Origin of the sequence: Bacillus sp. E214 (assembly GCF_008087365.1) — a bacterium.
Taxonomy (GTDB): Bacteria; Bacillota; Bacilli; order Bacillales; family Pradoshiaceae; genus Pradoshia.
In genome coordinates this window covers 346,029-403,699 of record NZ_VENN01000002.1, presented here as the reverse complement: position 1 = coordinate 403,699, position 57,671 = coordinate 346,029, and the positions used below count along the sequence as shown (strand labels likewise).

The 57,671-nt window shown below is 39.0% G+C and carries 56 protein-coding genes and 1 riboswitch (2 of these 57 cut by a window edge); of the genes, 9 read left to right on the top strand and 47 right to left on the bottom strand.

Features of this window, described 5'->3' with window-relative positions; all coding sequences use genetic code 11:
• The 5 genes from FHY47_RS11165 to FHY47_RS11145 form a co-directional block, all read left to right on the top strand.
• Nucleotides 1-1,288: the 3' portion of a carbohydrate ABC transporter permease gene (locus FHY47_RS11165; RefSeq protein ID WP_140461785.1), read on the top strand. It extends 8 nt beyond the left edge of the window; only the last 1,288 of its 1,296 coding nucleotides appear in the window; its start codon lies off the left edge, out of view; the stop codon is at nt 1,286-1,288.
• Nucleotides 1,289-2,113 (top strand): carbohydrate ABC transporter permease, encoded by an 825-nt coding sequence (locus FHY47_RS11160; RefSeq protein ID WP_140461786.1) that lies wholly within the window; start codon nt 1,289-1,291, stop codon nt 2,111-2,113.
• A 36-nt stretch (nt 2,114-2,149) separates the two neighbouring features.
• Nucleotides 2,150-4,090 (top strand): glycoside hydrolase family 15 protein, encoded by a 1,941-nt coding sequence (locus tag FHY47_RS11155; protein WP_139892194.1) that lies wholly within the window; start codon nt 2,150-2,152, stop codon nt 4,088-4,090.
• A gap of 765 nt (nt 4,091-4,855) precedes the next feature.
• The gene (locus FHY47_RS11150; RefSeq protein WP_148630636.1) at nt 4,856-5,785 is read left to right on the top strand and encodes a cation diffusion facilitator family transporter; all 930 of its coding nucleotides are present in this window, start codon (nt 4,856-4,858) and stop codon (nt 5,783-5,785) included.
• Between the two features lie 161 nt (nt 5,786-5,946).
• The gene (locus FHY47_RS11145) at nt 5,947-6,267 is read left to right on the top strand and encodes a helix-turn-helix domain-containing protein (RefSeq protein WP_139892193.1); all 321 of its coding nucleotides are present in this window, start codon (nt 5,947-5,949) and stop codon (nt 6,265-6,267) included.
• 127 nt (nt 6,268-6,394) lie between these two features.
• Here the strand turns inward: FHY47_RS11145 and FHY47_RS11140 are convergent, their stop codons facing one another.
• Together FHY47_RS11140 and FHY47_RS11135 are read right to left on the bottom strand one after the other, a co-directional pair.
• Entirely contained in the window at nt 6,395-6,520 is a 126-nt protein-coding gene (locus FHY47_RS11140) for an anti-repressor SinI family protein (protein ID WP_148630634.1), read from the bottom strand.
• 36 nt (nt 6,521-6,556) lie between these two features.
• A riboswitch (cyclic di-GMP riboswitch) is annotated at nt 6,557-6,641 on the bottom strand.
• A gap of 637 nt (nt 6,642-7,278) precedes the next feature.
• The gene (locus tag FHY47_RS11135) at nt 7,279-8,433 is read right to left on the bottom strand and encodes an FtsW/RodA/SpoVE family cell cycle protein (protein ID WP_139892192.1); all 1,155 of its coding nucleotides are present in this window, start codon (nt 8,431-8,433) and stop codon (nt 7,279-7,281) included.
• A gap of 195 nt (nt 8,434-8,628) precedes the next feature.
• Between FHY47_RS11135 and FHY47_RS11130 the strand changes: the two genes are divergently transcribed.
• Entirely contained in the window at nt 8,629-9,240 is a 612-nt protein-coding gene (locus FHY47_RS11130) for a PH domain-containing protein (RefSeq protein WP_148630632.1), read from the top strand.
• Nucleotides 9,241-9,330: 90 nt separating this feature from the next.
• Here the strand turns inward: FHY47_RS11130 and FHY47_RS11125 are convergent, their stop codons facing one another.
• From FHY47_RS11125 to FHY47_RS11035, 20 genes are all read right to left on the bottom strand, one after another.
• Nucleotides 9,331-10,530: a PDZ domain-containing protein gene (locus FHY47_RS11125; protein ID WP_187393482.1), complete on the bottom strand. Its 1,200-nt coding sequence runs from the start codon at nt 10,528-10,530 to the stop codon at nt 9,331-9,333.
• Nucleotides 10,531-10,778: 248 nt separating this feature from the next.
• The gene (locus tag FHY47_RS11120; protein WP_148630627.1) at nt 10,779-12,215 is read right to left on the bottom strand and encodes a S41 family peptidase; all 1,437 of its coding nucleotides are present in this window, start codon (nt 12,213-12,215) and stop codon (nt 10,779-10,781) included.
• A 105-nt stretch (nt 12,216-12,320) separates the two neighbouring features.
• Nucleotides 12,321-12,446, bottom strand: a complete 126-nt coding sequence (locus FHY47_RS19255; RefSeq protein ID WP_257469103.1) for a hypothetical protein — start codon at nt 12,444-12,446, stop codon at nt 12,321-12,323.
• Nucleotides 12,447-12,450: 4 nt separating this feature from the next.
• Entirely contained in the window at nt 12,451-13,557 is a 1,107-nt protein-coding gene (locus FHY47_RS11115; protein ID WP_066106093.1) for an AimR family lysis-lysogeny pheromone receptor, read from the bottom strand.
• Nucleotides 13,558-13,770: 213 nt separating this feature from the next.
• Entirely contained in the window at nt 13,771-15,021 is a 1,251-nt protein-coding gene (locus FHY47_RS19450; RefSeq protein WP_066106090.1) for a murein hydrolase activator EnvC family protein, read from the bottom strand.
• A gap of 99 nt (nt 15,022-15,120) precedes the next feature.
• The gene (ftsX, locus tag FHY47_RS11105) at nt 15,121-16,014 is read right to left on the bottom strand and encodes a permease-like cell division protein FtsX (RefSeq protein ID WP_066106086.1); all 894 of its coding nucleotides are present in this window, start codon (nt 16,012-16,014) and stop codon (nt 15,121-15,123) included.
• Complete coding sequence (ftsE, locus tag FHY47_RS11100) at nt 16,004-16,690, bottom strand: cell division ATP-binding protein FtsE (RefSeq protein ID WP_066106856.1); 687 nt, start codon at nt 16,688-16,690, stop codon at nt 16,004-16,006. Before ftsE ends, ftsX begins: the two co-directional genes overlap by 11 nt.
• A gap of 343 nt (nt 16,691-17,033) precedes the next feature.
• On the bottom strand, nt 17,034-17,375 hold the full coding sequence (locus FHY47_RS11095; RefSeq protein WP_148630625.1) for a c-type cytochrome: 342 nt from the start codon (nt 17,373-17,375) through the stop codon (nt 17,034-17,036).
• 55 nt (nt 17,376-17,430) lie between these two features.
• Nucleotides 17,431-18,300 carry a YitT family protein gene (locus FHY47_RS11090; protein WP_395940468.1) on the bottom strand — a complete coding sequence of 290 codons (870 nt, stop codon included), beginning with the start codon at nt 18,298-18,300 and terminating at the stop codon, nt 17,431-17,433.
• A gap of 159 nt (nt 18,301-18,459) precedes the next feature.
• Nucleotides 18,460-19,410, bottom strand: coding sequence for an ABC transporter permease (locus FHY47_RS11085; protein WP_140461794.1), 951 nt, complete (start codon nt 19,408-19,410; stop codon nt 18,460-18,462).
• On the bottom strand, nt 19,407-20,336 hold the full coding sequence (locus FHY47_RS11080) for an ABC transporter ATP-binding protein (protein ID WP_140461795.1): 930 nt from the start codon (nt 20,334-20,336) through the stop codon (nt 19,407-19,409). Before FHY47_RS11080 ends, FHY47_RS11085 begins: the two co-directional genes overlap by 4 nt.
• A 153-nt stretch (nt 20,337-20,489) precedes the next feature.
• A protein-coding gene (gene prfB, locus FHY47_RS11075; protein WP_139063848.1) for a peptide chain release factor 2 occupies nt 20,490-21,591 on the bottom strand; the annotation gives its coding sequence in 2 pieces (ribosomal slippage) (nt 20,490-21,518 and nt 21,520-21,591; 1,101 coding nt in all).
• A 157-nt stretch (nt 21,592-21,748) separates the two neighbouring features.
• A complete protein-coding gene (secA, locus tag FHY47_RS11070; RefSeq protein WP_148630623.1) occupies nt 21,749-24,253 on the bottom strand; it encodes a preprotein translocase subunit SecA in 2,505 nt (834 codons plus the stop codon).
• A gap of 443 nt (nt 24,254-24,696) precedes the next feature.
• A complete protein-coding gene (gene hpf / locus FHY47_RS11065) occupies nt 24,697-25,245 on the bottom strand; it encodes a ribosome hibernation-promoting factor, HPF/YfiA family (RefSeq protein ID WP_066106072.1) in 549 nt (182 codons plus the stop codon).
• 180 nt (nt 25,246-25,425) lie between these two features.
• Complete coding sequence (gene fliT, locus FHY47_RS11060; RefSeq protein WP_066106070.1) at nt 25,426-25,779, bottom strand: flagellar protein FliT; 354 nt, start codon at nt 25,777-25,779, stop codon at nt 25,426-25,428.
• Between the two features lie 68 nt (nt 25,780-25,847).
• Nucleotides 25,848-26,285, bottom strand: coding sequence for a YaaR family protein (locus FHY47_RS11055; RefSeq protein WP_066106067.1), 438 nt, complete (start codon nt 26,283-26,285; stop codon nt 25,848-25,850).
• Nucleotides 26,286-26,303: 18 nt separating this feature from the next.
• On the bottom strand, nt 26,304-27,128 hold the full coding sequence (locus FHY47_RS11050) for a flagellin N-terminal helical domain-containing protein (RefSeq protein WP_148630621.1): 825 nt from the start codon (nt 27,126-27,128) through the stop codon (nt 26,304-26,306).
• A 20-nt stretch (nt 27,129-27,148) separates the two neighbouring features.
• Nucleotides 27,149-27,574, bottom strand: coding sequence for a flagellar export chaperone FliS (fliS, locus tag FHY47_RS11045; RefSeq protein ID WP_148630618.1), 426 nt, complete (start codon nt 27,572-27,574; stop codon nt 27,149-27,151).
• A 42-nt stretch (nt 27,575-27,616) separates the two neighbouring features.
• Nucleotides 27,617-27,916: an EscU/YscU/HrcU family type III secretion system export apparatus switch protein gene (locus FHY47_RS11040; RefSeq protein WP_139892178.1), complete on the bottom strand. Its 300-nt coding sequence runs from the start codon at nt 27,914-27,916 to the stop codon at nt 27,617-27,619.
• Nucleotides 27,913-30,129, bottom strand: a complete 2,217-nt coding sequence (locus FHY47_RS11035; protein ID WP_148630616.1) for a hypothetical protein — start codon at nt 30,127-30,129, stop codon at nt 27,913-27,915. The genes FHY47_RS11040 and FHY47_RS11035 overlap by 4 nt, the downstream gene beginning before the upstream one ends.
• A gap of 236 nt (nt 30,130-30,365) precedes the next feature.
• On the opposite strand from FHY47_RS11035, the gene FHY47_RS11030 reads away from it, so the two are divergent.
• Nucleotides 30,366-30,569, top strand: coding sequence for a hypothetical protein (locus FHY47_RS11030; protein WP_148630614.1), 204 nt, complete (start codon nt 30,366-30,368; stop codon nt 30,567-30,569).
• 65 nt (nt 30,570-30,634) lie between these two features.
• Here the strand turns inward: FHY47_RS11030 and fliS (FHY47_RS11025) are convergent, their stop codons facing one another.
• The 20 genes from fliS (FHY47_RS11025) to FHY47_RS10935 form a co-directional block, all read right to left on the bottom strand.
• A complete protein-coding gene (gene fliS / locus FHY47_RS11025) occupies nt 30,635-31,036 on the bottom strand; it encodes a flagellar export chaperone FliS (protein ID WP_066106049.1) in 402 nt (133 codons plus the stop codon).
• Nucleotides 31,037-31,057: 21 nt separating this feature from the next.
• Nucleotides 31,058-33,022, bottom strand: coding sequence for a flagellar filament capping protein FliD (fliD, locus tag FHY47_RS11020; RefSeq protein ID WP_148630612.1), 1,965 nt, complete (start codon nt 33,020-33,022; stop codon nt 31,058-31,060).
• A 12-nt stretch (nt 33,023-33,034) separates the two neighbouring features.
• The gene (gene flaG, locus FHY47_RS11015; protein ID WP_148630610.1) at nt 33,035-33,397 is read right to left on the bottom strand and encodes a flagellar protein FlaG; all 363 of its coding nucleotides are present in this window, start codon (nt 33,395-33,397) and stop codon (nt 33,035-33,037) included.
• A gap of 130 nt (nt 33,398-33,527) precedes the next feature.
• Nucleotides 33,528-34,433 carry a flagellin Hag gene (gene hag, locus FHY47_RS11010; protein ID WP_148630608.1) on the bottom strand — a complete coding sequence of 302 codons (906 nt, stop codon included), beginning with the start codon at nt 34,431-34,433 and terminating at the stop codon, nt 33,528-33,530.
• A gap of 200 nt (nt 34,434-34,633) precedes the next feature.
• Nucleotides 34,634-34,798 carry a carbon storage regulator gene (locus FHY47_RS11005; protein WP_066106037.1) on the bottom strand — a complete coding sequence of 55 codons (165 nt, stop codon included), beginning with the start codon at nt 34,796-34,798 and terminating at the stop codon, nt 34,634-34,636.
• Nucleotides 34,799-35,103: 305 nt separating this feature from the next.
• Complete coding sequence (locus FHY47_RS11000) at nt 35,104-35,931, bottom strand: flagellin N-terminal helical domain-containing protein (protein WP_066106034.1); 828 nt, start codon at nt 35,929-35,931, stop codon at nt 35,104-35,106.
• A 124-nt stretch (nt 35,932-36,055) separates the two neighbouring features.
• Complete coding sequence (gene csrA, locus FHY47_RS10995; protein ID WP_139892170.1) at nt 36,056-36,295, bottom strand: carbon storage regulator CsrA; 240 nt, start codon at nt 36,293-36,295, stop codon at nt 36,056-36,058.
• A gap of 3 nt (nt 36,296-36,298) precedes the next feature.
• A complete protein-coding gene (gene fliW, locus FHY47_RS10990; RefSeq protein WP_139892169.1) occupies nt 36,299-36,739 on the bottom strand; it encodes a flagellar assembly protein FliW in 441 nt (146 codons plus the stop codon).
• A 13-nt stretch (nt 36,740-36,752) separates the two neighbouring features.
• Nucleotides 36,753-36,899, bottom strand: a complete 147-nt coding sequence (locus FHY47_RS19080) for a DUF6470 family protein (RefSeq protein ID WP_262366007.1) — start codon at nt 36,897-36,899, stop codon at nt 36,753-36,755.
• A 195-nt stretch (nt 36,900-37,094) separates the two neighbouring features.
• Complete coding sequence (gene flgL / locus FHY47_RS10985) at nt 37,095-37,970, bottom strand: flagellar hook-associated protein FlgL (protein ID WP_148630606.1); 876 nt, start codon at nt 37,968-37,970, stop codon at nt 37,095-37,097.
• 10 nt (nt 37,971-37,980) lie between these two features.
• Nucleotides 37,981-39,585, bottom strand: coding sequence for a flagellar hook-associated protein FlgK (flgK, locus tag FHY47_RS10980; protein ID WP_148630604.1), 1,605 nt, complete (start codon nt 39,583-39,585; stop codon nt 37,981-37,983).
• A 21-nt stretch (nt 39,586-39,606) separates the two neighbouring features.
• Complete coding sequence (locus FHY47_RS10975) at nt 39,607-40,101, bottom strand: flagellar protein FlgN (protein WP_148630602.1); 495 nt, start codon at nt 40,099-40,101, stop codon at nt 39,607-39,609.
• A gap of 60 nt (nt 40,102-40,161) precedes the next feature.
• Entirely contained in the window at nt 40,162-40,425 is a 264-nt protein-coding gene (gene flgM / locus FHY47_RS10970) for a flagellar biosynthesis anti-sigma factor FlgM (RefSeq protein WP_066106018.1), read from the bottom strand.
• Between the two features lie 223 nt (nt 40,426-40,648).
• The gene (locus tag FHY47_RS10965) at nt 40,649-41,062 is read right to left on the bottom strand and encodes a TIGR03826 family flagellar region protein (protein ID WP_066106015.1); all 414 of its coding nucleotides are present in this window, start codon (nt 41,060-41,062) and stop codon (nt 40,649-40,651) included.
• A 64-nt stretch (nt 41,063-41,126) separates the two neighbouring features.
• Nucleotides 41,127-41,819 (bottom strand): ComFC family protein, encoded by a 693-nt coding sequence (locus FHY47_RS10960; protein WP_066106012.1) that lies wholly within the window; start codon nt 41,817-41,819, stop codon nt 41,127-41,129.
• Entirely contained in the window at nt 41,816-43,198 is a 1,383-nt protein-coding gene (locus tag FHY47_RS10955) for an ATP-dependent helicase ComFA (RefSeq protein ID WP_316246005.1), read from the bottom strand. The genes FHY47_RS10960 and FHY47_RS10955 overlap by 4 nt, the downstream gene beginning before the upstream one ends.
• A 66-nt stretch (nt 43,199-43,264) precedes the next feature.
• Nucleotides 43,265-44,113 (bottom strand): DegV family protein, encoded by an 849-nt coding sequence (locus FHY47_RS10950; RefSeq protein WP_066106009.1) that lies wholly within the window; start codon nt 44,111-44,113, stop codon nt 43,265-43,267.
• Nucleotides 44,114-44,226: 113 nt separating this feature from the next.
• Nucleotides 44,227-44,727 (bottom strand): GNAT family N-acetyltransferase, encoded by a 501-nt coding sequence (locus FHY47_RS10945; RefSeq protein WP_077248102.1) that lies wholly within the window; start codon nt 44,725-44,727, stop codon nt 44,227-44,229.
• 161 nt (nt 44,728-44,888) lie between these two features.
• Nucleotides 44,889-45,575 carry a response regulator gene (locus tag FHY47_RS10940; protein ID WP_066106006.1) on the bottom strand — a complete coding sequence of 229 codons (687 nt, stop codon included), beginning with the start codon at nt 45,573-45,575 and terminating at the stop codon, nt 44,889-44,891.
• 118 nt (nt 45,576-45,693) lie between these two features.
• Complete coding sequence (locus tag FHY47_RS10935; RefSeq protein ID WP_066106003.1) at nt 45,694-46,848, bottom strand: sensor histidine kinase; 1,155 nt, start codon at nt 46,846-46,848, stop codon at nt 45,694-45,696.
• A gap of 301 nt (nt 46,849-47,149) precedes the next feature.
• Here FHY47_RS10935 and FHY47_RS10930 point away from each other — a divergent pair, with 301 nt between their 5' ends.
• The gene (locus FHY47_RS10930; protein ID WP_066106000.1) at nt 47,150-47,782 is read left to right on the top strand and encodes a YigZ family protein; all 633 of its coding nucleotides are present in this window, start codon (nt 47,150-47,152) and stop codon (nt 47,780-47,782) included.
• A gap of 583 nt (nt 47,783-48,365) precedes the next feature.
• On the top strand, nt 48,366-51,452 hold the full coding sequence (locus tag FHY47_RS10925; RefSeq protein WP_148630600.1) for a S8 family serine peptidase: 3,087 nt from the start codon (nt 48,366-48,368) through the stop codon (nt 51,450-51,452).
• Between the two features lie 303 nt (nt 51,453-51,755).
• On the opposite strand, the gene rfbD is transcribed toward FHY47_RS10925, so the two are convergent.
• The 5 genes from rfbD to FHY47_RS10900 all read right to left on the bottom strand — a co-directional run.
• Complete coding sequence (rfbD, locus tag FHY47_RS10920; RefSeq protein ID WP_148630598.1) at nt 51,756-52,601, bottom strand: dTDP-4-dehydrorhamnose reductase; 846 nt, start codon at nt 52,599-52,601, stop codon at nt 51,756-51,758.
• A 1-nt stretch (nt 52,602) separates the two neighbouring features.
• Nucleotides 52,603-53,589: a dTDP-glucose 4,6-dehydratase gene (gene rfbB / locus FHY47_RS10915; protein ID WP_148630596.1), complete on the bottom strand. Its 987-nt coding sequence runs from the start codon at nt 53,587-53,589 to the stop codon at nt 52,603-52,605.
• Nucleotides 53,589-54,149 (bottom strand): dTDP-4-dehydrorhamnose 3,5-epimerase, encoded by a 561-nt coding sequence (rfbC, locus tag FHY47_RS10910; RefSeq protein ID WP_148630594.1) that lies wholly within the window; start codon nt 54,147-54,149, stop codon nt 53,589-53,591. Before rfbC ends, rfbB begins: the two co-directional genes overlap by 1 nt.
• The gene (gene rfbA / locus FHY47_RS10905) at nt 54,146-55,045 is read right to left on the bottom strand and encodes a glucose-1-phosphate thymidylyltransferase RfbA (protein ID WP_148630592.1); all 900 of its coding nucleotides are present in this window, start codon (nt 55,043-55,045) and stop codon (nt 54,146-54,148) included. The genes rfbC and rfbA overlap by 4 nt, the downstream gene beginning before the upstream one ends.
• A gap of 721 nt (nt 55,046-55,766) precedes the next feature.
• A protein-coding gene (locus tag FHY47_RS10900; RefSeq protein ID WP_148630590.1) for an SH3 domain-containing protein crosses the window boundary here: on the bottom strand, nt 55,767-57,671 show its 3' portion. The gene runs 744 nt beyond the window's last position; only the last 1,905 of its 2,649 coding nucleotides appear in the window; its start codon lies beyond the right edge, outside the window; it ends in the stop codon at nt 55,767-55,769.

The window sequence follows — 57,671 nt, the reverse complement described above, 5'->3', positions numbered from 1 at the left end:
GAAATTTTCGCTATCCGAACGACAATTAGGATATGCCATGATTATCCCTTCTCTTATACTAATTGGAATTGTTGTTCTCTATCCAATTGCCATGTCTTTTTGGAACAGTATGTTTGATTATCGATTGAATACTCCAGAGAAATCCGTACGAATGCTATCTTCTCAAGTTGACCTTGAACGGTATGCCACTGATTATTATTATCTACAAAAAAATCTAGAAGAATTGAATAGCGATAAATCCAGCCAATGGGCAGAACTCATTGAAAAAAATCATCAAAAACTTTTAAATGAATCCGATATCGAAAAGCAATATGAATATGTAGAGAAAAAGGTTGCCAACTTTGAACCTATTAAGGAGAAAGATGAAAAATATGCCTCCATTAATGAGGATACAGCAGAAGCCTATAAAGCTGATTTAAAATCCATCAGTGGTGAATTGAAAGCGATCGAGGGAGAGCAGTCAGAACTTGCAAAGGATACAGCTGCTTTATCTGCTTCTGTCTCTGATTCTATTTTGAAGGAAAACTTTGTTGGGTTAGGTAACTACAGTAAATACCTATCTGATGCACGCATGTGGAAATCGTTATCCAATACGATGATTTTCACAGTTATTACAGTCTTTTTTGAATTGGTGATTGGATTAGCCATTGCCTTATTAATTAATCGAGCGTTCTTTGGCAGAGGTGCGGTCAGAGCAGTTGTATTAATTCCCTGGGCGATCCCTACCGCTGTATCAGCGATGATGTGGATGTTCCTCTATGATGGGCAATCAGGTATTATCGCCCACTTGTTCGAAGAGCTTCATATTATTTCAAACGCCGGGGATTTATTAAGCACAGGTGCCGGAGCGATGGCGTCTGTTATTCTAACGGATATATGGAAAACAACACCCTATATGGCTTTGTTATTGTTAGCGGGCTTGCAGACCATCCCCAAGGATGTTTATGAAGCTGCTTCAGTCGATGGAGCAAGCAAGTGGTACCAATTCCGCAGAATAACACTACCTTTATTAAAATCCAGCATTCTTGTTGCCCTGCTCTTCCGTACACTTGATGCGTTCAGAGTATTTGACCTTATTTTCGTCTTAACAGGCGGCGGACCTGCAAATTCAACAGAAGTGATTACCATATATGCATATAAAACCTTATTCGCTCAACAAAATTTCGGCGAAGGCTCCGTCCTCTCGATGATTGTGTTTGTTTCAGTGGCGATTATCAGTCTGATTTACATTAAATTCATAGGTTCTGACCTATTTGGAGACCGCATAAACGGAAAGGGGGAAAATTAAATGAAGAAGCCTGTAAAAACCATACTTTTCTATGTGTCGATTGCTCTTTTTATCTTTGTTATCATGTTCCCATTTCTCTGGGTCTTTCTTACATCCTTAAAAGAACCGGGTGAAATTTTTGCCTCGTATAAATGGTGGTCCAAGAATCCATCTCTAGATTCATATAAATCTGCTTTAACTTCAAGGCCCCTGCTCGGTTACATGAAAAATAGTTTAATCGTTTCTACCGTTACGACCGTAATCGCCATCACGTTTGCATCATTTGCAGCTTATGCGTTAACACGTTTACCGATTAAAGGAAAGGGTATTATATTTGCTGTAATACTAGCATCATCTATGTTTCCGCATATCGCTATTATTTCACCAATCTATAACTTTGTAACCGACTTCAATTTACGTAATACGTATACAGGGTTGGTGATTCCCTATATTACATTCAGCTTACCTTTGGCTATTTGGCTATTATCCACGTTCTTTCAGAAAATACCAAAGGATCTTGAGGAATCAGCGAAGATGGATGGTGCTACACCATTTCAAACCTTTAGAAGAATCATTTTCCCATTGGCTGCACCCGGCGTATTTACGACAGCCATCCTTGTATTTATCGCAGCTTGGAATGAATATTTATTTGCTTTAACTATTAATTCAAAAGAAGCAGCACGAACTGTACCAGTAGGTATATCCCTTTACCAAAGTGATTACACCATTCCTTGGGGTGATATAACGGCAGCAACTGTCATCGTCACCATTCCAATTGTTATATTGGTGTTGATTTTCCAAAGAAAAATAGTATCCGGTTTGACATCAGGATCAGTGAAGGGATAAAACGAATGTACTGTTTCAACGTTGAGGGGGATTTTGTTGGAAAAAAAACCGTATATTACAGAAGCAATCATTGGTAATTCAAGCATGCTGGTATCTTTAACAAAAGATGGGCAGGCGCAAAGGATCACATGGCCAAATATCGATTTTCCCCAGCATCTAAATCTATTTTATACAGGTATTCGCGGCATTGAAGGCTCGGTAAAGACCTTCTTCCTTCATGAGAATGTTTGGAATCATAAACAAGCCTATATGAACCGCACGAACATTTTAGAAACCATATCCACACTCGGCGGTTCTGGCTTGTCTATCAGACAGCTCGATTTTGTGTTACCCAAAAAAGATGTCTATGTTCGGCACTTTACCTTTAAAAATCTATCAGATCGTCCACAAAATATAAGCTTCGTAGTTTACAGCGATTTTATGATTGATGAAAAAAGACGCTATCAAACTGTTATGTTCGAGGAAGATACAGATAGCTTTACCCATTACCACAGAGAATATGGATTTGCAGTTGGCTCCACTCATAACGTTAAGAAATTTCAATGTGGAGCTACATTTAAGGAGCTAAATGACGGTATTCTTAGGGGTAAAAGAATTGCCAATAAATCATCATGTGGAATTGAATATGATCCGCTTTCTCTCGATCCCAACGAGGAAAAATCCATTACGCTTTATATTGCAGCAGGCAACGGCTCTCAAGGAGCGATTGACATCTTAAAGGATGTAAAAGAGATTCCCTTTGACGAACATTTCAAGGAGACCTTGCACTATTGGTATGAATATTTGGATCAAGCGAAGCCAGTTGAAATTAAAGATGAACGAACAAAGAAAATTTATGAGCGTTCTTTACTTATGTTTCATTTAATGAATAATAAAAATGGCGGTTTCATTGCTGCCCCTGAGGTAGATGAGGAATATGCCTTTTCAGGTGGATATTCCTATTGCTGGGGTCGTGATGCAGCCTACACCGCCACTGCATATGCTCGTGCAGGCTATCACAGACAGGTTAAAGAGTTTTACCGATTTGCCAGAACTCTTCAGGATGAGGAAGGAAAATGGGATCAGCGCCACTATTTAGACGGACATTTAGCTCCTGCCTGGGGCTTGCAAATTGATGAAACAGGCTCCATTCTGTGGGGACTCCATCAATTTTATGAAATTACCGGTGATGAGGACTTTGTAGTTGAAATGTGGCCAGTCATGGAAAAAGGGGCGGACTTCCTTACTAAGTTTATCGATCCCATCACCCATCTTCCTCTTCCTAGCATGGATATATGGGAAAAAAGAGAAGCTGAACACTTTTATTCAGCCGCCGCAGTATATGGAGGGCTGTTAGGATCTTCTGAATGGGCCGAGAAATTAGGTCATCCCGAAAAAGCTATTCTTTATAGGAATACTGCAGCAGCTATTAAAAAGACTATCATGCAGATTGGCTACAATGAGACGAATGAAGCGTTTTTCCGAGCTTTTCATTTAAGACTCGATGAACCGGCCTACTTAAATAAGAAAGCTCAGGGCAAGGATGTCTCAAAGGAATATGATGCCAAGGGATATCCAATCTATCGTCAGGTCAGGGATGATGTCATCGATATCTGTTTACTTGGCCTTCAGGTACCCTTCAATATGATTGATGCCAATGATCCAAAAATGAAACAAACAGCTGCCACCATTGACCGACTGTGCCGCTCCAAGATTATTGGTGGTATCGAACGCTTCCCGGGGGATATCTATATTAGTGGTGACCCTTGGATCATATCGACGCTCTGGCTCGCGATTTATTATATTCGCATTAATAAACAGCTTGAAGCAAAGAAATTATTTAAATGGGTCGTCGATCATGCCACTGATTTGGATCTTTTAGCAGAGCAAATTGACAAAATTACAGGCAGACCTGCCTGGGTATTACCGCTTACTTGGTCACACGCTATGTTCATTTTGACTGTTTTAGAAATGAAAGAGAATGGAATAGAACTTTAACCGCCTGTGGATAAGCCAAGTTGTCCACACACTTATACACGGTAATCACAGTTTATTCATAACATTTAATAAGCAAAGTAAATTTCCCCCTGTGGATAAACTATGCAAAAAGGATCTTCAGGTCTATATTGGCCAGAAGATCCTTTCATTTTATATGGATATACTTTCTGATCTTCTGAAACAACTTAAGCCATCATCTCTGACTGGATGGATATACTATAGACAAGCAACCTTTTCAGCAATACCCTGAGTATCATCACTTAATCTATGGTTATTCTCGATATTTGTTTGAGTTAATATATATCTGATTATTGATTTCTTAATACTGTCAATTACACGTTCCGGCTATTTCAGAGGCAGCTTCCGAACTTTTCAGAACACATATGAAAAGAACTATAATCAACTGCATACCTTCCGAAACATTCATAACCCCTTTATTCATTTGGATGATTATAGATTCCCGGGATTAGCTGAGACCCCTCTAAATCTGCCATCAAGGAAAAAAAACTAAGAACAAAGCAATCATTATGATTTATACTTAGGTAGTATTATAAAATAACAATATTTAAATAATTTCGTTCGTCTAAAAAATACTTCAAATAAACCGAAAATAAAATTGAACCATTTGCTGAAACTAAATCAGGTATTTATTTCATGATAGATATTCAATAATGAGGGGGCATAACATATATAATACGATTAAATAGTCAACAGAAAACAGGTTTATAAACATACCTATAAATCCTGAGATTGGAGGAGTTTACAATGAGTGGGCATCATCACCATGGTCATCATCATAGTCACGAAAGCGGAGGCCATCATCATAATGCAAATAAAAAAGCCCTTGCGATTAGCTTTGGTTTAATATTTGCCTTCATGATTATAGAAGTGATTGGCGGGATTTGGACCAACAGTCTTGCTCTTCTTTCCGATGCTGGCCATATGCTTAGTGACGCAGCTGCTTTGGGATTAAGCTTATTTGCCTTTAAATTTTCAGAAAAGGCTGCTGATTACTCCAAAACCTATGGCTATAAACGCTCCGAAATATTAGCCGCATTTATAAACGGCATGACTTTAATCATTATTTCCTTTTTTATCTATTGGGAGGCAATTGAACGTTTTAGAGTGCCGCCAGAGGTTAGCTCCAATATGCTTTGGATTGCTCTAATTGGATTGATTGTCAATTTAGCGGTTGCCTGGATCTTGATGAGAGGTGATATAGAGGAAAATCTGAATATGCGAGGAGCCTTCCTTCATGTATTAGGGGATTTACTTGGATCAGTCGGCACAATTATTGCCGGAATCTTAATCATTCTGTTCGGCTGGAATTTGGCAGATCCGATTGCCAGCATGATTGTAGCAACTCTTGTCTTAGTTAGCGGATGGCGTGTATTAAAGGACTCTTATCATATTTTAATGGAGGGTACTCCGACAGGCATCCAAATCGAGCAGGTAAGAAAAAGTCTAATGAGTATAGAGGGTGTTCTGGATGTGCATGATTTACATATCTGGACGATCACATCCGGTTTCCCTGCACTTAGCTGCCATGTTGTCGTTGAGAAAAAAGTGGACCGTGATGAAATTCTTATTCAATTACAGAATTGGTTAAAGAACAATCATCAGATTGAACATTGTACGTTTCAAATCGAAGGATACACTATAGCAGAGAGCAATCAACATGAACCATGTAACTAATACTGAATGGCCATTAACCTATTAAGATTACAATTTCGCTACGTTTTCAAGTCAAATTCTAAAAGCAATTGAATGTGAAGGTTCTAACTATTATAATAATTTTATCAGTTCATGACCACGTTTACATAATTGTAATTTTTTATCCAGAAAGGGAATTTAAAATGATCGGTGATCGTGTTAAAAGAATTAGAAAAGAGAAAAAGATGTCTATGACGGAGCTAGCGGAGAAGGCGGGAGTAGCAAAGTCCTATTTAAGTTCACTCGAAAGAAATATACAGGTGAATCCCTCCGTTCAATTTCTTGAAAAGATAGCAGCTGTACTAAATATCCCGCTAGATGCTCTCTTACACGATGAACCAGACATGACCAATCTTGATGAGGACTGGGCAGAGTTAATAAAAGAAGCAATGAATTCGGGAGTATCCAAAGATCAGTTCAGAGAGTTTATTGAATTTAATAAATGGCGTATTAAGAAAGATTGAATAGAATGGCCTTAATACTAGAATTCCAAAAAACACTTATATAGCTGTAAGTGTTTTTTCTTGTTTAAGAAAGCAAAATAAATACCCCGAACTTCAACTGAAACCGAGGCATTTCATATATTCACCCTCATTCCTGTGCGTTTCCTTCTCTCTCTATAAAGCTCCTAATCTCTTCTTTGGTAAATCCTATTTGTCGGGCGATCAATATAAGATTTACCCACTCTTGATCCAATTCAGCTTTAACGGTACACATCAATTATATCTCCTCCCTAAAATACTCTCCTGTATTTCAGGTAGTCCAGCCATCATAGTAATTAAACCTTAGATCTGTGACTTTGCGTCCTTATTTTTCAATAAGTTTGCCCTTTACTGTCAGCTCTTCATTAGTATAATTGCTTACTAACTATTTTATTGCCACTGTTTGTAATTTTCAAACATTTTTTGGGTATATTTTCCTTCATTTTTCTACAAATATAGGTAAAAAGGATGATATATGCCATTTCTAAACCAGACTTATGTCGAAAACAAATGAAATTTGTCCTTTTCCATCTGATATTTTTCATAATAGATTTGTTTATTTTGCGAATACTCTACGCCCCTTAACACCTGTTGTTTGGTTAAATCATTCCTACAGGAAGGACATAGCCATTCACCCATTTCACAACTGCTATAAGAAGCTCGATGGCAGATATAACAATTTTTACGATATATAATATCCTCCTTAAATGTTCGTTTTAAAGAACAACAATATCAAAAAAATAGCATATAATGATGGTGATTAAGTCCTGAATAAGGACTAATGGTCTAAATCCTTAATATCCTTTATTAAGTATAGAAACGTTCTTTTTTAAGAACATTTTACTACCTATTTATTTAACAGTCAAATAATTCCAGAACGAACTCTTATACTATTTATTCCTTTAAATAAATCTCTTTTGTATCAATCTATATGGCGCATCCAGATGTCTGATTACAAAAAAATCCTCTCACAACAGAGAGGATAGACAATTATTATTTAGAAAACATATAGGTCTTTGTCTTTGCAGATATATTTAACACAATACTTAAAGCGAGAAGAGTTCCCAATACTGAGCTCCCTCCATAGCTCAGCAATGGTAAAGGGATGCCAGTAATCGGAACAAGTCCCATGACCATTCCTATATTCTCAAAGATATGGAAGGAGAGCATGGAAACGATGCCTATGCAGATATACCGTTCATACTGTCCCTTATTTAATGTGGCAATTGCAATTATTTTATAAATCATAATGAAGTAAAGAGCAATGACCATACTGGCAACGATAAATCCTCCCTCTTCTCCAATTACGGTAAAAATAAAATCCGAGTGAGCTTCCGGAACATACATAACACCATTGTTAAAGCCTCTGCCTGAATCCATTCCTGATCCAATGGCAAGTATGGAATTTTTAAGCTGATAGCCTTCACTAAAATTAAATGGATCAACCCAGGCGTGTATCCGATTTATTTGATATTCTCCTAAAAAGCTTAGTAATAGTTTTGTATGATAAAGATAGATGTAAGCCAGCGTACCCACGGCAGAAATCCCTGTTAAAATCAAGGTGAAAATGATTCTCCAATTCACTCCGGACACAAAAATCATGCCTATTAAAATAGCTGCGATTACCATAGCCGTACCTGCATCGGGCTGCAAGAGAATCAATCCAAGAGGCGGAATTGCAGCCAATCCTAATTTCAGCAATAAGATGAAATCAGATTTAAGAGATTTATTTCTCATAAATTTATCATTATGGGAGACTATGATTTTTGCCAAAAAAAGAATGAGAAATACCTTCATAAACTCTGAAGGCTGCACAGAAAAACCAGGTAGTTGAAACCAGGATTTTGCCCCCTTCGTTTCCTCCGCAATACTTTCAGGAGCGACTAGAAGGAAAGCTAATACACCGAATCCGAAAAGATATAGATAGATAGACATTCTCTTAATCTGGCTCAAATCAAAATAATAAACAACCGATGTCAGGATTAGTCCTATACAAAAATAAATGGCCTGCTTTATTGCAAATGGATTTCCATAAGGTAAATACTTCTGTGCACTATAAATATAGAAACAGCTGATGCCCATAAAAACAAAGATAATCAACAATAAGTCCAGATCAAAATAACTCTTACGAACCTTGTTTAAATTCATTAAATGACCCCTACTGTTTTTCCATATTATAACATTTACTCGATATGTATTACAAATATTACAAAAACCAATACTACTATTACAAAAAGAATTTAGATTACATAAATGTAATTATGGCTGAAAACTGATACTCCCCTTCACCATTGAATAGCAAGAGTATTGATAGCGCAAAAAAGAATAGTTAAGAGGGCTAAAATGAACATTTATCAAACGATACTTTATAAAGTAGAAGATATGCTTATTAAATTGTTTACAAAAAAAGAAAAATACGCCGATGTTAAAGCCAGCATCGAACAAAAGAGAGCTGAAAAGGAACACGCTCGCCTTCTAAAGCAACAGGAAAAAGAGCGGTTAAAAAGGGAACGGGAAGAACAGGAAAGAAGAGAAATAGAAGCCATCATCGCTAATTTAATGGAACATAACGGCCAAAATTACTCCCCTTATGAATATAACGAAATTAAAAGGAATAAAGTATTCTTTAGAACCCTTATTCAACGTGTTTTTGAACCTAATGAGAAGGCTTTGGCCTTCATTTACTGTGAATATGATAAAAACAGTAAGAAGGAAATTTTCGGATACTTAATTCCTACCAATAAAAGAATAATTTTTGTTAATAAGAGGTTCAGTGTAATACAAAGATTCAGGTATCAGACCGTTAGAAACGTCAACTGGTTCAAGGATGGACTATTAGAAAGAGGATTAAAAATCCAATATGGTAAGCGTAGATTGGATTTTGATGAAATATTTGATCAGGGCCAGTTGATTAGAGTAGGGAATATTATTTTGAATAAGTCCAGGAATATTTGAATAGTATGATCCGAAAACTAAACAAAACAGTGGTCACAGATGTAAGCCTGTGACCACTGTTTTATTTCATTCATACTATTACTAAAGCTTCTACCTCTTCAGTTCACTATCAACTGTCAAAATACCTAATTCGTGATGGTCTCCCTCATATAAGGCATTTTGGACAAGCCTGATTTGCTCATTCGTATCATAGACTTCCAGCTTACAATGAGCACGATTGATTTGTAAGGCTTCATAAAGTTGCTCAGAGTTGTAAACCTGTTGTCCATTCACACGGGTCAAACGCTCCCCTGCTTTTAAACCCATTCGCTCTGCCGGCGATTCCGGAAGTACACCTAGGATCATCAAGCCTTTTTTTCCTGAAGTGAAGAAAGCATTCGATTGATTTTCATTATTTTTATACACAAACTGTATGACTTCCCTGCCAAGGATTGCAACAATGGCAGCTGCTAAACTGACAATCGGATACCACTTTCCAGCTACAGCCAGAGCTAATACAATGATGCCTAGGATAGCTACATGGTTTCCAAGCCTTCCAGCCACATTGCCCATCAAATTACTTTTCACTTTAAGGGAGAACCCAATAAAAAATGGCACCAGAATAGGACTCCAATCCGTTCCTCCAAATGAAAAGACAGGCCAAAAATCTCCGCTAACATTCAACATTCCATTAGGAATAAATAATAAGACCGGCACCAGCCAAACTCTTTTTGTTGTTTGCGTTCCAATATAGAGACCGCGCTTTCCTTTTTCAACTGAAGGAGAAACTTGAATAGCTCCTCTTTTCCGAATTAATACTCCCTCTGTAATAATCAATAAACCTATTAAAACAGCTATTGAAGGATAAATCGCCTGCTCAAATAGAAAATAGCTGTTATTCAGGATGCCCTCAAACCCTGTTACATATAAAATATAGATAACAAGAAAGGCCAATCCAACTGTATAGGCCGGGGAAAGAAATCTGATTTGCATGCTTACACTAATCAGTAACATGAAGATTCCTACGATTACAATGAAATCAAATGGTACAGCTAAGCCGAGTAGCCCAGTGATGACCGATAGAATGAGTCCCCATACTAAACTAGGAACAATATATTCTTTCATTTCAATCATAGAATCCTCTACACGGACATGAAACAGTTTTCTTTCCTGTTTGACCCTCATGGAGCCAAGTATATATGTAAGTATAAATCCCACATAGAAAAGCGGGTGTAAAAACAATTCGCCTATTCCTTTTGCAATTTCAATTATCCACGTTTCCCACAAATTAATCACCAACCTCGCATACACTTACTTAATATTCTATCAAATCCCCCCCTCCTTTCCTATCAATTCTTTTCAGATAGTCACTATACTACAAAACTCACCAAGAACTTCTAAGATGTCCACCCTGCAGAAGAAACAAAGGATCGGTAACGAATTACAATAATAATGGATGAATCAGCATACAAAAAAATGAAGGCTCATAGCCTTCACTTTTTTGATATTCACCTTTAAGAAAACAAGGCACTTTATATTCTCATACCATGACCCGAATGCTATTGCTGGGCCAACCAACTTAAACCAGTTTGCAGCTGACGGTCATTTTTTTCATCCTTAATCTTATCCACTACGGCCTGCTGGAGCTTAGCTGCGACATCCTGATCAACACTCCCTGTAACCGGCAATTTATGCATCCGCTGAAAGGCTAGGACAGCCTTCTCTGTCTTACTGCTAAAATAACCATCTGTACGCCCTGGTGCATATCCCAATCCCTCTAACATCTGCTGCAGTGTCTTCACCTGTTTATTATTCATATCCTTCCGCAGGTCTCCCGTAACAACAAGGGGCTGTAAGGTATAGTAGCTATCCTGATGAACGGACATCGTCGGAGCAATACCCTTTTTATGAATCCACGTACCATTTGGTGTCAGCCATTTATAGAAGGTTAACTTAATGGTACTACCATCCCCCATTGAAACAGGCTGCTGAACAGTCCCTTTTCCAAATGTTTTCTCGCCAATCAATGGATAACCTTCCGCTTCCTGCATGGCACCGGCAAATATTTCTGAAGCTGATGCGCTTCCCTTATTAATAAGCACAGCAATCGGGTACTCCTTCTCACTTTTTAAAGTAGAGAAAAATTTATTCTTTTTGCCATTTCGCTCTTGAATTTGAATATAAGGATGTTCATTCGTTACAAATACCTCCAGGATTTCCTGAACACTTGTTAACAGTCCTCCAGGATTTCCCCTTACATCAATCAAAAGTCCATCCACCTTATCCTCTTCCAGACCTTTTAGATCTTCCAGAAAATCCTCTGCAGTTTCTTCACTGAATGAGGTGATTTGGATATAACCAATTTTTTTATCCCTTACTTTCTTTATAGCCGTGTGGATTGTTTCAATCGGAATCTCATCACGCTCCACTAAAAACGTGATTGGCTGATCATTGCCGTTTCTTTTAATGTCTATCGTCACTTTAGTTCCAATCTTCCCACGTATCAGGGAAACAACATCATATAGTTCCAATCCCTTAACATCCTTACTATCAATACGGATAATTTCATCACCAGGTTTTATACCGGATCGTTCGGCCGGGGAATTTTTAAATGGTGACACAATGATAAACTTCCCGTCCATAAAACTTATCTCAGCTCCAATTCCCTGAAACCTGGAATCCAATGTTTGTTGAAACTGTGACGAAGTCTCTTCATCCATATATACCGAATATGGATCTTTGAGCTCCCCAAGCATCCCTTTAATAGCTCCCTCAGTCAGCTGCCCTCCATCTATACGCTCTACGTAATTAGACGTAATAATATCATATGCCTGTCGTACTTTATCAAACTGGGGCCAGGAATCAGCCTGATTCTCTTTTTGATTCTTCGATTCAAGCGTATTCTCCAATGTCACATACTTCCACCACAAGCCAGCGATTGTAACAACTAATAGAAAGATGGCTACAGAAAATAACCAGTACCATTTATTTTTCATAGATCGCTCCTTTCATAGTTCTATCAATTAAAAAAGCACTGCACGTATAAATGTGCAATGCTTAGTCCTACTATATACAGTATGAAAGGCTTGTACATAGTATGATTATTTATCTAATTTTTGACTGGCACCCGGAGCAATCGGTCCTGGATCTTTAGCAAATACTGCAGCACTTCCAAAAGCGCAAGTCAGTATACATAACGTGATGACAAACCCAGCTATTCGCTTCATAAACCTATTCACCTCCCAATCTTGCTTTGTATCTATGTACATTCTCGGAGTTCAATAGTTGAAGATAAAAAAAGTTTGAGTTTGATGTAAAAACATCTCTGGCAACTTGCATTAATTTTTCATTATCAGTTGCGATGCTATAAAAAAACAGCTGATACGAAGTTAAATACCCATTCTCTTTTTTCAGATTATCTAATATATGCAAAGCCTCTTCTGTTCGTCCTGTTACAAGATAGCGATGGGCTTTTTCTGCTTCATCCTTTGGTATTGAGTCAGTATCGACTCCCCAAAAAGAGTTCAAAAACTCTATAGTATTTATTAAAAAACTCATCCTTTTGGATTGTATATCGGCTGGCAGGGAACTTAAAGTAGCCATTGATTTATTTAGCCAGTATTTTGCCACCTGATAATTTTCAAACATAAAGGATTGACCCAATGTGTGATAGAAAACGGAATAGATAACAGGAAAATATACTTCCAATTCGCGTCTTTCAATCACTTTCATGCATTTTTCTCTGCAGAGATCAATTTTATTCATATACAGGTAGGTGAGAACTTCCATCTCAGCCAAACGGATTGAATATGATTCACGCAGGAAATCATTATCCATTAATTCAACCATTGGTACGATAACACGCCTGACCTTATGAAAAGGTTCATATAGGCCTGTTTCGCTGATTCCATATAGATGAATAATTAATGAAAGAATAAGCGTTTCATTACTCGTATTCTTCACCTTAAAAATGGCATCAATTAAATCCGTACCAGTTAAAAGACCATCTCTTCGCTTACTTAGGATGGAATAGATTGAGAGCCATGTCCTCATCTCCGGACTGTCGAATTCTCTCTCAGTTTGAAGGAGGGATTCTACTTCTTTCGTATCCCCCTGCATCGTAAAGTATTCCATTAAAATGTGAGGTTTTATAGCATCTCTGCAATTGATATAATATTCCTTCAGAAAATATTTCTGTTTTTCATAGTTATTAGGAAATAAATCATTCAGTGAAAATATAATACTATGTAAATCGATTTGTGTAGGATCATAGAGTTCTTTTTGTTTACTGATAAAATCAGTAAACTGTTGATCGTCCTTGATCAGATAATCCTTCAAAATAACACCCTCCATGCCACACCTCACTATTTGTAAAATTTTATACCATAATACAAATTTTAGCAGGCGTTGTCTAAATAGTACACTTTATTTATCCACCAAAATAGTAGGTAAACCGACATATTTCGGGTTTCTTTGCTAGCATATTCACATTTACCCCATGAATAAAAAAACGCAGTTCAATATAGAACTGCGTTACGTGCATCTTTCAACTTACATACCACTTAAATATTTCAATGGATCTACAGCATTCTTTTTAGAAGCAGTCCATTCACCTACGTATAATTCAAAATGTAAATGCTGTCCAAATGAGCGACCCGTATTTCCCATGATTCCGATTTGTTGGCCCTTACTTACTGTTTGACCCTCAGAAACATTTCTTGATCTCAAATGGGCATAGACTGTTGTATAAACTTGTCCATCTATATAGTGCGACAGGTAGATAACATTCCCATAGGAACTTGAAAAATTTGACCTTGTTACGACACCGGCTGCCGAAGCTACGACTGGAACTGTACCTGACTTGGCAATATCAATCCCATTATGGTTTCTTCCCCATCTTCCGCCAAATCCTGAGGATACATATCCTGCTGCAGGGCGCATAAATTTACCGGACGTAATGGCCGGCGCAGATACTGTATTACCATTTCCCCCGCCTGTGCTTGCAGAAACCTTTTTAGCTTCTTCTGCCTGACGGTCCTTTTCTTGTTGAATGGCTTTTTTCACAGCTTCTGCTTGACTCGCCAATAATTGCTTTTCCTCCTCCAGGCTTAGTTTTTCTTCTTCAAGTTCAGCCTGTTCGGATTTTAGAATAGCCATTAATTTATTTTTTTCGACCTTCTGGCCATCAAGCTTTTCATTTATAGTTACCAGCTCTTGTTTCATTGCATTTAATTTATTGAGCTTATCTTCAACTTCTTCTTTTTTTGCAACCAAGTCAGCTTTATCATTTTCTTGTTCCGTTAAGATATCCTTATCCGCTTGCATAATAGTGGATACAGCACCTACACGTTCAACAAATTCACCAAAACTGCTGGCTCCAAAAACAACCTCTAAATAATTCACTCCTCCACCATTTTGCTGGTAGGAGCGAGCCCGTTCTTTTAAAATCTCATTGCGAGTTTCAATTCTGGCCTCAATTTCTTTAATGCTTTCTTTTAAACTTGTAACTTTCTCTTGTGTTGAAGTAATTTGGCTATTTTTCTCTTTAATTTTCTCTTGTGTTTCAGTTATTGATTTTTGTAATTTATTAAGTTCTGCTTTTACTTCAGCTTTTTGAGATTCAATCTGATTGATTTTACCGTTTGCTTCTGAGATATCTGTTTCAACAGCTGATTTCTTTTCTTGGATGTTATTCTTCTTTTGTTGTAAAGAATCAATGGATGCTGCTTGAACACTGCCTCCAAAGAGGCCAGCAAAACCCAGCACTAGCGCTGTGTTTAATGCAACAATGGTCTTCTTCACGTGACTTTCCCCTTTCATACTAGGTAACACAATCTGTCTATTCTATGTAGGCCCCTTTGTTACAAGGGGCACAATTGATAATGTTTGAAATTTAGATGGTTATATTTTCAAAAACTTACGAACCGACATTAAACTTCCCCAAATACCAATCAAAGCTCCAAACAGGACAATCAATAGGGAGACCTGAATGATAAATGGATTGTATGGAAGTAGGCTCATGTAATCAATGGTTAAACCTAATGCAAAATTATCGTAAAGGAACTTATACCCTACAGCAATAATCGCTATTGGAATAATAGATCCCATGATGCCGAGCCATAATCCTTCAAGGAAAAACGGCCAACGGATAAATCCATTTGTGGCACCTACTAATCTCATAATTTCAATTTCACGTCTTCTTGCGAAGATGGTAATTTTAATCGTATTGGATATCAAGAACATCGCCGTAAATAACAAGGCTGCGATTAAAACAATCCCTACATTCCGTGATGTATCGACTATTTTAAACATTTTTTCAACGAAGCCTTGTCCGTATTTGACAGTTTCAACATAATCCATTTTTCCTGCTTCTTCCGCAACCTTTGCGACATCGTCAGGGCGATATGTTTTGATGATATATACATCGTTCAGAGGATTGTCCTGCTCAAAGAGTTCAAAGGCACTTCCCTGATCACCCATATTTTCAATCAGGTTGTTTAATTCATCTTCTTTCGGGGAAAAAGTAATAGAATCTACTTCCCCTAATTTTTCTAGATTACTCTCAAGTTGAATCCTTTGTTCTTCAGTAGCAGTGCGATCCACATGGACACGTACTTCAACATCACTCTCAATGCTGCTGGCAAAGTTATTTAAGTTCATCATAATAACAACAAATACACCAACTAAAGATAGTGTAACTGTTACGGCGCTGACAGAAGCAAATGTCATCCAGCCGTTTCTGCCAATATTTTTGAAGCTTTCTTTTATATGTCGGAGGAAGGTTCTAAAGTTCATAGCCATATTCCCCCTTCTGTTCATCACGCACGATGTATCCATTCTCTATCGCAATAACTCTATGTTGTAGTGTATTAACAATCTCTTTATTATGCGTTGCCATCACAACTGTTGTACCGAGACTATTGATTTCTTCGAAAATCTTCATGATTTCCCATGATGTTTCTGGATCCAGGTTACCAGTCGGCTCATCTGCAATTACCAGCTTAGGCGAGCGAACGATGGATCGGGCAATCGCTACCCTTTGTTGTTCTCCACCGGACAATTCAGTTGGAATCATACGAACCTTATGCTTTAAACCAACTAAATCAAGCACGTCCATAACCTTTTGCTTAATGACCTGTGGTCTTTCCTCTGTTACTTCCAGAGCAAAGGCTACATTTTCATAGACTGTAAGATTATTCAACAGTTTATAATCCTGGAAAATTACCCCGATATCTCTTCTTAAAAGAGGCACCTTCGAGTTTTTGATATTGGCAATATTCCTGCCATTGATCATGATCGTACCACTTGTCGGTTTTTCTTCGCGGTACATCATCTTAATAAATGTAGACTTCCCTGCGCCACTTGGCCCAACAACGTAAACAAATTCTCCTGATTTGATTTTTACATTTAGGCCCTTGACTGCTGAAACGCCATTAGGATATGTCTTTTGAACATTAATCATTTCTATCATGTCGTTTTCACCTTTTTCTACCTTCATGTTGTGTATAGTACCTCTATGCTTTATCGACAGGTGTCGTTATTTCTTGTTTTATGATGGAAAAATCCATCTTTTGTCACGATTTTATTATAACATCATAAAATGTCAGAAAAACCACGTTTATATTACATTTATATTTCAACTCTATTACCTTTTTTGTCAGATACCGTAAATATAGTATTAACTATGCCTGTGGTTCAATGTACTCAAGTTGCAATCTTAAAGAAGAGGTCATTTAACCTATTCAATTAATTAAAGGACAAACAGAAACCGGTAAGATAATCTCCTCCGGTTTGGTAAATTCTATTAAAATACTTCACTGCTTATTGCTAAGCCATTCAGCCACTTTTTTAGCATCATCCTCTGCAATCAAATCGCCTGGCATGGCAGGTGCCCCATCATTAATGATTGCTTCAATTTCTTGCACGGATAATTTTTCACCTACAGAAACCAACCCAGGACCAATTCGGCCTTCAAGTGTGTCTCCATGGCAATTTGAACATTTTTGTTCATAAATCTTTGCCGCTTCACTTCCATCATTAGCAATCGAAATCGGAGTGGATGAGGCTGTTTCATTTTTCTCAGTACCCGAATGAGTTGTACAACCAACAAGGGCAATGATAACAACTGCTATGCCAAAATGCAAATAGTTCTTCAAGGAAGTCCCCTCCCAATATTAGGAAAACGTTTGTATGCCCTTATTTTAGCTGTATCTAGGCTTTTTTAAAACCCTCTCCAAGTACCTCGGCAGCATCCATCACGACGACAAATGCCTGGTCATCAATACGTTGAACTACTTGTTTCAGTTTTGTGAAATCAGTTTGATCGATTACACACATTAATACTGGACGTTCACTCTCTGTATAACCGCCATGGGCAGATATTCTTGTAACCCCGCGATCCACTTCTTCCAAAATAGCTCGTCTTACTTCTGTTTCATGATTGGTAATAATCATAACCGTTTTAGAGCGATTAATGCCGACTTGGACTAAATCAATAGTTTTGCTCGTTACATATAGCCCAATCAATGCATATAGACCTTGCTCGATATCAAATACAAGACAAGCAGCCAGTACGATTAAACCATCAATGGCGGCAACACAGGTTCCTAAAGAAAGCCCGGTATATTTATTAACAATTTGCGCCGCTAAATCGGTACCGCCGGTTGAAGCTTTTCCAAGGAATACTATCCCAAGTCCCAATCCAACACCAATCCCACCAAATAAAGCTCCCAATAAAGGATCCTGAGTCCATGGAGACCAGTTACTCGTCAGGAAAACAACGAATGGGAAAAAGATCGTTCCTACAGCTGTTTTAATTCCAAAATGCGTACCAAGCAGAATAACCCCAGCTATAAATAGCGGAATATTAAAGGCCCATTGTACAAAGGCCGGCTCCCATCCGAATACATTATACGTAATCGTACTGATTCCGCTGACCCCACCGGATGCAACTTTTGTCGGCAATAAAAACATATTAAAGGAGATGGCCACAATGGCAGAGCCGATCAGAACATATAAATAATCCTTAATTAGATTGAAGTAAGGATGCGATTCCTTCTGTGCGTTTCTTTTTTTCTTCACAATTGCAAAAGCCTCCGTCTAAACATTTAATAAAGTATATTCATTCTATACGAAATTCCGACATGAAACAATGAAAGGCAATAAAAGATGAAAAAGTCAGACAATAACCGCGCCAAATGGCAAAGAAAAAGGCACCCTATAAAGGGCACCTATTGTAGATTAAATCGAAATATCTTTCTTATTGAAAACAATAAAGGTTATCGCGATAAACAGTACATAGTAAGCAGCCAACACACCGAGTGAGAGACCTACCGTCGCTCCCTCAAACATAGGCGCACTTTCCATAATATATCTTCTCAAATCTATGTGAGGGAACAAAACAAATTTTAACCATTCATATCGTTCAACAAGGGAGGTGATTAACATATTTAAGGTTGAAGAAGCAAACAAGATGAAAACAGAAATACCGACTGCGATTGCCTGGCTTTTAAACAAAGTGCTCAACATAAAAGCCATCGTAATAATGATGAGGAAGCCTGGAACCCAATATAGCATAAGCTCAAAAAAGTATGGGCCTGCTTCTAATGTTATCACTTCGTCAAAACTTGTAGGGTCGATCATCTTATCTGTGAATGATGCTGAACCAAAGAAAATTAACCCGACAAGGTATCCTGCAACACTTAATACAACCACCATTGTAGCTGCATATAATAAAGTTGTTATATATTTCGAGAGAAGAACTTTCCAGCGCCGATGCGGACGAATTAATAATTGCTTAATTGTTCCATCAGAGAACTCCGCGGACACTGAGGCGCTGCAGATAATAACAGCAAATAAGGTCACAAAAGATGCGATTGACGTAACCCAATTGACCATAAAGGTCCAACTTGTTTCTTGGTTAGGATTGATACCAGTATCCAATAATTTCTGACTTCGGGCAATATCTTCTTGAATCCACTCTTTTTCTTCCTCAGACGTCTTCGGATCATCCAAAACAGCTTGCTGGGACTGTATGTTATTCTCTTCCTTCACTTTCCAATCATCTGCATTATTCATGGTCTTTACTAGAATAGCACTCCCTACTAGAGCAACTAGCAAAAAGCCGATAAATATATACGAAGACATTTTAGAGAAAATTTTCATCCATTCATTTTTAATCAATGAAATCATACTCGCACCTCCTCTTGCTCTGTAATCTCGAAGAATCGATCTTCAAGCGTTTTCTTCACAACATTAATTTCATAAACATCTACTTCTGCTTCATTTAACTGTCGATTTACTTTGGCAATATCTTCGCGTGTTGCCTGGAGGGTAATCATCTTTTTATCCTGCTTTACAATATTCAGACTTGAAAATTGCTCTTTAATTACATTGACTGCTGCCAATACATTATTGATGGAGAAAACCACTTCTCTTAAATCTTCCTCTTTTTCCTCTATAATATTGTTTTCTATATGTATGAGCTTTCCTTTCTCAATAACGGCAAAACGATCACACATTAATTGCATCTCGGATAATAAATGAGAGGAAATTAGCACACCTATTCCTTCATTGGCTAATTGATGTAAATAATCACGGAATTCTCGTATTCCTTGTGGGTCCAATCCGTTTGTTGGTTCATCGAGGATTAATAACTGAGGACGATGCAGCACAGCCTGCGCAACCCCAAGACGCTGTCTCATTCCCAGCGAATAGGTCTTTACCTTCTTGTCCATCGCATGGTCAAGCTTTACCAAGCGAGCAACTTCATCAATCCGCTCTTTTTTAATCTTTTCTTTGGCCATTCGGGCATAATGGATCATATTCTTTCGGCCGGTCATATATTTGTAAAACTCCGGATTCTCTACAATTGCCCCTAAATCATGCATTGCCCCTTCAAAATCCCTATCCAGATCATGGCCATTAATAAGAACCTGGCCGTTCGTACGATTAATTAGACTGGCAATCATTCTGATAATCGTTGTCTTACCAGCACCATTCGGACCAAGCAGTCCAAAAATTTCACCCTTTTTAACGCTGAAACTAACATCATTGACAATAACAGTGCTGCCAATCTTTTTCGTTAATGACTTCACTTCAAGAGCCGTTTCATTCATACCATCCCGTCCTTTCAAAAATTACACCTATTAATAATACCGTATAAAACGGATAAAAGTTACAGAAATTACAAAATAATTAAAAAATTAACCAAAAAAAAAAAAAAAAAGACCAGCTATATCTTAGCTGATCCTTTAAAAATTCTATATGAATTAGGATAATTTTGAACGTAAATAAGCATCGATGAACATATCTAAATCTCCATCCATGACAGCCTGAATATTCCCGGTTTCTGCATTTGTACGGTGGTCCTTAACCATGGAATATGGATGGAATACATAGGAACGGATTTGACTTCCCCAGCCAATTTCCTTTTGTTCTCCACGAATTTCTGCCAATTCAGCTTCTTGTTGCTCGATTTCCAGTTGATAAAGCTTGGATTTCAGCATTTTCATAGCTGTTTCACGGTTCTTGATTTGGGAGCGCTCAGTTTGGCAGCTGACCACTGTATTCGTTGGTAAATGAGTGATCCGAACGGCAGAATCTGTTGTATTGATATGCTGACCACCGGCACCGCTCGCACGATACGTATCAATTTTCAAATCCTCTGTACGAATTTCGATATTAATCTCATCATTGAATTCAGGCATTACCTCACAGGAAACGAAAGAGGTATGACGACGTCCTGAGGAGTCAAACGGCGAGATACGTACTAGGCGGTGTACGCCTTTTTCTGCCTTCAAATAGCCATACGCATTGTGGCCTCGAATGCCTAGCGTTACGCTTTTAACTCCAGCTTCATCACCAGGAAGATAATCAAGTGTTTCTACCTTGAAGCCTTTCTTTTCAGCCCATCTTGTATACATACGCAGCAGTAAGGATGCCCAATCCTGAGATTCCGTTCCGCCTGCACCTGGATGAAGCTCTAAAATGGCATTATTCTTGTCATATTCTTCACTCAATAACAGCTGAAGCTCAAACGCATTCAATCTCTCGGATAGTTCCATAAGCTCGCTCTCCAGTTCTTCCTGGAGATCTACATCTGGCTCTTCCTTAATTAATTCAAAGGTCAAATCCAAATTCTCGTATGACTCATTTAATGCATTAAATTCGCCCACTTGATCCTTCAAGCCATTTGCCTCGTTAATAATTCCCTGCGCTTTCGCTTGGTCATTCCAAAATGATGGTTCGGACATGATCTCGTCCAATTCCATAATACGGGCTTCTTTTTCTTCTAAGTCAAAGAGACCCCCTAAAGTCCGCCAAACGTGTGGCTGTTTTTTCTAACTCGTTACGAATTTCTGCTATTTCCATTTACGTTCACCTCATCTATTTTTACAAAGCTTGTTACTCACAATTTAAATCTCCTTTTCAGGAAAAAGAGAGCCGGCCTATCCTTTAGCCGTCCCTCTTTATTTAACATATCTTATTATACGCGTCAACGTCATCTAAAGATACTGACATGTCTTATTTATCTTCCATGGCAATTCTTATATTTCTTACCGCTACCGCATGGACATGGAGCATTTCGTCCAACGGATTCTTCATTACGTTTCGGTTTCTTCTTGACTGTCTCTCCTTCATCACCCTTCGGATTAACAGCCTGTCCTTTCACAACCTCTTCACGCTCTAGATTATTGCGGATCTCAGCTTTCATGATGTATTTAGCCACATCATCCTCAATCGCAGAAACCATGGCTTCGAACATCGCAAAGCCTTCTTGCTGATATTCATTGAGCGGATTGATTTGAGCATAGGCACGTAAATGAATACCTTGTCTCAATTGTTCCATTGTATCAATGTGATCCATCCACTTGCTATCAACCGCACGCAATACAATTACCTTTTCAAACTCACGCATTTGCTCAGAAGAAAGCTCTTCTTCCTTCTCATTGTATTTTTCAATGATTTTGCCATAAATTAATTCAATCAATTCTTCCCCATCAAGCTCTTTTAATTCCTCAGCATTAAAAGTACCTTCAGGCAGAAGGTTGGCATAGACATAATCAAGCAATCCTTCAATATTCCACTCTTCGCTTTCCACATCAGGCGCAAAGGCATAGACATTGCGCTGCAGAGAGGAACGAATCATAGTCTCTACGATTTCACGCAGATTCTCACTTGATAGTACATCAAAACGCTGCTTATAAATAATCTCACGTTGTTGACGAAGTACATCATCATATTCAAGCAATTGTTTACGGGCATCATAGTTATTACCTTCAACTCGTTTTTGCGCAGATTCAACGGCTTTAGATACCATTTTACTTTGAATCGGTTGGTCATCCTCCATACCGAGACGGGACATCATGCTCTTAATATTGTCAGATCCAAAACGGCGCATCAATTCATCCTCTAATGAAAGATAGAATTGTGTAACCCCAGGGTCTCCCTGACGACCGGAACGTCCACGCAGCTGATTATCAATACGGCGGCTTTCATGGCGCTCCGTACCAATAACGGCAAGACCGCCGACTTCCTTCACACCTTCACCAAGCTTGATATCTGTACCACGGCCCGCCATATTCGTAGCAATTGTTACGGCACCTGGCTGACCGGCATCAAGGATGATATTTCCTTCGCGTTCATGCTGCTTCGCATTCAGGACACTATGCGGAATTCCTTTTTTCTTCAATAATTCAGATACATATTCACTCGTTTCAATCGCTACTGTACCAACCAATACTGGCTGACCCTTCGCATGGCGTTCAGCGATATCCTCAACGACCGCTTTGAATTTCCCTTCCATAGAGGCAAAAATCAAATCTGCACGGTCATCACGCACGATGTCGCGGTTCGTTGGAATCGCAATAACATTCATATTATAAATATTACGGAATTCCTCTTCCTCTGTTTTCGCTGTACCAGTCATACCGGCAAGCTTTTCATACATACGGAAGTAGTTTTGGAACGTAATCGTCGCAAGCGTCATGCTTTCATTCTGGATATCGAGGTTTTCTTTCGCTTCGATCGCCTGATGCAAGCCATCACTATAACGGCGTCCTTTCATTAGACGGCCGGTAAATTGGTCAACGATGACAATCTCGCCATCCTGAACCACATAATCCACATCCAAATGCATGGAAACATGCGCTTTTAACGCCTGGTTAATATGATGGTTCAAGGCAACATGGCTAATATCGAATAAATTATCAATGCCAAATGCTTTTTCAGCACGGCTCATTCCTTCTTCAGTTAGCTGAACACCTTTTGTCTTTTCGTCGTATGTGTAATCTCTTTCTTTTGATAAAGTACGGACAAAAGCATTTGCCTGTATATAAAGCTGAGTTGATTTTTGAGCGGAACCAGAGATAATCAATGGCGTACGTGCTTCATCAATCAGGATGGAGTCAACCTCATCTATTACAGCATAATGAAGCGGACGCTGTACCATCTGTTCCTTATACAGCACCATATTGTCACGTAAATAATCAAACCCAAACTCGTTATTTGTACCATAGGTAATATCGGCATTATACGCTTCCTGTTTCTCTTCACGGCTCATTCCAGTAAGATTCAAGCCGACTGAAAGCCCAAGGAAGTTAAATAATTGCCCCATTTCAGTGGCGTCACGGCTTGCTAAGTATTCATTGACTGTAATGACATGAACACCTTTACCAGTAATCGCATTTAAGTAAACAGGCATAGTGGAGGTCAATGTTTTACCTTCCCCTGTTTTCATCTCAGAAATATTACCTTCATGAAGGGCGATACCCCCCATTAATTGAACCTGGAAAGGATACATGCCAAGGACACGGCGTGATGCTTCTCTGACTACTGCAAATGCCTCAGGCAGTATATCATCGAGTTTCTCTCCACCCGCGTAACGTTCTTGAAATTCTGTTGTTTTAGCAGACAGTTCTTCATCAGACAAAGCTTCCATGGCAGATGCCAAAGCTTCTATTTTATTTGCAGCCTTATTCAGGCGTTTAAGCTCAGATTTATTAGGGTCAAACAATTTATTCAAAATCCCCATTAAGCAGTCTCTCCTCTTATCTGTACAGGGTTCATTAGCCCTAGAATGATATAGATTAATAATCGTTCATATTTTTAAATTTCACATTAATAGTAACACTTACAAATGGACAAAACAACAGAAGGAGTGTGTACACACATGATATTTTTGGGTTATTTTACCTCAAAATATACTTAAGTTCATAACTGAGCTTTGAAATTTTGATAGAGAAATTGCATCAAGGGCTTAAATATTGAAGAGAGGTTTCCTCATAAATGGTTAGGCTGATTTCTAATTATAATAGAATTGATACACAAACATAGTAGACTAGGTGCCTCCATAGATGAGGTTTCAATAAGTTCAAGTTTTGATTGAACGAGATGGATTTATGCCCATTTTCTGATCACGATCATTCAATGAAAAAGCAGCCCCCTTACAGGAGCTGCCCATTATCAAGTATAAAATTAGCTTTGTGCTTCAATTAAGCCGTATTTGCCATCTTTACGTTTGTAAACGATGTGAGTGCCGTCAGTTTCTGCATCAGTATAGATGAAGAAATTGTGTCCTAGCATGTCCATTTGAAGAATTGCTTCTTCGCTGTCCATTGGTTTAAGATCAAAGCGTTTCACACGCACAACTTCTAATTTATCATCCTCTTCTTGCTCAACACCGACTTCTCCAGCTGGAAAAGTGAATAACTCTTTACCGCTTTCACGAGAACGACGGTTAACTTTTGTTTTATATTTACGAATTTGTCTTTCCAATTTATCGTTAATTAAATCGATACCTGCATACATATCTGTATTTGTTTCCTCTGCACGTAGCACTAGGTTAGGTAGCGGAATAGTGATTTCAACTTTTGTTGTTTTATCATTGTACACCTTCAGATTGACATGTACGTTTGCATCAGGTGTTTCTGTAAAATATCTTTCCAATTTTCCGATTTTTTTCTCTACATATTCTCTGATTGCTGGAGTTACCTCAATGTTTTCACCACGAATGTTATAATTCATAAGTGAGTCCTCCTTTTCTACTCTATAACTATTAATATTCTCTAATCCCTTTTAAAAATCCTGCCTATATCGACAATTTGTTTAAGTTTAAATATTCAGGATTTTCAAGGAATTCATATATAGTATACCCTATTCAACAACAAAAAAGCACTACTTCTCATGATAATTCATTTGAGGTAATCATTTCCTCTTATCGTAATAAACTCCATCTGTTAAAATCGCCTCATAGGGGTTGGCATATTTTTGATTATGCTGCTTTTGCTCCCGTACCATTTTAAGGTTCCGAGCCACTTCCATTCTCCGTTTGGCCATTGCTTTCGCCAGTTCTTCATTCAGCTTCACACATAACTCGCCAAGCTTTTTTTCCTCGTCAGTAAAAGGAGGCTGTATATCTTTTTGCAGACTTTCCCGAATACGAATGATTTCATCCAGCCTAGAAATAGCGATCTCGCGGTCTTTTTCCCAGCTCAAATCACTTAATACCTCTATCGCTTCCCTTGTTACCTGAAAATATTCCCGCAGTGCACTCATCATAAACCGAGCTCCTCTGTCTCTCATTTAAAAAAGCCCTGACTTCGGTAAAAGCCAAGGCCAAACCCCCATTACGTATAAATATTAATGAGCATTCCTTGGATTTCGCCAATCATGCCTAATAAATGTATACGTTTATCTTCCTTATCAAGGACAGCATTTGTGAGGTCAACCAGCTTTTTATCCACTTCTTTTACAAGCTTATACACCTTTGCTGATCCACGATGATTAAAACCGCGATGCTCCTCTAATTGCAGCCCATTTTTTACGGCATCATCTAAAAATTCTTTCACAAGCTTCTTATATTTTCGCAAATGATCAACCGACTGAGTTTCACCGAGCCTCTTGCCCTGCTCCTCAATCTCCTGCATTTTCCGTGTCAATCGCTCAAGAGTCAAATCATTGCGCCTGGTTCCCATAACCTCTTTAAAGGCAATGGAATCCTTCGCTACCTCTTCCTTAGAACTAACCTTTTGCAAACCAGTCCTGCCTACTCTTTGTACCTCCATGAGATCACCTCAACTTTGTTACTTCAATAATTGTAGCACACCCTGTGGAAGTTGGTTGGCTTGTGCTAACATGGCCTGTGCTGCCTGATTTAAAATATTATTCTTTGTGAACTCGGTCATCTCAAGAGCCATATCTACATCACGAATCCGTGATTCTGCAGAGGTTACGTTTTCACTCATTGTTTGTAAATTCGTAATCGTATGCTCCAGACGATTCTGCATCGCACCTAAGTTGGAGCGCTCTGCAGAAACGGCCGCGATCGCTGCACCAATTTTTGAAAGAGCAGCATTCGCAGCCTCTGCTGTTTTTACATTTAATGGTGCAGCTGCGGTTCCTAATCCGAGTTCTTCAGCATTCATTTTATTTATCGTTAACTCAATCGTTTGGCCTGCATTAGCGCCTATTTGAAAACTAAATTCAGATTGGCTTCCATCTAATAGCTTCGCACTATTAAACTCAGTCGTTTCACTAACACGATCAATTTCTGCTGTAAGCTGATTATACTCTTCCTGGATGGCTTCACGATCTTCATTCGTATACGTCCCATTCGCGCTTTGAACCGTTAACTCTCTCATACGCTGCAGCATTTCATGGACAGATGACAAGGAGCCTTCTGCTGTTTGAATGAGAGAAACTCCATCAAGGGCATTTCGTTCCGCCATATTTAGACCGCGAATTTGTGAACGCATTTTCTCTGAAATAGCTAGTCCCGCTGCATCATCCGAAGCTTTATTAATACGAAGCCCAGATGATAGCTTTTCTAAGCTTTTATTTGTATTGGTTGTATTAGTTGATAGATTACGATAGGCATTCAAGGCAGATATATTATGATTAATTTTCATGGAAATGCTCCCTCATTCTATTAGAATTTTTTCCTCATCACGTTATTTTCATAGGCCGATACCATCTTAATTAACGAATCAGCCTTTGCATTATTTTTCAGTTGCATGGCATCATTCCAGGCAGTGGATAGGGTCTCAACGATTTTGATCAGAAATGAAATGCTATCCGTATTCTTAGTTAGATTTACCCGGATCAGCTCATCAGCCAGGAAATTATAGAGGGTGTCCAAATTCTCCGTAATTGGGCCTGCTTCATACCGAAGTCCCACACCAAGTCGATGAACGATATCACTGGCCCTTTGCAGGCTTTTATTAGCCTGGAATAAATTAGACTCATCTATTTGATCAATGGCCTCATATAAATTGGTTAATAGTCCTTCATACAGCAATGCCGTTAATTCCTGAGATGATTTTTGCACAATAAGTTCCTCTGTTAAAAATTCCATTCACAAAAACCTCCATATCCTCTTATTTTATATATCGACGGGCTAGTTATATTGTTTATCGAGCTCTTCTAATAAAAGGAGGATTTCAGCAATCACTGCATAAAGCTGCGGAGGAATCGAATCTCCAAGGTCAATGTCCAAAAGATGGCTGACCAATGACTCATCCTCCTGCAGGTGAATATCATTTTTCTTAGCCGTTTCAATAATCCTTCTGGCTACTTCCCCAGTTCCCTGAGCGACTAGCTGCGGTGCCTCTCCATTTTGTTCATCGTACCTGATGACAGCTGCGGTCGGTCCATTCATTTTTTTACGGTTCATTTGATTGAAATATTGCTGTCTCATATCGTTATGTCATACCCCTTTTTCGTAAAGGCTGTTTGGGCTGTTGGACTTGCCTCTCGTTCTGAATTCTTCGTTTCCACGGTCATCGGTTTAAATTGAACCGAGCCAATCGAATAACCAATTTCCTTGAACCGATCAAGCGATGAATCCGATATTCGAGTCATGGATTGCTGCAAATCTTCCTTATCACTTTTAAAGGTTAGAAACAAATTTCGATTGGTCGCCGTCAGCGAAATTCCAATCTCACCAAGCCGCTTGGTCTCCATCACAAAGTAAAGACTGCAATTCTCCCAATCAATTTGATCCTTATCAGATTGAGAGTTTACAAATACTTTTACATTCTCAACTTCCTTATGAAGTAAAAGTGGAAGCTGCATAGCCAGATTCTGCATACCGGATGAGTCAGGCTTAGCTAGAAGCTGCTGACCGGTTAGATTTTGAACAGCCTGTTCCACCTGCTGAGTCAGCTTTGGATTGAGCTGGTCTGATTGCAAGATCGAAAGCAGAGAGGATTTTACAGTTTGCGGCATTTCCGGCTGTTTTCCATTCAAAACAGATTTCGCCACCTCTTGTTCATTCATCATCCCGAGTTTTCGAATCAGCTCCAGCACATTCCGTCCAGACTGCTCAGGCTTTGCACCTTGAGTAAATACATCTTCACCAACATTACTCGTCATGCCTGCCACAAAATGCTTAACTTTAACATCAGACGGTTTAAACAAAAGACCTTCTACAGATGCTTTAACTTCCTTCACAATCTGATTCGCCTCAAGGAACTTTCCACTCATAAGCAAATTCTTTGCTTCCTGCAATCTGCTGCTAGCCTGCAGGAGCTTCTTCTCCGTCGACATATCGGTATAAAGCATAAATTCACCTTTTAAAATAGCTTGATCGAGTTGCTTAATGGTAGATTCCAAGACCTGCTTAACCTGGAGCTGTTTTTGCTCCATCATTTTGATAGACTGATCCAAGTTTCTCGTAATCTCTCTTTTTATATGTTTAAAATCGATCGTAAGCTGAGATAGCTTTTTACTAATTTCAGTAACAATCACATCTTTTGATGAGAGATTCAGACCCTGGATAGTCTGATTAATTGCATTCTGCTCAGATTCAGATAATGAGTTGGCCGGTTTTACATCCATTAATTGTGGGTTTTCGTCCTGCAGGGTGGATAAAGCGGACATTAGTTCTTTGCGGGCTAATAATTCTCTACCCTTGGACACAAGCTCTGTTGCCTTTTCAACCACTCCTGTCAGACGTTCAATACCTTCAAATAGTTTCGCAGAGTCACCACTCAGAAATTCCGTTGCTTTTGCAAATACCATCGCCATGGAAGAATCCTTTTGAACACTTTTCATCAAATCCATTACTTCCTTGCCATGAACAGAAACCTCCATATTCACTGGAGTGACTGCTCCCTTGCTTTTATCAATGAGGGAAAGAGTTTGAAGTAAAGCTTCTTTACCAGCCTGCAGAGATTTTAAGATGGCACTCTTTTCAGCTTGAGAAAGATCTGGTGAATCCTTTATAAATTTCATCACCTGTTCAGTGATTTTGGCAGAATCCTGCTGGTGTATGATGGCTGATTTTAAATCGCGGATTGTAGTTATCGGCAGATGAATAGATGGTGTAGAAATCCTCGAAATCTCCGGAAGCTCTTTTCCAATCTCACTGACCATCTTCCCAATCGATTCACCATGCAAGGCAGAGTGAATTGCTTTCAACTGTGGCATGCGTACCTCTAACTGACGTTCCGCCAAAGCCGTAATGGTAGCTAATTTTTGCTCCACTGTCCCCGCCTCTGTGTTCATAAAGCGCTGAATCGTCTGTAAACTATCTTTAGAAAGCGGATACCCTTTTTCCTGCAAAATTTGCAAAGCCTGACGGAAGTCTTTATTAGATGCATCAACACCGCCCGCTTTCAGAATTTCTTCAACCTTGGTAGGAGCCTGGCCTTCTGCTGCGGGCTGATTTGTTGAAAGGGTTTTAACCGTTAATTGGTCATTTTCAATGCCCGTAATCTCGACTTGAGCCTTATTCTGTGCCGGCACTCCGTTTTCAAACGTCATGCTCATCTCTTTACCTTTTAAAGAAACAACAGCTGTATTGGCGGATACCCGTTCTTTAATGGTTACAGACTGAATCTGTCCAACTGAATATTGATTGCTTTTTCCGTTTAAGCTATGCCCCGAATGGATTGCTTGAATCTGCATTGCGTTCACTCTCCGTCCAAATTCCTTATTCTTTTTATCGGTAAATTGCCTACAAATATTAGTTTGTGATAAAGAAATAGACACAATTTCCTAGTTTGCCTAAGCACTAATATTCGTTAAAAAGAACAAAAATTTCTTAATATACAACAAAACGCTTGCTATGACAGAAATAATCGGCAATAATGGGTATAAATAACACATAAGGGTTTTTAATCAAAATGGAAGAAGGATGAGAAATGAAAAGGGGTAAAAGTATCCATATACTGAATGGCTTACTAGTTGTATTAATCATATTTAACATCTATTCTTTCATAACTGGAAGATTACAAGGATTGAACTTAGCCATTCTTGGATCTGTGCAAATTCTCATGATTGGTATTATTAATAGTGTGCATCATATTTGGATCACTCATATAGAAGATCAAGATATAGTAGAGTAATATAGAAAGAAAAAGGGCCGAAAGATGAACAATCTACTTCATCTTTCAGCCCTTCTTTATTAGAATCAGGCATGTCCTCCTGAGGTATATTGCTTCCGTCTATTGAGTTGAATGGCCTGCTTCCATGTATCACGAAACTCCAAAACCAATTCCTCCGCCTCGTCCAACATAGCAGGATCATTTTTAGTATTCGCCTCTATCAACCGACTGTTGATATAATCATACATCGCCATCATATTTTGAGAGATTGCCATATCCATATTTAAAGTGATTCGTAATTCACTAATGATATTTTGCGCCTTTAGAAGATTCTCATGTCTGGCCTGGATTTGCTTCGACTCCATCGCAACTCGTGCGGCTTTAATAAATTTCAGGCAGCCATTATACAGCATAAGCGTTAACTCTCCCGGTGAAGCAGTGGTTACAGTATTCGTTTGATAAGCCTGATACGGATTTTGTATTGCCATTTATACGTACACTCCTTTTTATTAACCAGTCGCAAACATCGATGATAAATATCCTGATTGGCTGTTTGCCTGTTGAATTGCTTTTTCCATCGCAGTGAATTGTTTATAGTAGCGATTCTCTACCTGGACTAGCCTGTCCTCAAATCGACTAATACGATCATCAATATTGGTTAAATCTCTTCCCATCGTAAACGTAGCATTGGTCGACAATGAGGTTCCCGCTCTTGCCTTCAGCTGGTCAGTAGCTGCAGATATATTTTTCTGCAGCTTTGATAGAATTCCATCCTCCGAAGCAAATAAAGCTTCTACACTTTCAGGATCATCCTCTAAAGCCTGTTTTAATTTGGTTTCATTGATTTCGAGTTTACCGCCTGCCATGTAATCAGAGGTTGTCGTGATTCCGATGCTGCTTAAGGATGAATACATACCTGTTGATGTATTAACCGAGCTATAAAAGCTCCCCCGCATGGAATCTAAAGCTCCATTTAAAATAGAATCATTGCGCAGCATTCCTGTCTTCGCAATATTTTCCCATTTCTCAACCTCTTTTTCACTCAAGCTATCACGTTCATCATCTGTTAAAGGTAAATAGTTTCGGTTACGTTCCTCGCTGACCTTACTTTGGATTGTTGCAATTAATTCATTGTATTTATCTACAAAGCCCTTTATGTTGTCGTACACTTTAGTAGTATCATTGTTAATTCCAACCGTAACCGCTTCAGTAAATTCACTCTTAAGCGTGAATGTGACACCATTCATAGTGAATGTGTTACTTGCCCGCTGAGTCTCTAAACCATTAATTTTTAATAACGCATTGGAACCGGCTTTGTAATCAGCTGAAGTCAATTGAAGGGCTTGAGCTAATGATGAATTATCTATTTGAATATCCTTCAAATCTGTGGAAAAGGTACCTGTTTCTTTTCTTGTCATAGATATTTTGTCTGTAAATGAATCATAGAACATGTTTAATCCAAGCTTTGATGAATTCACTTTACTGATTACGTTATCCAGAGATTGATCAGAAGTAATGAAGAATGTTTCACTCATCTCTCCACTTGAGGTTGTAGTCTTCATGTTCATGGCAGTATATTTTTTCGTATACTCAGCCTCTATTTCTATATCCTCACTTGCAGCAGTTTTAAGATCAACCTTACCTGTTTTGAAATTTACCGTACCAGATATAGTACCAACACTAAAGTCTCCATTTTCGTCAACCGTAACAGATTTACCCCCAACTTTCAGGGTCATAGACCCTTCATTAATGGCTACTTTAGAAAGTTGAAAGCTTGTGGCATCTTTAGCTATAGAGATTTTTTCTACCTTTTTATTGGTTACATAGTTTACTTCGATGGCTGACCCTGATGCAGGTATATTATTTTCGAATGTAATAATTCCTTTATCAATTGAATAATTTCTAACGTCCTTACCATCGGCATCCTTCGAATATTGCTCCAACACTTTTCCTGCCACTTTAATTTGTACTTGATCATTTTGAATAGTTACAGTGTCAGGTAATTTAAGATCAACGGGTGACCCGTTGGCCGTAAACTTTTGTGTTTCTACCACACCTGTTTTCCATTCGATAGCTGAAGAAAAGTTGCCCGACATGGACTCCAGGGGTTTACTGGAATCTATTTTAGGATTTGTACCGGACAATACTTTAGTTGTAAGAGAAGCCGCTTTGGCCAGCTTAACATCGGATAATTGATAACTGGTTGCGCTCGCGCCAGATGTTGCGGTGGCTGTAACCGCTGCATCATTCGTACTGCTTGTCGTTCTGGAACGATAGGAAGAACTCAGCTTCATGTTCAATACATCTTGGCGAAAATTCGTTAACAGTGTATTGATAGAACGGTAATCATCACGTTTCCACTCAAGTGTCTGTTTATTTTGTTTTAATTTATCTAAAGGGATTCTTTCAGCCTGCATTAGCTGTTTAACCATTGTATCTGTATCTATGCCACTAGCTAAACCGGAAATACGCATTCTTTCACATCCTTAAACTTTTCTATCTACAAACAAAGCCATGTTCTCTACCATAGCTGCATACATATCAAGCATCTTCTTTGGAGGAATTTCACGTAGCACATTGCCTGTTACATCATCAACCACGGTTACATAATATTCATTTAGATCCTCGTGAAGCTCGAATTTTAAAGACGCATGCATCGGACCTATAAATTTATTCATAGCTTCCATCGTTTCTGTAAGCTTCTCTTTCATTTGTACATCTGTCATAGGTGACTGTTCTTGTTGAGGAATAACGTTCTGAACCATAGCCTGCTCATTTATAGGAACAGAACTTTTAGTAAAAGACTGTGGAGCCAAATGACCAATATCAGCCGAAATACCATTCACCATCTCGCACCTCCAACTATTCAGTTCACTGTTATTAGGTATATCGGTAGAATTGAAAAGGTTTTAAGAGGGAGAAAGAGAAAAGTGGGGAGAATAAAAAGAGAGACCAGAAAAGGCCCCTCTCGAATATTGATTAACGTAACAATTGAAGTACGTTTTGTGGCTGTTGGTTAGCTTGAGCTAACATTGCTTGTGCTGCTTGAGAAAGAATAGAGTTTTTAGTTTGTTCCATCATTTCTTTTGCCATGTCTACGTCACGAATACGAGATTCCGCAGCAGTTAAGTTTTCAGATGAAGTGTTCAAATTGTTTATAGTATGATCTAGACGGTTTTGTGAAGCACCTAATTTAGAACGTTCTGTAGATACCATTTCAATAGCATCATTAATAATAGTAATAGCTGCATCTGCTGTACCTTGCTCTGTAAGTGCGCCTGCTTTAGCATCAGTACCTTCACCTGCAGGAGCAGATTTCAATGAACTAATCGATTTAGTATCAGCATCAGTACCAATATTACCTGAATCCATTGAGTTGATTGATATCTCAATACTCTGACCTTCATTAGCACCAATGTGGAATGTAAATTTTTGTGCTTCTCCTGTAAATGCAGTTCCTTCATCATTTTTTTTACCTAAAAGATTCTTAGTATTAAATTCTGTGTTACCTGCAATACGATCGATTTCTTCCACTAACTGGTCCAGTTCTTTTTGCAATTCACCACGGTCTATATCAGTATTCGTATCATTGGCTGATTGAACAGCAAGCTCACGCATACGTTGTAGAATATCATGAGTTTCATTCAATGCACCTTCTGCAGTTGAAATCAAAGAGATTCCATCTTGTGCATTTTTTGATGCCATATCCAAACCACGTACTTGTGCACGCATTTTTTCAGAGATTGCCAAACCTGCTGCATCATCGCCTGCTTTATTGATACGTTGCCCAGAAGATAATTTCTCCATAGAATTACTTTGTGCATTTGTTGCTGCACCTAACTGACGGTGTGTGTTTAATGCTGTGATATTGTGATTGATAATCATTTAATTTTCCTCCTTGGAATGTGTAGGTGGACTTCCTTTTCCACCTGATAGATTTTAAATTTATATATTAATGGAAACTGGCCCGTTGCCTAGGATGGGGGGTTCCAGTAATAACGAGATTAAAAAAGACGGGCGGTTCTGAAACTAGGATGCTTCCTGCATCGTAGTTTAGTACCGCTCGTCCATGAGCAAATAGGTATCTATTTGTTTTGTTGGTTATCTAATAGTTCCCCACGCGTAATTTTTACGTGTTTGGGGGCATCAATAGCTAAGCGAAGGTGTCCATCTTCACTTTTAACGACCTTTACAGTGATGTCATCACCAATTTTTATAAATTCACCAGGTCTTCTACCAAGTACTAGCATAGTTGTGGTCCTCCTCCTTGAGAAAAGTGATCAGTTTGTAAGACCCCCATAGAGAACATTACCCTCCTTATGCTTTAGTACACATAAAAAAGTAAACATCCCCTATCTCACATTCGCGTCCTGCGAAGATTCAATAAGAAATATTTACTCGTCCTGAGTATTCAGTATGAAATTTTTTCGGGTTGTTTCTCTTACATAATCTATATCGGAAACTTATTTTAACATTTAATAGTTTTAATATAAAATTTTAACATTTTTTATAATAAAAAAATCGGAACCCATAGAGAATTCCGATTTCGATAGATTTAACGTAGCAATTGAAGCACATTTTGCGGTGTTTGGTTAGCCTGCGCAAGCATTGCTTGAGCTGCTTGAGATAGAATGGATGATCTTGTTTGCTCCATCATTTCTTTCGCCATATCCACGTCACGAATACGAGATTCAGCAGCTGTCAAATTCTCTGCAGCATTGTCCAAGTTCGCAATAGAATGCTCTAATCGGTTTTGGTATGCACCAAGCTTAGAACGTCCAGTAGAAATCTTAGCAATATTCTCATCTAAAGTAGCAATTGCTGCCTCTGCCCCAGTTTGATTGCTGATATCAGCATCTGCAATTGCTGCTTGAATATCATCTAATTTCACGCTAGTTAAATCAACTTGGATAACTTGATCTTTATTCGCACCAACATGCATAGATAGAACACCTGCATTACCAGCAGTACCATCAAGTAATTTTTGTTTATTGAATTCTGTATCAGTATTAATACGTCCAACTTCTGTAGCCAAGGCATCAAACTCATCTTTCAAAGCTGCTCTGTCTTCTGCAATGTTAGTATCGTTCGCAGATTGCACGGCCAATTCACGCATACGTTGAGTAATTGAATGTACCTCGTTAAGAGCACCTTCAGCTGTTTGGATCAAAGAAATACCATCTTGAGCGTTACGAGAAGATTGCTCTAATCCGCGGATTTGACCTCGCATTTTTTCGGAAATAGATAGACCAGCTGCGTCATCTCCGGCACGGTTTATACGAAGACCTGAAGACAATTTTTCCATTGAACTGGATTGTGCGTTGTTCGCTACACCAAATTGGCGGTGCGTATTGATTGCTGCGATATTGTGATTAATAATCATAATAAAAAATCCTCCCTGATTTAACGGATCACGTCCATGTGGTCCTTTTTATGTACAAGAGTTGAAAAGCGGCCGTCTTTCCTTCTCTTGTACACTATTTGTATCGGGTGATTTCAATCGCTCTCTATGAGTCTTTCGTCCTATTTTTAGAGTTATTAATCAAATCTCCAATATTAACCGTAATCTCCGCTGCTTCAACATTTTCATGCTGGATTTCCTCAAATAGTTCCTTTCGATAGACGTCGACTTGTTTTGGGGCTTTGATGCCAAGCTTTACCTGATCGCCCTGTACAGAAACAACTGTAATTTCAATATCGGAACCTACTAATATGGATTCATCTTTTTTCCTCGATAGAATAAGCATACTTTACTCCCCCTTGCTTTCTACTTTTGGAAATAAAGGTGTTCTGGTTTGATAGTTTGTTTGATTCAAAATGATTTGTTTCCCTTTACCCTTCTTCGTATCAATAATAAGCGGAGCCTGAAGATTAATCGTCGACTCTTCGAAAGGATCCCTTGCCGTCACAATCGAAAACACCGTAATATGTTCCTCTGTTACTCCTAATGATTCCACAATTTCATCATCTAATTTAAATTCATAATCAGGGTACGTTAAGAATGGACTTGTAACCACAAATGCTAGATTCGGTGTCTTCACAGACTGAAGTACAAAGAAGGATTGATCATCTGTTAAAAGAAGAAGCACAAATTTCTGTTCGTTCGGAAAACCGGGAATACCTTCATCAAAGGTAATGATATCTTTTTCTTCGATTACTTGCTCACCATGATATTTTGTTGTCAGCTTCACGTTAGCTTCACCCCTATAGTTTCATTTCAAATGGATTTTGATTAGCTATAAAAAATTCAAGAGATTGATATTGTTTCATATAATAGCTTATACTGCCTGGAATATAATTGATCGTTGGCTGATGGGTCCGTACCTGAATATTCACCTTCTGAGGCTGTATATCTGTTCGATCGATACATCTGCAATCTGTTGTTCAATCGATTGATTAATACGTTTGATCTGGTAGCCGAGCTGCGCTGATGTTGAGTTCATTTGTAATTGGGCAATGGGCATGGATAGTCTCTCCTCCTCAAAACATACAAAAAGAGTTGACCCAATTGGCCACTGGGCGCTTCTTGAGTCAACTCATCTTTTTTTATCGTAAGAAATCAACCAGGCTTGGCTGAATGATGCTCGCTCCCATTTGTAAAGCAGCTCTGTGCACACTTTCCTGCGTAATAAAATCCGTATAGACCTTTTCCATGTCTACATCTTCATTTTCGCTCAGTACCTTTTTCGCCAATACCTCCTGGTTATCTATTCTGGATTCCAATAGCTCCAGGCGATTATAGCGGGCGCCAAGGTCGGAGCGTTCCGCTGAAAAGGCAGTGACCAAACCATCGAATTTCTGGAGTAAAGAATCAAGATCCATATCATCCGCTGATAACTCGCTCTCAATCTCTCCGATTGTATTAAATAATTCCTGACTGAATAGCTGAGAAGGATCTGCATTTGCCTTCAATTGAATTCCTCTTGATACTTCCACCAGATAGGGATCATTCTCTGAATTGACCACGACACCATTTGCATCGGAGGTAACAGGTGCTGCATTCACACTCGTTCCATTAAAAATATAACGGCCGGCAACCTGCGTATTCGCTACGGATACTAAGTCCTCTTTCAGCTGAGCGATTTCCTTTGCGATGGCTTCCCGGTCAGCCGTTTCGTTTGTATCATTTTTTGCCTGGATCATCAATTCACGGATACGCTGAAAACTTTTGTTTCCCTGATCCATTGAAGCCTCTGAGTTGTCCATCCAAAGATATAGCTCTGATAAATTGCGCTTATATTGCTCTACTTCATTGAGGCTTGTCCGATAATACATCCCCTTTTGGGCAATCACTGGATCATCAGAGGCCTTTGTAATCTTTTTACCTGTTGATAGCTGTTCAAGATACTGCGCCATCGATCCGTAGCTCTTATTAATATTCCGTAAAGAATTAGCTGCAACCATACTTTGTGTGACTCTCATACCTATTCACCTACCTGCCACCGACCCCAAGGCCGTTGATTATTTTATCGAGACATTCATCAATCATTGTAATCATTCGTGCGGATGCATTATATGCCTGCTGAAATTGAACCATATTGGTCATTTCTTCATCCAATGAAACTGCACTGACGGAAGAACGTCGGTCGCTGACATTTTGCAGCAAAGTCGCACTGTTCACAGATAATCGGTCAGCCTGTTCCGTTTTAACCGCCAATGTTCCGATAACACTTTGCAGGTAAGCGCCTAAACTTTCTTTTTCAGCAGCTGGAGAAGAGTCAGCTAATGCATCCTTATAATTGAACTTTTCATAAAAGACATCCGCAAGCTTCAATAGATTGCTTGCATCACCATCATTAGGAGTAGCAACGGACGCATTAGCAATATAATCGTAGCTTTCTTTTATTTCATCGGATATTCGAATGCGGCTGGCAAAGCCCTTGACGTTCTGAGGATCAGCATTATACTCATCAGTAAAAAACAGAATATCTTCATTAAAATCTTCTATCTTCGCAGCTGGATCACTCTCGAGAGCTGTTTTCCAGGCTGCAAGCTCCTTCGCACTTAGACCATCCTTATGAATCTTATTAAACTCTGTCGCAAAGGTATAAGCCATATGATCAAGTTCTTTAATCATATCCGGCAAATCCCCTGCCAGTTTTCCTTCTGTATTTGTATATCCGTATGTTTGCAAAAGGGACAGCAGCATGCCCTCAGAGATAAAGGTAGCAGTAGGTACTGCATTCCCACCAATTGAAATGGTATCCACCGCACCATCCTCCCCATTAAACATTAAAGCAATAGGATTAACTGTAGTAGAATCAACCAAAGTCAACGGTTCAGCCGTGCCGTTATTTAGCTTTATTACAGCCGATCCCATTGCCTGCGCCTGTGAATTACCGCCGTTTTTCACATAATCGACCTTTATATTCATCATGGAGGATAGTTCATCAATCAACAAATCACGGGAATCGTATAAATCATTCGGCAAATAGCCATGCGGTTCAATCGCTGCAATTTGTTTATTAAGCTGGTCGATGCTTCCCAGCATGCTATTGGCCTTTTCAACCGTCACATTCAATTCATTCTTCAAATCGGAGCGGACCATATTTAGGGAGCTGTTCAGGTAGGTAAACGTATCAGCCAGTGCAATTCCTCGCTCACGTACAACAGCTTTACCACCTGAGTTGACAGAATTGGTGGCCAAGTCCTGTATGGATTGCCAAAATGAATCAATGGAATCACTAAGCCCTGTTCCCTTAAGCTCGTCCATGACATCCTCTATTTTGCTTAACCCTTCCGCTCTCCCCGTCCAATATCCTAGCTTCGTGCTTTCGCTTCTATATTGAACATCCAAAAAGCTTTCACGAACCCGCTGAATGGAGCCCGCTTTAACACCGGTACCCATTTGACCAGGAATTTGTTCGCGGTTCATACCCGGGTTTGGGTAAGCCGTTTCCGCTGCCATGTTAACCCGTTGGCGTGAATATCCGAGTGTATTGGCATTGGCAACGTTTTGGCCCACTACATATAAAGCTGCCTGCTGAGTCGTCAGTCCGCGCCTGGCTGTTTCTAACCCATGAAAGGTTGATGTCATAAATGCTCCCCCTGTTTCTTTTTAGGCCTTCGAATCAAATAGCGATTTACTTGGTTTTCTTGCACCCTCTGGATCCTGTGGCCTGTCGTATGTATAGCTCTCATTCTCTGGTAACATAAGATTTAAATTCAGATTCACAAATTGAAGAGATTGATAGATTAACTGCTGATTTAATTCATTCCGCTCTTTTAAACTGATAATCTCTTCTCGCAATTCAGCGCCCAGGCTGGTAAGTTCTGTTCGCACGTTTTCCGAAGCATATTGAATACATTCTGATAAGAGTGCGGTTCCATTCTGCACGCCCTTTTCTCTAAGAAAGGCATATACATCACTCTGCCGCACATTCTCAAGCCGTTCAATCGCAACGACTAGCTTCCTCTCCTGAACAAGCAGACTGCTTAACGACTTTAACTCTTCTGCTTTAATGGCCTCTGTTTTTTCCTGAGCCATTTTGTTCAATTCTCTGTGCAGATCGACCAGCTGCTGAAGGGTTTGAATGATAGATTGAGCTGACATTAATTAGTTCACCCCATATAAAAAAAGAAAGCCAGTACAAACCTTATACTGGCTTCAGGTTTAGTTTTTTGAGTAAAAATCCAATACGCCTTTTGCTGTTTCATTGACATTCACTTGATAGGTGCCGTTCTCTATCTGCTTTTTAATTTCGTCTATTTTAGCCTGACGCTCAACCTCTACACTCGATAGCTGTTGCAATTCTTTCGCTTTACTGGAAATTTCCACTTTATCGGCAAGCTGAGAAGGCTTCATGGAGGTATCGGCTTTATTAACTGCCTTTTGGTACGGATTTACGCCATATTGATTAAGATGATTAATTTTCATTTCGCGTTCCTCACTTTCCCTTCCGTCACACTAGCTTCCAAGGTCTATGTTGATCTTTTAATCTGAGTCATATTATGTCTCAGGCAGATCATCAAGAAGACCTTCTTGCTTATCTACTGTTAGTATCGACATCAAGGGTAATTTGTTTACTGTCTGTGATGAAAATTATGACATACAAAAAAGCAATATTCAAAAAGGACTTAACAGGTCTAAATGCTTATTTTTAGTGCGTTTTTCGGTAATAGGTCATTTGGCGCTCACGTTCCTCTATCTCTTTATAGAGTACCTCATCCCGTTCATGCCTCACAAGGTCTGCCTGAAGATCATCCCTGCAGTCTGCACAAAAGCGGCCCTCGCGAATGAGGGAACCGCAATGCTCACAGGCATAGCCCAAATTAGGGTTGGATGTAATACGCAGCTTTCCACTCCTGATAAATCTCATTAATAAAGATTCATCTACACTAGTTGCCTTCACCACCTGAACAATCGTTGCCGTGCGGTTCTCTCGCTTACGGATATAATGGTATACATCATTATAAATGGCCTCTTCTTTTTTATAGCAGCTCTCACATACATCTCTGAATTGATTTTTCACGAATAGAGCCTGGCAAGTCGGACAGTTGGTCAATTCATTCATATTCTTTACCTCCTCAGGAAATGCTCTTAGATTACTTATCGGATATTCTCTTCAAAGATAAAGATTATCGTGCAATCGTCAAAGAAATGATCCTTTTTGCCCCCGCCTCCTTTAAAAGCGCACCAGCATGCCTCAAGGTGGTGCCTGTCGTATAAATATCATCCAGTATAAGAATCGTTTTGTCCTGAAAATCTGAGGCTTTAGGATGGATACGAAAGACCTGTTCAGTGTGGATACGATCATACCGACTCTTCTTAGACTGTTTTTCACCATGTACACGAACTAACCCATTTTCCAAGACCATTCCAGCCATCATACCGATTGCTTCAGCCTGATTAAACCCACGCTCGTTCAGGCGCTCGTCACTCAGCGGAATCGGAATGACAAAATGAGCCTTCGGCGCTTTTTTACGCAGTTCGGCAGCAAATATACGTGCCAATTCATAATCACCCCGATATTTAAATCGGGCAATCACATCCTTCATAAACGGATTATAGGTATATAAGGAGACATTATAATCAAGTGCTTGACCAAACATGGGATCCACCAGCCATTCTTCACAATCCGGACATTTGTCTCCCGTCTGAAGCGGTTTACAGCAAATCACACACGTATTCCCCTGAATCGAAATAAGCCTGGAGCGACAGGCCAGACAGAGCAAATCAGCCTCCTCTAAAAAGAAGATATTCGCCCAGCCTGCACTCTCACGAATAGGGCTGTGACAATATAGACAAAGTGATGATTGGAAAATCTTCAATCCAGCAGCCCCCTTTTGACAGCTTCTCTATTCATTTGGTTGATTTGCTGAATCGCATCAAGCATGGCATTAGTTTTTCCATAATGAAAATATACACAATCACCGCGAGGATGGTCCTTACTTCTTCCAATCCGTCCTGCAATTTGGACGAGTGCTGACTCGGTAAAGATTTCATCCTCAGCCCCAATCACCGCTACATTCAATTTAGGAATCGTAACGCCTCTTTCCAATATCGTGGTTGTCAGTAAGCCCTGAATCTCACCTCTGCGCAGCTTCATTATTTTATCTTTACGTTCCGAATCCTCTGCATGGACAGAAAGAATTTCAGGAGCATAGCCTTGAAAGAGAGGAAGGGCTTTTTCCATTAATGCGATATTCGGGAAAAAAATAAGAAAGGGGTTCTTACATTCGATAGCAGTTTTGAGCCAATACAAGAGAGGATTGGGGAGTTTATTTTTCTGAATGGATGATTGCCAGTTTCCAACCCATTTCATAGTGGGGACAGGAATAGGGTGTCTGTGAAAACGGGCAGGGAGGAGAATTCCATTTCTTATACCCTGTTGAAATTCGAGCTGCCACTGTTTTGAAGGCGTTGCCGTCAAATAAATAACAGCAGCATCTTTCTTACACGCCTTTTGAACCGCATATTGGAGATGAGGATCAAAGGAATAAGGGAACGCATCTACTTCATCAATAATCATCACTTCGAAGGCATCGGCATAACGCATTAGCTGGTGAGTGGTCGATAAGACAAATGGAGCAAAAAGCTGTTTTTCTTGACTGTCACCATATAGGGCTACGATTGGAATATCTGGAAATACGCTGCGCAGCCTTGGAGCAAGCTCAAGGATAACATCTGTACGAGGAGTCGCCAGGCAAACCCGTTTGCCTGAGAAAAGAGCTTCTTCTATACCGGCAAAGATCATCTCTGTCTTCCCGGCTCCGCATACTGCCCAAATGAGTAAATCCATTTGATTTCGGACAGCTTCCATGATTTTTTCTGAAGCCTCCTTTTGGGAGAAGGAAAGTGAACCATCCCAACGAAGCCGGGCTAACTCAGGACTCCAGCGAGGCATTTCCCCCTTCCATCCAAAAAGAGTAGAGCAGGAGCTGATTCGGCCCATCATAATACAATGGCGGCAATACAGACAGTTTTCACCACACGCACTGTGGGGGAATGTTGCAAACAAACGGGAATCCGTATTGCCGCAGCGTCTGCATATACCATTCTCAATCCCTCTCACAGAATAAATTTGTTCATTTAAATCCAATTGTTCCTTTAATTCATTTGGAATTTCAGTTATGAGGAGTTCTTTACCAATGAGGAGCTGTTGCAGAGATATAGGTGAGGATCCTGTTGAGTGTCTGGATGCTTTCACGTTCAAATTGAAAACCTCCTTTTAAATAAAAAGGGGCGGCCAAACAGCCAAGCCCCATATTACTAGTTAATTATATCGTTTTGTCCAGCCAAGTCCCGTTGCTCCCTGGCCTAAGTGAGTACTAATAACTGCGCCAAAATAGCTTAGTCTAAATTCCGCTTCAGGGAATTTCTCTTTTAGCTCATTTAACATTTCAGTCGCTTCCTCTTCAATATTGCCATGGATTAAAACAGCCTGAAGAGGCTCACCTTTTTTATATTCCTGCTCAAAAAGCTCGACTATACGTTTTAATGCCTTTTTCTTCGTACGGATTTTTTCAAAAGGGACAATCACTTTGTTTTCAAAATGCAGGATTGGCTTCACTTGAAGCAAGCTGCCAATTAGAGCTGCAGCGCCATTTAAGCGGCCGCCCCTTTGCAGGTTGGATAGATCGTCTACCATGAAGTAAGCATTAGATGATTCGCGGAGTTCATGCAAGCGTGCGATGATTTCATCAGGATGTTTGCCTTCCTTCGCCATTTTGGCTGCTTCGAGTACAAATAATCCCTGAATCATGCAAGTGATCTCGGAGTCAAAAGCATAAACCTTAATGTCATCTACCATTTCTCCAGCTGTAATAGCACCTTGATAGGTACCGCTAATTCCACTCGATAAATGGATACTGATCACAGCATCATAGTCCTTCGCAAGCTCTTCATATTTTTCAACGAATTTTCCGGTTGCTGGCTGTGAGGTCGTTGGAAGCATATCCAAACGCTCGACCATTTCATAAAAGTCAGAAGCAGTTATTTCATTCTCCTCCTGATACACTTCATCTCCAAACACTACACTTAGCGGAATCATATGTATATCATATTGCGTTCGCAGGTCTTTTGGTATATAAGCTGTACTATCTGTAACTATTGCAGTTCTCATTATTGAAAACCATCCTTATTATTGAGATTTTCCTTATTATCTTCTCCATTTTAAATCATAATCAGTCTGTTTGCATTACATTGGTTAAAATGGTAATTTTTAAACTTTTCAATCTATATTTTTTTACCCAAAATCAGCAAATCTCTTTGCACTCCATCTAATTCTGCTACACTAGGCAAATGAGCCCATTCTTCAAATCCAAATTGCTTAAATAGACGTATGCTTGGCTCATTATGGGCAAAAATAAATCCCAGCAATGTATGAATCCTGAGGATGGGAGCATTCTTAATTGCATAGTCTAAAAATTTTGCTCCTATTCCTTTTTTTCGATAAGCCGGGTCAATATAGATACTGATTTCAGCAGTAGCTTGATAAGCAGGTCGTCCATAGAAATCCTGAAAACTGAGCCACCCTATAATCATACCATCATTTTCCATAACCCATAAAGGCCTTTTCTCAGAGGTATGATTCAAAAACCACTCCAAGCGACTTCCTACATCCACCATTTCCGTGTCAGCTGTCACCATTCTGCTCTGAATAGTAGAATTATAAATTTCAACGATGCGTGCTAAATCTTTCTCTTTAGCATCTCTAATTGTATACGGTTGATTCACAATATCTCCTCTCCTACCCTAATCTTTATTAAAAACTTTAACAAAATATGAAAAATGTATATACACTATTGAAAAAATTATATATAAACTGACAGTTTGACAGAATCCATCCCGATTAAAAAAGCACCAACCAATTGGTCGGCGCTTAAATCTATCATCTATTATAATCTAACTTCAACCCAGCCGTTTTTAATCGCATATACAACCGCCTGAGTACGATCATTTACATTCATCTTTTGAAGGATATTACTTACATGATTTTTAACGGTCTTCTCGCTGATAAATAAAGTCTCACCGATTCCTCTATTACTTTTGCCATCAGCCAATAATTGAAGGACCTCGCACTCACGTCTTGTCAGCAAATGCAATGGACGGCGAATCTCGACATTCATGACATTATCGCCATTTGCTGCTTCATCCGTTGCCAATCTTCTGTAATCACGTACTAGATTATGAGTAACCTTCGGATGCAGGTAGGAACCACCATCTGCAACGACTTTAACAGCGTCAATCAAGGCATCCGCATCCATTTCCTTTAATAAATAGCCGCGGGCACCTGTTTTTAAAGCATGGGTTACGTAGTTTTCATCGTCATGAATTGAAAGCATAATTACTCTGGAATCCGGAAATTTCTCAATCAACTGGCCTGTTGCCTCAACCCCGTTGACGTTTGGCATATTGATATCCATGATGATAACATCCGGATGATATGTATCAACAATTGAAATCGCCTCGCTGCCATCGTCCCCCTCAGCGATTACCGAGAAAGAAGATTCGAAATCGAGAATCCGTTTAACCCCTTCGCGAAATAATTGATGATCATCTATGATTGCAATTGTAGTTGTCATTATCTCTCATCCCCCATCTTTTTACAGTAAGTAGTCATTATCCTAATTATATTCTTGACTACTAGTAAACTCCAAACATTTACAATAAATATAACTAAAAAACTATTTTATAAAAAAATTACACAATTATTGATGCCTTTAATGGAATCTGAATATAGACAAGCGTACCTCCACCCACACTTGATTGAATGGTCATTTCTCCTTCAAGTGTCTCAACACGCTCATTCATTCCCATGATTCCAAAGGAACCTTCCTTTTGTTTATGCGGCTCAAATCCACGGCCATTATCCCGTACAGTCAATGTCCCTTTATCATTCAAAAGTTCCAGTTTAACCTGAATCAGGCTGGCATTCGCATGTTTGATTGCATTTTGGACTGCTTCCTGGGCAAGCCTGAATAACGCAACTTCATAATTCGGCTCAAGTCTTTTTTCCTGTCCATAAATCTGAAATTTAAAATCAATCTCTGAATTGTATTCACCAATGGTTTGCAAATACTTACGCAGAGTCGGGATAAGCCCAAGATCATCCAAGGCCATAGGCCGCAGGTCATAGATAATTCGCCTAACCTCAGCCAGCGCACTCCGAACCATCTGCTTCAGAGATTTTATTTCCAGCAACGCTTCCTCAGGACCGCGTTCCCTGAATATCCGCTCCGTTAAATCTGAACGGACCATCACATTGGCAAGCATTTGTGCAGGACCGTCATGAATTTCACGAGAAAGCTTTTTGCGCTCGGCTTCCTGGGCCTCAATGATTTTAAAGCCAAAGTCCTGTTTCTGTTTATACATATCGAGAACCTCAGACACGTCCTGCAGGTCACTTGTTAAATAATGCAGAACAACCGTGATTTGCGAAACGAGATTCTCAGCTCTATCAATAGTTTCCTTTAGATTAATGAGCCTTCTTTCAAGGTCATCTCGACGTTTACGGAGCTGTTTTTCCAGCTCTCTGTTCATGGTCAGGTCAACCTGATACGTATGTGCCTGTTCATAGGCTGCCCTCACTTGTACCTCCGTAAATTCCTTGAAACGGGAGGAAACATCTGATAAGCATTTACGGGATTCACGCGCCTTTTGATCAAGCTCATCCCCATCAGCAATGACCTTCAGCACCATTGTTTTAACAGATTCTAATTCAGAAGAAAGTTGAGCAAATTCATGCTGACAGTGTTCCCCTATTTCATATATTTCTCCCTTACTATTGTCCACGGTACTGATCATATGATTAAGGATGTTATCGAGTGCCTTTCCATCCAGCTTAGGTACCCGCATAATCTTACCTCCTGTTTGACGCAAAAGAATCCTCCGCTTCTTCTGTACCAATTCATATAAAATAGTTCGGTCTTCACGAATTTCCTTTGTGGGTGTTTTTAGAAATTATTGGGTAAATAAGTTAATATACCAGTGAAATACTACATAATAGTTAAATTATAGCACGATTACCAGTATTTTTTTTACTTTTTACTATTTCACATCTCCATCACAGCATATTACTCTTCTGTAATAAAGATGTCGTACGAACCGAATAATAAAGTATACTAGAAGGGATATAAAGAGAAAGGCGGCAGTTTAAATGCTGAATTCATATAAAACAGTAAAGGGATATGGCGAATCTGAACAAATCATCCAAAAGTCACGCTTTATTGCCTATGTGAATCGCGTGGAATCAGAGGAAGAAGCCATACAATTTATTCAATCAATCAAGAAAAAGCACTGGGATGCGACCCATAATTGTTCAGCCTATATGATCGGTGAAAATGACCTCATCCAAAAAGCCAATGATGATGGTGAACCTAGCGGCACAGCCGGTGTCCCTATTCTCGAAGTCATTAAGAAAAAGGGCTTGAAGGACACTGCGGTGGTTGTGACACGCTATTTCGGAGGAATTAAACTTGGGGCTGGCGGATTAATCCGCGCATACGGCGGAGCAGCTTCTGAAGGAATTAACGCAACTGGTGTGGTGGAAAGAAGATTAATGCGCATCATGAAGTCCACGTTCGATTATACACTTCTCGGGAAAATTGAAAATGAACTTCGAAATTCGCACTATTCCATTAAAGAAATTCATTATCTGGACCGAGTCATGATTGAATCCTACGCAGAGGAAGACGCAAAGGAAGCCTTCATAGACTGGATGACGGATTTATCAAATGGACAGGCATCCATAGAAGAAGGCGAAATGCTATACCTCGAGCATGACCTCTAATTCTAAAAGAACTCAATTCCCCCTTCTTTGTCTAAAATCTTAGGAAAAAAGTTTAGTTTTATCGACAAAATACAACAAGAATTATAGTTGCAATTAGGTAAAATGAATCAATACGATATTGGACAAAGAAGGGGTTATTTATGAAAAGAGTATACCAGGTTCTATTCAGCCTCACGGTACTCGTTGTCTGTCTATTGGCAACCTCCTTATCGGCAGAGGCACACGTGAAAAAAATATCCACTCCTGTTTTAACTCAGGAAATCCACAACATCTTCAGCACAGATTCTTCAAACTGTATACGCCATGAAATAATTTTCAATTCTATTAAAATTTAGGCCAACTTCCCCGCTAACTTTAACCATAGCAACCTAATGCAAAATAACTAAGCCAAAATACAACCCACACTTTTTATTAACTCGACAATTAGCCACTAAAAACAATTTTTATAGAAAAGAATCCATATTAAAGTCTATTAAAAAGATCGAAAGTATAACTATTAAAATAGTTAAATATTACCATATTTATCCGATATAATAAATAGGGGATTATTGTAATTAATGCATTTAAACTAGGGGGATATTGAATGAGGAATTCATTAATTAAAGGAATTAGTGCCTTTATTGTATTTTTGTTTTGTTTCATGGTTTCCACTGCCAATGTAAACGCTGCGGAAACATTACAAAAACAGAACAATGCTCAAAAAGGCGGTATAAAATTATTCAGTACTGCGGATGAGAAAGAATACACAGAGCAAGAGTTGATTGTTAAGTTTAAATCTGTCCTTTCTAAGGGTCAGCGAAAGCAAATCATCAACAGCATTAAAGGTAGTGAGCTATCCTTTTCTGAAACAGGAAATTATTCTTTAGTCTCTGTAGTAAAAAATACTGACCTATCTTCTATTGCCAAAAGGCTCTCTAAGCACAAATCCGTTCAATTGGTTGAACCAAATATATTATACAAAACGGCTTATACCCCAAAAGATAAACATTATAAAAAACAATGGCATTTACCAAAAATCAATATGCCAAAAGCATGGGATAAATCAAAAGGATCCTCTTCGATCATAGTTGCTGTTATCGATAATGGAATGCAGACAAATCATCCAGATCTAAAAGGGAAAATTACTAAGCAAAAAAATATTGTACGCAACAACTCGACGATAACATCGGCAGCTCATGGTACCCATGTAGCTGGTATCGTTGCAGCTACTCAGAACACAATCGGTATATCAGGTGTAGCTCCAAAGGTTAAAATCATGCCTGTTCAAGTTTTCAATGGGCAATATGCAGACGCTTATAGTATTGGTGATGGAATTATATATGCAGTCAATAATGGTGCAAGAGTATTGAATTTAAGCTTTGGAAGTTATTCTTACAGTTCATATGTAGACAGTGCAGTGGCATATGCGCATTCGAAGGGCGCTATTATTATTGCAGCTGCAGGTAATGACAGCACCTCCTACACTTCTTATCCAGCTGCTTTAAATCATGTGTTGGCAGTTAGTTCCACTAATAAGAAAGACAGCGATTCATACTTTTCTAATTTTGGAAACTACATAAATTATTCAGCTCCTGGTGAAGATATCTATTCTACCGTCAACGGCAGTTCTTATGAATATATGGATGGAACATCAATGGCGGCTCCTTTAGTAAGTGGAGTAGCTGCTCTAATGCTTTCTAAAAATCCTTGGTTATCACCAGACCAAATAGAAATTATTATGAATAAATCTGTCAAAGACCTTGGGAAAAAAGGCTGGGATTCTTTATATGGATATGGTCGAATTGATGCGAGCAAAGCAATGTCAAATACACCTGGGCAGTTATCAGCGATAACCGCGAGTACAAAATTCACTGCTACAGGGAAAAATAAACATAACATCTCTTTAAGCGCATATGGCTCGTCAAAACTATCAATCTATGTAAAGGATTCCAAAGGAAAATTGGTTAGAAGTTTAGTCTCCAATAAACCGTGGAGTTGGGGGAAAATTTCCACATCATGGGACGGAAAGACAGGATCATATAGCTATGCCAAGTCAGGAAAATATACGCTTGTTGCAAGAATGACTAGAGGCAGCAAAAACATTTATAAAACCAAAACCGTGACAGTTAAGGACAATATAGCCCCGACAGTCACCAGTAAGGCTGCCAATTTTTCACACAAGGTCACTCCATCAATAAAAGTTCCTTATGTACTTAACAAAGATTCAAAAGTAACTGTAAAGGTCTTGGATAGTACAGGGAAAACAGTTAGAACAATTATGAAGAGTAAGACCATCAAAGGTGGTAAACAATCAATTACTTGGAACGGGAAAAACTCCAGTAACAAGCTAGTGAAGGATGGCAGTTATAAATTGTCATTCGAAACTGTCTCTCTTACGAAGGTCAAAGGAAAAACAGTAAAATCAAGTATCACAGTAGATACGACTATAAATGGTACTCTAAACAATATGGCTACCAAATTTAAAGCAACAGAGAAGAATAAACAGAATGCAACCTTTAAATCCAAAGAAAAACTATATATGACTGTTTCTGTTTTGAATAGCAAGGGTTCGAAAGTAAAAACACTGGTTACTAACAAATTGTATAATCCATCATCCATACAACATAGTTGGAATGGAACAGACAGTAAGAATAAATTTGTTACAGAAGGAATTTATGTTTTGCAGTATGAGTTAAAAGATCTCATCGGTAATAAAAAAACGATTAAGAGTAAAACTTTCAACCTCGAAGATCATCGTGCTAATTTTGTAAGTGGCAAAGGAACAAAGAATATCACCGGTAATACGGGTGTTGCTATTCCATATACACTCAATAAAGCTTCCAGTGTGTCTATCAATGTTTATAAAGGCTCGGCACTTGTCAAAACAATCCTTACAAATAAAAGCCTGAATGCTGGCAGCTATGATTTCTCTTGGAATGGAAGCAATTCTAGTGGTGAGTATATAGGAGATGGGGTTTATACCTACAGAATCAACGCAATTGACAAGTATACAAATAGCGCAACATACAGTGCAAATCTTAATGTGGATCGCCAAGTTATTAAAGTTGAGTATCCGAAGCACGTACAAAATAAATCTAAAGAGTATAATGAAGCAGATATTGAAGTCTTCTATAAACTCTCTGATCCTGCTACCGTCACGGTTGAAATTTATGACGGAGATGATTCTCTAGTTAAGACTATTAGCAAAAATGTAAAACAAGAAGCGGGAATTCAGAATTTCACGTGGGATGGAGTAAGTGACGATGGCAACGATTATTGGTATTACGAACCTCTCAATTACGTTATTAAAGCCAAAACAGAGATGGGCAGAGAAACAAAAGTAACCGGCTCTATCTTAAGCAATTATTATGAGGAATATCCAGAGTGGATTCAAAGTCATTCCGTAGATACACATAATACGGGCATCGATATAGTAACAAACTTATCAAAAGATACAGAGATGCAATTAACTGTCTATGATTATAATCATTATAACTCCGGCAATCTTAGTAGCTATTATGATCAGCAAACATATAACTTCCAAATAGGGCAAAACACCTTGAATTATCTTGTACCTGACAATCTCTTTGCTGATAATAGTTATATCGATTTAATGTATGTACTATCCTATAAGGATGAACTAGGGAATAAATACGAGTACGCCTATAACGGTTGGTACTATAACTATTAATTTATAGGATCTTAAATTAGCTGTCTAAGAAAACGTATCTTCTTAGGCGCACTCTAATTAAGTATAGGTATTTATAGCCTAGCTCATGTAATCAACACTCTCATTTTATAGTTGATTCTATAGTTTTCTTAATGGAATGGCTGACAAAGAAAATAGTTCTCGCATTTTCCTTTAAGACTTCTAGCAAATACTTGGTCACAAATAGATAAAGCTTGAGTAAATAAATCACCAGAACTAAAAAAGCTGCGCACTATCCGTTTATTAGGATAATCGCAGCTTTTTAGTTTGTTATGATCAGAGCGGTCAATGAATTCTTTGCTTCATAAAACGCTCTAGTGCATCCCTCCAGGTTGGTATGACAAAACCTGTATCCTTTACTTTATCCAATGACAGGACAGAATGCTTTGGCCTTGCAGCCTTTTGTGGCAATTCAGCAGATGTCCCAGGCAAAATCTCTACCTGTTCACCTTTTAATATTTCTTTAGCAAACTCAAACCATGTCGCCACTCCATCATTCGAAAAATGATAGACACCTGCCTCGACTTCATGGTTCACAATATAAACCATGAATGCCGCTAAATCATGCGCATAGGTCGGCCTTCCATATTGGTCATTGACCACCTTAATCGTATCCATTTTCTTAGCTAAATTTAGCATGGTATAAACAAAATTACGGCCATGTTCTCCAAATATCCAAGAAGTACGAATGATATAGGCAGAAGGACTGTATTTTAAAATTTCCTCTTCACCTGCAAGTTTAGCCGCACCATATTGATTAATAGGATTTGTTTGATCTGACGGTAAATAGGCTGCCTCTTTTGTTCCATCGAATATATAATCTGTACTTATATAAATAACTCGAGCCCCAGTCTCCGCTGCCGCTTTACTAATATAAGCAGATCCATCTCTATTAATTCTCCAATTCGCTTCCCTGCCTTCTTCCTCCGCAGCTTCAACATCCGTATAAGCTGCACAATGCAAAACCCAGTCCGGGTGAATGGAAGATATGATCTCGGAAACTTCCTGTTCATTAGATATATCCAACTCTTCCTTAATAAAGGGGAATACCGTGTGTATCCCTTCCTCCTTTAGCAGGGTAACAACTTCAGTCCCGAGTTGGCCATTCGCTCCCGTTATTAGTATCTTCATCTTATTTACCCAGTTTGGCGCGTTCCTTTAATGGACGCCACCATTCCTCATGATTGACATACCAATCAATTGTTTCCACAATCCCCGTATCAAAGGTATACTTTGGCTTCCAGCCTAGCTCAGTTTCGAGCTTTGTGGGATCAATCGCATAACGGAGATCATGCCCGAGCCGATCCTCTACATAGTGAATCCTATCACTTGAGAGACCGAGATGCTCTACAATTTTTTGAACGATTTCATTGTTGGTCCGCTCATTATGACCGCCAACATTATACACTTCTCCACTTTTCCCCTTATGGAGCACTAAATCTATCGCGGCACAATGATCGGTAACATGCAGCCAATCGCGGATATTCTCTCCATTTCCGTAAATCGGTAACATGTCCCCATCTATTCCATTCGTTATCATCAATGGAATTAATTTTTCAGGAAAATGATAAGGTCCATAATTATTTGAGCAGCGTGTGATAGTAACCGACAAGCCATAAGTCTCATGATAAGCACGGACGAGCATATCTGCTCCTGCTTTACTTGCTGAATATGGGCTGTTCGGTGCTAACGGTGTCTCTTCCGTAAAATACCCTGTTTCCCCCAGCGATCCATAGACCTCATCCGTCGATACCTGTAAAAACCTTTGTACATGACATTCCTTCGCTGCATCCAATAAAGCCAATGTTCCCTGAACATTCGTTTCAATGAATATTCCTGGATCCAAAATACTGCGGTCCACATGTGACTCAGCCGCAAAATTAACAATTGCCTGGATATCATATTGTTCGATTAAGCTTTTGATTAGCTCACGGTCCGTGATATTCCCTTGGACAAAATAGTGATTTTGATTCTCCATCACATCATCCAAGTTATGTATATTACCCGCATAAGTTAGTAAATCCAAATTAATAACTCGATAATCAGGATAGGTAGTTAATAGATGACGGACAAAATTACTTCCAATAAAGCCCGCTCCTCCTGTAACCAAAATGTTCATTAGGCATCCTCCCAAACAAAATTATAATCAGCTCCATGAAGCATCGGATGTTTTTGGTCCTTATCAGATAAAATCGGAACCGAAACTGGCCATTTAATAGCTAGCTCCTCATCATTCCAGGCAATTCCCCGGTCATGTTCAGGTGAATATAATTCATCCACCTTATAAAGTACATTTACATTTTCCGTAATGGTACAAAATCCATGTGCAAACCCATTTGGAACGAATAATTGGCGCTTATTAAATTCACTGAGAATAAATCCTTCCCATTGCCCGAAAGTTGGCGATCCTTTTCGTATGTCTACCACTACATCATAGATTGCTCCTGTTACCACACGTACTAATTTGGTTTGGCCCTTAGGTTCCAATTGGTAATGCATCCCTCTCAATACGCCGGCTTCCTTTGAAAGGGAATGATTATCCTGTATAAACTGATCAAGGATGCCATGTTCATGAAATAGCTTTTCATTATAGCTTTCCGTAAAGAAACCACGATGGTCCCCATAAACGGCAGGTTCGATTAATTTAACACCCTTCAATCCGCTTTCAATAACATTCATAATTCCACCTCTTCTTTAGGCGTCATTTGATCTTGCTCGATCATCCTCATCAAATACTGCCCATACTCATTTTTCGAAAGTGGTTCAGCCAATTGTCTGACCTGCTCAGCATCAATATAGCCCATTCGATAGGCGATTTCTTCTAGGCAGGCAATCTTAAGCCGTTGTCTTTTTTCCACTGTTTCTATGAATGTGGATGCTTCGAGCAGGCTCTCATGCGTACCTGTATCCAACCAAGCAAAACCGCGTCCCATGATTTCTACGGTCAACTCGCCATTTTCGAGATAGATGCTGTTTAAATCTGTAATTTCCAATTCTCCTCTGGCAGATGGCTCAATTCTTTTCGCATATTCTACCACTCTATTATCATAAAAGTAGACACCTGTCACAGCATAATTGCTCTTCGGGTTCTTCGGTTTTTCTTCTATGGATATAGCCTTCATCTTATTATCAAACTCTACTACACCAAAGCGTTCTGGGTCATGTACATGATAGCCAAATACAGTAGCTCCATACTCCTTCGATGCCGCTTTTTGTACCATTTTGGATAATCCCTGTCCATAAAATAGATTGTCCCCTAAAATGAGCGCAACAGAATCTTCGCCAATGAAGCTTTCACCGATAATAAAAGCCTGTGCTAGCCCCTCCGGTTTTTCTTGTACAGCATAGGAAAGGCTTATGCCAATATTGGAACCATCTCCTAACAGTTGTGCGTAACGTGATGTATCTTCTGGAGTTGAAATGATTAAGATTTCCTTTATACCTGCCAGCATCAATATGGATAAAGGATAATAAATCATCGGTTTATCGTAAACCGGCAGCATTTGTTTAGAAATAGCACTGGTTAATGGATATAGTCGGGTACCGCTTCCGCCTGCCAATATAATTCCCTTCATTTCCATCCTCCTTAATAGTCAACATCACTCACTTGAACAAATTCTGTATTCATTACTCCGTCCGTATCCACCGGGCGTAGTTCATACCAACCTTTTACACTGGGATAGATTGTTAATTATTCTACTCCACTTTCTGTATAGTGATGAACGACAATAGAACTCACAGAAGGCCGCGCATATTGTAAACATCGCTTATATTTGCCTGGCTTTCATCATCCCAACCCCTCCACCATTTTATTCATAACTGTAGACGGCAGTTTTACATCGAGAGATATATTGTCGAATTTTTCTGTAAAATAAGAGCGCACAGTATAGCTTAATCGAAACGAACCTACTTTATTGCTTTGATTAATTCCATTTAAATGCCTGGCCGCATTATAAATGGGTATAGCTGCAGTAAGGTATTACCCATTCAGTACCTTTCCCACCTGCCAGAATCTCTGCATAAATCACTTGTTTACCCCCATTTCAAACTAGAATACTTACTAAATCCATAAGACTAGATTATTAACATTTAATTCCTTAAATAGAAATAATATCATTTAACAAAATCATACAAAAATTAAGAGATTATATCTACCTATTTTTACTGGGGAAGTCTGAACGATCCTAATTTGATAGAGCTTGTGCCTAGTTTAAAGTGATTTGATGGTCAAAAAATGCAAAATCCCCCTGATGTAAACAAAAAAAGTTGTCAGAATTCCGACAACTTTTAAAGATATTACTTATTTAATTCCATCGTTAGATAAGCAGAAGAAACCCAGCCTTGTGTTCCATTTGATAATTTAACTTTATACCAGGATCCACTTTTAATTGGGTTTTTACTTGAATCCACCACAAGCTCGACATATTGATGATTTGGCAATGATCCCAATATAGCGCCCACAGTACTCGCTGTTGCCCGTACATTCAGGGTACTCGAACCACTGACACTCACCCGAGCTAAGTTTTTAACAGTCATATACTGATTATATTTGCTTAAGCTGACCGTATTTGTATAATATTTCTTGCCTTTATAATTGACTGTCAACCAGTAATCATTCCATTTTTCCAATAGATTAAAGGTTTCACCCTTTCCAATTGTTGCTGCCACAGTCGCAGAGCTGCTTGTCTCATTTCTTAGACTTATTGAAGAATTGGCAACAGCAATTGTACCTGTCGGAAATACATCCTTGCCAATTGGATAGCTTGGCTTGGCTGGTACTGTCGTATTTGCACTTTGGCTGACTGCCCCTTCCTTACTGTAAGCTAAAATCTCGGACATATGGTTGGCAATCTTACTTCCCCAATTGGAATCACTGGCATAGTAAAAGTTCATTCCTTTACTTAAATCTGCACTCCGATTTCCATTGGCATCCTTAATGGTATATCCAAGCGTTGCCCCCTGATACTTCCAGCTAGATGGATTTAAATAAGTCGCCTTCATTTCCTGTGCAATAAAGAGAATATTCTCATCAATGGAGGAAAATTTTACAGAGCCTACAAATGGTGCTAGATCATAGGATCCAAAACCAAATAAATTGTTTTTCCCCAAAGAAATCGTCGATTTTCCAAAATCACTTTCATGAATCGCATGTGCTGCTAAATACAAGGCATTTAGGCCATATTTATTGGCGGCAGTGATAAACACCGAGCCTTTGTTATAGAGGACACTATTACTCGATGTTGCATTCTTCGCAATATAAGTATTAATTTGTGCAGCTGTAACAGAGGACTTCGTACGCAAATCCATATGTATAAAGGAATTCTTATTCGCTTCATAAGAGTTCATTTTATCGTAGTTCGCTTTTGTAATTAAGTAATCTCCTGATACATAGCCTGTTACTCCATCATACGTTACCCGATACCATCCCTCACTGGTTTTATAGGTTGATTTTACTTGTGTGTATTTGGGGATTAAACCGATTTTAGTAGACGATGTCGTATCGGAGGCACGAATATTCAAATCAGCAATCGGCAAATAGGTTGTTTCAGTAATAGTAGAACCGCTCGGAGTGTTGCTTGAGGTACTACTATATGCAACCAAATAAGTGCCGCTAACCCAACCAGTTTGACCATTATAGCTCACTTTATACCAATCTCCTGATTTTGCTGTGGCCGTCACGATTGTATTTACAGGAATAGTGTCCATTTTTTCTCCGGAAGTGGACGCTGTCTTTCGTAAATTCAGATTGGCCGTCGTCTTATACTTTGTAGCTGTAATTGACGCGTCTGTTGATGATACCGTTTTCGAGAATTTAGCTATGTTGATATAACCCGTTTTTCCTCTATACGTTGTTTTATACCAATCCCCAATTCTATAAGTGGTTGTTATTTTGACTCCCTTAGGGATAGCAACCAATGTTCCATGTTTCTCCCCAGCAAAGGAATATAAATACGTCGCTTCTTTTGCCGTATAGGAAGTACTAGTAACCTTAGCTGCAGACACCTTACTTACAGACCCGGATTTAATGAAATAATTCTTCCCTTTATAGGAAACTCGATACCAGGTTTCTCCTATACTATTAACTACCTTTTGAGTAGATGTAAATATATTATTCTTTGGTATAGAATAGACCGCAGCTTTTTTTGTATTGGCAGCGCTATACAAGGAGCTTGTCGCATTCGTCTTATAGTAAGTGGTACT

Excerpts from the sequence above, each read along its gene's own strand:
- ftsE (WP_066106856.1), bottom strand. The coding sequence starts at position 16,690 with ATGATAGAAATGATTAATGTTCAAAAGACATATCCTAATGGCGTTTCA.
- rfbD (WP_148630598.1), bottom strand. The coding sequence starts at position 52,601 with ATGAAGATACTAATAACGGGAGCGAATGGCCAACTCGGGACTGAAGTT.
- fliD (WP_148630612.1), bottom strand. The coding sequence starts at position 33,022 with ATGCGTATTTCCGGTTTAGCTAGTGGCATAGATACAGATACAATGGTT.
- secA (WP_148630623.1), bottom strand. The coding sequence starts at position 24,253 with ATGGGGATTTTGAATAAATTGTTTGACCCTAATAAATCTGAGCTTAAA.
- FHY47_RS10935 (WP_066106003.1), bottom strand. The coding sequence starts at position 46,848 with ATGCGGGTACCTAAGCTGGATGGAAAGGCACTCGATAACATCCTTAAT.
- FHY47_RS11055 (WP_066106067.1), bottom strand. The coding sequence starts at position 26,285 with ATGGAGGTACAAAGAGTAGGCAGGACTGGTTTGCAAAAGGTTAGTTCT.
- flgM (WP_066106018.1), bottom strand. The coding sequence starts at position 40,425 with ATGAAAATTAATCATCTTAATCAATATGGCGTAAATCCGTACCAAAAG.
- fliS (WP_148630618.1), bottom strand. The coding sequence starts at position 27,574 with ATGGAATTTTTAACAGAGGAACTTATTGTGCAAAAATCATCTCAGGAA.
- rfbA (WP_148630592.1), bottom strand. The coding sequence starts at position 55,045 with ATGAAGGGAATTATATTGGCAGGCGGAAGCGGTACCCGACTATATCCA.
- FHY47_RS11040 (WP_139892178.1), bottom strand. The coding sequence starts at position 27,916 with ATGAGACAGCAATATTTCAATCAAATGAACCGTAAAAAAATGAATGGA.
- FHY47_RS10930 (WP_066106000.1), top strand. The coding sequence starts at position 47,150 with ATGCTGAATTCATATAAAACAGTAAAGGGATATGGCGAATCTGAACAA.
- rfbC (WP_148630594.1), bottom strand. The coding sequence starts at position 54,149 with ATGAATGTTATTGAAAGCGGATTGAAGGGTGTTAAATTAATCGAACCT.
- FHY47_RS11150 (WP_148630636.1), top strand. The coding sequence starts at position 4,856 with ATGAGTGGGCATCATCACCATGGTCATCATCATAGTCACGAAAGCGGA.
- hpf (WP_066106072.1), bottom strand. The coding sequence starts at position 25,245 with ATGAATTATAACATTCGTGGTGAAAACATTGAGGTAACTCCAGCAATC.
- FHY47_RS11050 (WP_148630621.1), bottom strand. The coding sequence starts at position 27,128 with ATGAAAATTAATCATAATATATCTGCCTTGAATGCCTATCGTAATCTA.
- FHY47_RS11140 (WP_148630634.1), bottom strand. The coding sequence starts at position 6,520 with ATGTGTACCGTTAAAGCTGAATTGGATCAAGAGTGGGTAAATCTTATA.
- FHY47_RS11080 (WP_140461795.1), bottom strand. The coding sequence starts at position 20,336 with ATGAATGAAACGGCTCTTGAAGTGAAGTCATTAACGAAAAAGATTGGC.
- FHY47_RS11000 (WP_066106034.1), bottom strand. The coding sequence starts at position 35,931 with ATGATTATTAATCACAATATCGCAGCAATCAATACGCACCGCCAATTT.
- FHY47_RS10925 (WP_148630600.1), top strand. The coding sequence starts at position 48,366 with ATGAGGAATTCATTAATTAAAGGAATTAGTGCCTTTATTGTATTTTTG.
- ftsX (WP_066106086.1), bottom strand. The coding sequence starts at position 16,014 with ATGAACTTTAGAACCTTCCTCCGACATATAAAAGAAAGCTTCAAAAAT.
- FHY47_RS11130 (WP_148630632.1), top strand. The coding sequence starts at position 8,629 with ATGAACATTTATCAAACGATACTTTATAAAGTAGAAGATATGCTTATT.
- fliT (WP_066106070.1), bottom strand. The coding sequence starts at position 25,779 with ATGATGAGTGCACTGCGGGAATATTTTCAGGTAACAAGGGAAGCGATA.
- FHY47_RS11035 (WP_148630616.1), bottom strand. The coding sequence starts at position 30,129 with ATGCAGATTCAAGCAATCCATTCGGGGCATAGCTTAAACGGAAAAAGC.
- FHY47_RS10975 (WP_148630602.1), bottom strand. The coding sequence starts at position 40,101 with ATGTCAGCTCAATCTATCATTCAAACCCTTCAGCAGCTGGTCGATCTG.
- FHY47_RS11145 (WP_139892193.1), top strand. The coding sequence starts at position 5,947 with ATGATCGGTGATCGTGTTAAAAGAATTAGAAAAGAGAAAAAGATGTCT.
- FHY47_RS19255 (WP_257469103.1), bottom strand. The coding sequence starts at position 12,446 with ATGAAGCGAATAGCTGGGTTTGTCATCACGTTATGTATACTGACTTGC.
- FHY47_RS11005 (WP_066106037.1), bottom strand. The coding sequence starts at position 34,798 with ATGCTAGTACTTGGTAGAAGACCTGGTGAATTTATAAAAATTGGTGAT.
- fliS (WP_066106049.1), bottom strand. The coding sequence starts at position 31,036 with ATGGCAATACAAAATCCGTATCAGGCTTATCAAACGAATACTGTAACC.
- FHY47_RS10965 (WP_066106015.1), bottom strand. The coding sequence starts at position 41,062 with ATGAATGAATTGACCAACTGTCCGACTTGCCAGGCTCTATTCGTGAAA.
- csrA (WP_139892170.1), bottom strand. The coding sequence starts at position 36,295 with ATGCTTATTCTATCGAGGAAAAAAGATGAATCCATATTAGTAGGTTCC.
- FHY47_RS10940 (WP_066106006.1), bottom strand. The coding sequence starts at position 45,575 with ATGACAACTACAATTGCAATCATAGATGATCATCAATTATTTCGCGAA.
- FHY47_RS11085 (WP_140461794.1), bottom strand. The coding sequence starts at position 19,410 with ATGATTTCATTGATTAAAAATGAATGGATGAAAATTTTCTCTAAAATG.
- FHY47_RS11135 (WP_139892192.1), bottom strand. The coding sequence starts at position 8,433 with ATGAATTTAAACAAGGTTCGTAAGAGTTATTTTGATCTGGACTTATTG.
- FHY47_RS11030 (WP_148630614.1), top strand. The coding sequence starts at position 30,366 with ATGAAAAGGGGTAAAAGTATCCATATACTGAATGGCTTACTAGTTGTA.
- FHY47_RS10950 (WP_066106009.1), bottom strand. The coding sequence starts at position 44,113 with ATGAGAACTGCAATAGTTACAGATAGTACAGCTTATATACCAAAAGAC.
- hag (WP_148630608.1), bottom strand. The coding sequence starts at position 34,433 with ATGATTATCAATCACAATATCACAGCATTAAACACACACCGTCAGTTA.
- rfbB (WP_148630596.1), bottom strand. The coding sequence starts at position 53,589 with ATGAACATTTTGGTTACAGGAGGAGCGGGCTTTATTGGAAGTAATTTT.
- flaG (WP_148630610.1), bottom strand. The coding sequence starts at position 33,397 with ATGGTGAATGGTATTTCGGCTGATATTGGTCATTTGGCTCCACAGTCT.
- flgK (WP_148630604.1), bottom strand. The coding sequence starts at position 39,585 with ATGACATCAACCTTTCATGGGTTAGAAACAGCCAGGCGCGGACTGACG.
- FHY47_RS11120 (WP_148630627.1), bottom strand. The coding sequence starts at position 12,215 with ATGAAAAATAAATGGTACTGGTTATTTTCTGTAGCCATCTTTCTATTA.
- FHY47_RS11160 (WP_140461786.1), top strand. The coding sequence starts at position 1,289 with ATGAAGAAGCCTGTAAAAACCATACTTTTCTATGTGTCGATTGCTCTT.
- flgL (WP_148630606.1), bottom strand. The coding sequence starts at position 37,970 with ATGAGAGTCACACAAAGTATGGTTGCAGCTAATTCTTTACGGAATATT.